The 56,618-nt window shown below is 69.1% G+C and carries 44 protein-coding genes and 1 pseudogene; 21 read left to right on the plus strand and 24 right to left on the minus strand.

Features of this window, described 5'->3' with window-relative positions:
* The 7 genes and pseudogenes from AVR91_RS40255 to AVR91_RS40285 form a co-directional block, all read right to left on the minus strand.
* Positions 1-303: pseudogene (locus AVR91_RS40255) on the minus strand (HNH endonuclease signature motif containing protein); the annotation flags it as partial.
* 424 nt (positions 304-727) lie between these two features.
* The gene (locus AVR91_RS40260) at positions 728-1,267 is read right to left on the minus strand and encodes a GNAT family N-acetyltransferase (RefSeq protein WP_063823138.1); all 540 of its coding nucleotides are present in this window, start codon (positions 1,265-1,267) and stop codon (positions 728-730) included.
* Positions 1,268-1,339: 72 nt separating this feature from the next.
* Entirely contained in the window at positions 1,340-2,089 is a 750-nt protein-coding gene (locus AVR91_RS40265; protein ID WP_063274012.1) for an SDR family NAD(P)-dependent oxidoreductase, read from the minus strand.
* On the minus strand, positions 2,077-3,144 hold the full coding sequence (locus tag AVR91_RS40270) for an ABC transporter permease subunit (protein WP_211282826.1): 1,068 nt from the start codon (positions 3,142-3,144) through the stop codon (positions 2,077-2,079). Before AVR91_RS40270 ends, AVR91_RS40265 begins: the two co-directional genes overlap by 13 nt.
* Complete coding sequence (locus AVR91_RS40275) at positions 3,141-4,028, minus strand: ABC transporter ATP-binding protein (protein WP_063274013.1); 888 nt, start codon at positions 4,026-4,028, stop codon at positions 3,141-3,143. Before AVR91_RS40275 ends, AVR91_RS40270 begins: the two co-directional genes overlap by 4 nt.
* On the minus strand, positions 4,025-4,417 hold the full coding sequence (locus tag AVR91_RS40280) for a GntR family transcriptional regulator (protein ID WP_063274014.1): 393 nt from the start codon (positions 4,415-4,417) through the stop codon (positions 4,025-4,027). The genes AVR91_RS40275 and AVR91_RS40280 overlap by 4 nt, the downstream gene beginning before the upstream one ends.
* Positions 4,418-4,491: 74 nt before the next feature.
* Positions 4,492-5,670, minus strand: coding sequence for a glycosyltransferase 87 family protein (locus AVR91_RS40285; protein WP_063274015.1), 1,179 nt, complete (start codon positions 5,668-5,670; stop codon positions 4,492-4,494).
* Between the two features lie 135 nt (positions 5,671-5,805).
* On the opposite strand from AVR91_RS40285, the gene AVR91_RS40290 reads away from it, so the two are divergent.
* The 4 genes from AVR91_RS40290 to AVR91_RS40305 all read left to right on the plus strand — a co-directional run bounded on the left by AVR91_RS40290 (position 5,806) and on the right by AVR91_RS40305 (position 10,250).
* Entirely contained in the window at positions 5,806-6,711 is a 906-nt protein-coding gene (locus tag AVR91_RS40290; RefSeq protein ID WP_063274016.1) for an AraC family transcriptional regulator, read from the plus strand.
* Between the two features lie 78 nt (positions 6,712-6,789).
* On the plus strand, positions 6,790-7,632 hold the full coding sequence (locus AVR91_RS40295) for a dioxygenase family protein (RefSeq protein ID WP_063274017.1): 843 nt from the start codon (positions 6,790-6,792) through the stop codon (positions 7,630-7,632).
* Positions 7,633-7,825: 193 nt separating this feature from the next.
* The gene (locus tag AVR91_RS40300) at positions 7,826-9,169 is read left to right on the plus strand and encodes an erythromycin esterase family protein (protein ID WP_063274018.1); all 1,344 of its coding nucleotides are present in this window, start codon (positions 7,826-7,828) and stop codon (positions 9,167-9,169) included.
* Between the two features lie 121 nt (positions 9,170-9,290).
* A complete protein-coding gene (locus tag AVR91_RS40305; RefSeq protein ID WP_063274019.1) occupies positions 9,291-10,250 on the plus strand; it encodes a sporulation protein in 960 nt (319 codons plus the stop codon).
* A gap of 58 nt (positions 10,251-10,308) precedes the next feature.
* On the opposite strand, the gene AVR91_RS40310 is transcribed toward AVR91_RS40305, so the two are convergent.
* On the minus strand, positions 10,309-11,514 hold the full coding sequence (locus tag AVR91_RS40310) for an acyl-CoA dehydrogenase family protein (protein ID WP_063274020.1): 1,206 nt from the start codon (positions 11,512-11,514) through the stop codon (positions 10,309-10,311).
* 186 nt (positions 11,515-11,700) lie between these two features.
* Between AVR91_RS40310 and AVR91_RS40315 the strand changes: the two genes are divergently transcribed.
* Together AVR91_RS40315 and AVR91_RS40320 are read left to right on the plus strand one after the other, a co-directional pair.
* Positions 11,701-12,195, plus strand: a complete 495-nt coding sequence (locus AVR91_RS40315; RefSeq protein WP_016331815.1) for a MarR family winged helix-turn-helix transcriptional regulator — start codon at positions 11,701-11,703, stop codon at positions 12,193-12,195.
* 179 nt (positions 12,196-12,374) lie between these two features.
* On the plus strand, positions 12,375-13,547 hold the full coding sequence (locus AVR91_RS40320) for an MFS transporter (protein ID WP_063274021.1): 1,173 nt from the start codon (positions 12,375-12,377) through the stop codon (positions 13,545-13,547).
* Here AVR91_RS40320 and AVR91_RS40325 read toward each other — a convergent pair whose 3' ends face one another.
* The 4 genes from AVR91_RS40325 to AVR91_RS40340 are packed head-to-tail and all read right to left on the minus strand — an operon-like array spanning position 13,548 to position 19,114.
* The gene (locus AVR91_RS40325) at positions 13,548-14,744 is read right to left on the minus strand and encodes a GNAT family N-acetyltransferase (protein WP_063274022.1); all 1,197 of its coding nucleotides are present in this window, start codon (positions 14,742-14,744) and stop codon (positions 13,548-13,550) included. It lies immediately after the preceding gene.
* A gap of 31 nt (positions 14,745-14,775) precedes the next feature.
* Complete coding sequence (locus AVR91_RS40330) at positions 14,776-16,476, minus strand: ABC transporter ATP-binding protein (RefSeq protein WP_063274023.1); 1,701 nt, start codon at positions 16,474-16,476, stop codon at positions 14,776-14,778.
* A complete protein-coding gene (locus AVR91_RS40335; protein ID WP_063274024.1) occupies positions 16,473-18,215 on the minus strand; it encodes an ABC transporter ATP-binding protein in 1,743 nt (580 codons plus the stop codon). Before AVR91_RS40335 ends, AVR91_RS40330 begins: the two co-directional genes overlap by 4 nt.
* Positions 18,212-19,114, minus strand: coding sequence for an alpha/beta hydrolase (locus tag AVR91_RS40340; RefSeq protein ID WP_063274025.1), 903 nt, complete (start codon positions 19,112-19,114; stop codon positions 18,212-18,214). Before AVR91_RS40340 ends, AVR91_RS40335 begins: the two co-directional genes overlap by 4 nt.
* Before the next feature lie 96 nt (positions 19,115-19,210).
* Here AVR91_RS40340 and AVR91_RS40345 point away from each other — a divergent pair, with 96 nt between their 5' ends.
* From AVR91_RS40345 to fxsT, 5 genes are all read left to right on the plus strand, one after another.
* Positions 19,211-20,245 carry a PucR family transcriptional regulator gene (locus tag AVR91_RS40345; protein ID WP_063274026.1) on the plus strand — a complete coding sequence of 345 codons (1,035 nt, stop codon included), beginning with the start codon at positions 19,211-19,213 and terminating at the stop codon, positions 20,243-20,245.
* 149 nt (positions 20,246-20,394) lie between these two features.
* Positions 20,395-21,111, plus strand: coding sequence for a S1 family peptidase (locus tag AVR91_RS40350; RefSeq protein WP_063274027.1), 717 nt, complete (start codon positions 20,395-20,397; stop codon positions 21,109-21,111).
* 412 nt (positions 21,112-21,523) lie between these two features.
* On the plus strand, positions 21,524-23,317 hold the full coding sequence (locus AVR91_RS40360) for a VMAP-C domain-containing protein (protein WP_063274029.1): 1,794 nt from the start codon (positions 21,524-21,526) through the stop codon (positions 23,315-23,317).
* Positions 23,318-23,330: 13 nt separating this feature from the next.
* On the plus strand, positions 23,331-24,413 hold the full coding sequence (locus AVR91_RS40365; protein ID WP_063274030.1) for an AAA family ATPase: 1,083 nt from the start codon (positions 23,331-23,333) through the stop codon (positions 24,411-24,413).
* A gap of 1 nt (position 24,414) precedes the next feature.
* Entirely contained in the window at positions 24,415-28,767 is a 4,353-nt protein-coding gene (gene fxsT / locus AVR91_RS40370; RefSeq protein ID WP_083737941.1) for an FxSxx-COOH system tetratricopeptide repeat protein, read from the plus strand.
* 1 nt (position 28,768) lies between these two features.
* Here the strand turns inward: fxsT and AVR91_RS40375 are convergent, their stop codons facing one another.
* Genes AVR91_RS40375 through AVR91_RS40385 form a run of 3 tightly spaced genes read right to left on the minus strand, consistent with a single transcriptional unit; the run spans position 28,769 to position 31,558 of the window.
* Positions 28,769-30,571, minus strand: a complete 1,803-nt coding sequence (locus AVR91_RS40375; RefSeq protein WP_063274031.1) for an HEXXH motif domain-containing protein — start codon at positions 30,569-30,571, stop codon at positions 28,769-28,771.
* Positions 30,571-30,786, minus strand: a complete 216-nt coding sequence (locus AVR91_RS40380; RefSeq protein WP_063274032.1) for a hypothetical protein — start codon at positions 30,784-30,786, stop codon at positions 30,571-30,573. Before AVR91_RS40380 ends, AVR91_RS40375 begins: the two co-directional genes overlap by 1 nt.
* Positions 30,787-30,844: 58 nt before the next feature.
* On the minus strand, positions 30,845-31,558 hold the full coding sequence (locus AVR91_RS40385; RefSeq protein ID WP_063274033.1) for a Crp/Fnr family transcriptional regulator: 714 nt from the start codon (positions 31,556-31,558) through the stop codon (positions 30,845-30,847).
* A gap of 185 nt (positions 31,559-31,743) precedes the next feature.
* Here AVR91_RS40385 and AVR91_RS40390 point away from each other — a divergent pair, with 185 nt between their 5' ends.
* Positions 31,744-32,157: a hypothetical protein gene (locus AVR91_RS40390; RefSeq protein WP_063274034.1), complete on the plus strand. Its 414-nt coding sequence runs from the start codon at positions 31,744-31,746 to the stop codon at positions 32,155-32,157.
* 441 nt (positions 32,158-32,598) lie between these two features.
* Positions 32,599-35,130 carry a phosphocholine-specific phospholipase C gene (locus tag AVR91_RS40395; protein WP_063274035.1) on the plus strand — a complete coding sequence of 844 codons (2,532 nt, stop codon included), beginning with the start codon at positions 32,599-32,601 and terminating at the stop codon, positions 35,128-35,130.
* A gap of 11 nt (positions 35,131-35,141) precedes the next feature.
* On the opposite strand, the gene AVR91_RS40400 is transcribed toward AVR91_RS40395, so the two are convergent.
* Positions 35,142-35,648, minus strand: coding sequence for a MarR family winged helix-turn-helix transcriptional regulator (locus AVR91_RS40400; RefSeq protein WP_038518375.1), 507 nt, complete (start codon positions 35,646-35,648; stop codon positions 35,142-35,144).
* 93 nt (positions 35,649-35,741) lie between these two features.
* Here AVR91_RS40400 and AVR91_RS40405 point away from each other — a divergent pair, with 93 nt between their 5' ends.
* Positions 35,742-36,659, plus strand: coding sequence for an EamA family transporter (locus AVR91_RS40405; protein ID WP_063274036.1), 918 nt, complete (start codon positions 35,742-35,744; stop codon positions 36,657-36,659).
* Here the strand turns inward: AVR91_RS40405 and AVR91_RS40410 are convergent.
* The 3 genes from AVR91_RS40410 to AVR91_RS40420 form a co-directional block, all read right to left on the minus strand.
* Positions 36,616-42,909, minus strand: a complete 6,294-nt coding sequence (locus AVR91_RS40410; RefSeq protein ID WP_063274037.1) for an SDR family NAD(P)-dependent oxidoreductase — start codon at positions 42,907-42,909, stop codon at positions 36,616-36,618. The two genes, AVR91_RS40405 and AVR91_RS40410, sit on opposite strands and share 44 nt — an antisense overlap.
* Before the next feature lie 82 nt (positions 42,910-42,991).
* On the minus strand, positions 42,992-43,813 hold the full coding sequence (locus AVR91_RS40415; RefSeq protein WP_394329983.1) for a poly(ethylene terephthalate) hydrolase family protein: 822 nt from the start codon (positions 43,811-43,813) through the stop codon (positions 42,992-42,994).
* A gap of 364 nt (positions 43,814-44,177) precedes the next feature.
* Positions 44,178-45,395, minus strand: coding sequence for a cytochrome P450 (locus AVR91_RS40420; protein WP_063274039.1), 1,218 nt, complete (start codon positions 45,393-45,395; stop codon positions 44,178-44,180).
* Positions 45,396-45,528: 133 nt separating this feature from the next.
* Here AVR91_RS40420 and AVR91_RS40425 point away from each other — a divergent pair, with 133 nt between their 5' ends.
* Entirely contained in the window at positions 45,529-46,461 is a 933-nt protein-coding gene (locus AVR91_RS40425) for an ATP-binding cassette domain-containing protein (protein WP_063274040.1), read from the plus strand.
* Entirely contained in the window at positions 46,458-47,201 is a 744-nt protein-coding gene (locus tag AVR91_RS40430; RefSeq protein WP_063274041.1) for an ABC transporter permease, read from the plus strand. Before AVR91_RS40425 ends, AVR91_RS40430 begins: the two co-directional genes overlap by 4 nt.
* Here the strand turns inward: AVR91_RS40430 and AVR91_RS40435 are convergent.
* The 3 genes from AVR91_RS40435 to AVR91_RS40445 form a co-directional block, all read right to left on the minus strand.
* Positions 47,185-50,310 (minus strand): BTAD domain-containing putative transcriptional regulator, encoded by a 3,126-nt coding sequence (locus tag AVR91_RS40435; RefSeq protein ID WP_063274042.1) that lies wholly within the window; start codon positions 50,308-50,310, stop codon positions 47,185-47,187. The two genes, AVR91_RS40430 and AVR91_RS40435, sit on opposite strands and share 17 nt — an antisense overlap.
* A 32-nt stretch (positions 50,311-50,342) precedes the next feature.
* Positions 50,343-50,894 carry a YbhB/YbcL family Raf kinase inhibitor-like protein gene (locus AVR91_RS40440; protein ID WP_063274043.1) on the minus strand — a complete coding sequence of 184 codons (552 nt, stop codon included), beginning with the start codon at positions 50,892-50,894 and terminating at the stop codon, positions 50,343-50,345.
* Positions 50,895-51,108: 214 nt separating this feature from the next.
* Positions 51,109-51,783, minus strand: coding sequence for a GbsR/MarR family transcriptional regulator (locus AVR91_RS40445; RefSeq protein WP_063274044.1), 675 nt, complete (start codon positions 51,781-51,783; stop codon positions 51,109-51,111).
* A 120-nt stretch (positions 51,784-51,903) separates the two neighbouring features.
* Here AVR91_RS40445 and AVR91_RS40450 point away from each other — a divergent pair, with 120 nt between their 5' ends.
* Positions 51,904-52,719, plus strand: a complete 816-nt coding sequence (locus AVR91_RS40450) for an oxidoreductase (protein WP_063274045.1) — start codon at positions 51,904-51,906, stop codon at positions 52,717-52,719.
* Position 52,720: 1 nt separating this feature from the next.
* Here AVR91_RS40450 and AVR91_RS40455 read toward each other — a convergent pair whose 3' ends face one another.
* Both AVR91_RS40455 and AVR91_RS40460 read right to left on the minus strand, forming a co-directional pair.
* Positions 52,721-52,963 carry a hypothetical protein gene (locus AVR91_RS40455; protein WP_228709472.1) on the minus strand — a complete coding sequence of 81 codons (243 nt, stop codon included), beginning with the start codon at positions 52,961-52,963 and terminating at the stop codon, positions 52,721-52,723.
* 41 nt (positions 52,964-53,004) lie between these two features.
* Positions 53,005-53,622 (minus strand): TetR/AcrR family transcriptional regulator, encoded by a 618-nt coding sequence (locus AVR91_RS40460; protein ID WP_063274046.1) that lies wholly within the window; start codon positions 53,620-53,622, stop codon positions 53,005-53,007.
* Positions 53,623-53,689: 67 nt separating this feature from the next.
* On the opposite strand from AVR91_RS40460, the gene AVR91_RS40465 reads away from it, so the two are divergent.
* From AVR91_RS40465 to AVR91_RS40480, 4 genes are all read left to right on the plus strand, one after another.
* The gene (locus AVR91_RS40465) at positions 53,690-54,319 is read left to right on the plus strand and encodes an MSMEG_1061 family FMN-dependent PPOX-type flavoprotein (protein WP_063274047.1); all 630 of its coding nucleotides are present in this window, start codon (positions 53,690-53,692) and stop codon (positions 54,317-54,319) included.
* Positions 54,320-54,332: 13 nt separating this feature from the next.
* On the plus strand, positions 54,333-55,220 hold the full coding sequence (locus AVR91_RS40470) for a PDR/VanB family oxidoreductase (protein WP_063274057.1): 888 nt from the start codon (positions 54,333-54,335) through the stop codon (positions 55,218-55,220).
* Positions 55,221-55,230: 10 nt separating this feature from the next.
* Positions 55,231-56,187: an alpha/beta hydrolase gene (locus tag AVR91_RS40475; protein ID WP_063274048.1), complete on the plus strand. Its 957-nt coding sequence runs from the start codon at positions 55,231-55,233 to the stop codon at positions 56,185-56,187.
* A gap of 84 nt (positions 56,188-56,271) precedes the next feature.
* Positions 56,272-56,568 (plus strand): DUF1540 domain-containing protein, encoded by a 297-nt coding sequence (locus AVR91_RS40480; protein ID WP_016331847.1) that lies wholly within the window; start codon positions 56,272-56,274, stop codon positions 56,566-56,568.
* Positions 56,569-56,618: the final 50 nt, after the last annotated feature.

Below are 56,618 nucleotides of genomic sequence, written 5' to 3' on the forward strand. Positions count from 1 at the left end.
CGCCAGGGGTGGTTCGGGGTCTCCGCCGATCGAGGGGCCGGGATGCAGAGCCAACACGCGGTCGGCGCGTGCGACAGCTTCTTTGTCCGAGACAAGGAAGTCCTCGAGAATCAGTCCGGCCAGCGTCGAATGACCCGAGCAGCCGCGGATCCCGCGGGAGTTGATTTCGGCGAGGATCGCGTTCTGCTCGGCATCCAACTGTCGTTTCAGGACTTCGAGTTCCTGTTTTCGGGCGTGCAGCGTCGCCGTATCGACGCGCCACCACTCGGTGGACGTCTTCGGAGGTGCTTCGTCGCTGGACACAAGATCAACGCTACGCCGGATCGAACACCTGTGCTATAGCATATTCAGACTATATCGAGGGAAAGGTCAAAAGTGGTATACCACTAGACGTTCTTCGCTAGCTTCCGACGGGTAAGAAAGTCCATGCGACGTGAGTCCGGACTGGCGGTGCAGGCAGGCCTGCTCCCGAGTGTCCACAAGGGACATGTCGCGTCGATCGGCCATCCAATTGATACTTTATGTCCGTTTCCGGACGGGGTCGCGAGTGATAATGAGGGTTAGAACCACCCAAATCACTCACGACCCCTGCGCAAAGTGGCCAAATCGGGCACTTTGCCTCTGAATGTGTCCCTTGTGGACAGTCAAGAGCGCGCCAGGTCTCTGTGGTGAGCATGCTCTCGCCACCAACTCCATCACGCCATGTTTGACTTACCTCTCAATGACTTCACTCTGAACATGGCGGTCCGGGGCAATGCTCTGACCGGAGCAGACCGTAGACGAGCACATCGACATACTCGCCGTGTTGGAAGGACCTGCCGCGCATGACCCCTTCCCGGCGGAACCCCAGGCGTTCGAGGGCTTTCTGCTCGCCGAAGTTACCGCCATTGGTGAGGGCTTCGATTCTGTTCGCCGTCGTGCGGCCGAACAGGTAGTCCACGAGCAGCCTCTGCGCCACCGTGCCCACCCCCTGTCCACGATGCTCGGGTAGCACCCCCACGCCGATCTCGTAGGTGACACCCGAGGGGAAGCCGCGAGGTTTCCAGCTGACGATGCCGATAACCGTGTCGTCGGCCCGCGCGATCGCAACCGCCGCGGACTCGGCGGAGATGTACCCGTCGATCTCCCATCGCTTGCGGCGTGCCCTCGGATCACCGAATCCGGGCCAGTCGAACTCGCCGAGCGCATCGGGATCCGTGCAGAGGCGGTCGAGAAAGGCGAGGTCGGCCTCGGTGAACGCCCTCAAGTGGATTTTGTCTGTGGTCATGAAGGCCAGTATCGCGCCCGGACATCACCCGTCAGACAGTGAGCACTCGCTCGGTCAGGAGTTTGGCCACGATCACCAAGTTGGATGTGCGGAGACACCTCCATCCACCGTGAGGTTGTGCCCCGTGATCCACGACGCGAGCGGCGAGGCGAGGAACAAGCAGGCGTTCGCGACGTCGCCGGGTGTGCCGAGCCTGCCCAAGGGCGAAGCCTGTCGCCAGCGGTGGACGCCCTCCGGCCAGGCGTCGTCGAGGCCGGGCCGGTCGATCAGGCCGGGGGAGACGGAGTTGACCCGCAGTCCTCGCGACCCGTATTCGAGCGCGGCGGCTCGGGCGTGCATGACCAGGGCGGCCTTCGCGCTGCTGTAGTGCGCGTGTCCCGGCGCGGGATGGGTCGCTTCGATCGAGGCGATATGAATGACGCTGCCGCCCTTCATCACTTCGGCCGCGGCCTGGGTGCACGAGAACGCGCTGGTGAGGTTCGCGTCGAGGACGGCGCGCCAGCTCTCCGCCGACATCTCCGGCAGCGGCTCGATCGGCTGCACGCCGGCGTTGTTGACCAGGGTGTCCAGCCGCCCGGTCCAGGCTGCGGCAGCCGCCACGAGCCGTCGGCATTCGCCGTCGTCGGTGAGGTCGGCGGCGAACGCCTCGGCGGCGCCGCCCGCCTCCTGGATCCGTTCGACGACGGCGAGCGCCGAGGCCGTGTCACGGTGGTAGTGCACGGCGACGGCACTGCCCGCCTCGGCGAAGCGCAGTGCGATGCCGCGGCCGATCCCGCCGCTGGCCCCGGTTACGAGGGTGGTGGTACCGGTCAGATCGAGCATCGAGGTCCTTTCAGGCGAGACGGCGGCGGATCCACCAGAAACAGAATCCCGCGAGACCGAGGGTGAGTGCCAGATACAGCGCGCTCTCGATCCATTGGAACGGCCAGAATCGCGTCGGCGGGTGATAGACCAGATGCTGTCGATAGCCGAGCCGGCTGATTTCGGCCAGGCACAGATCCATCGGGTCGGCCCCGGTGCCCCGGCCGCCGGGCGGCGCCGACGGTGAACACGGGCCGTTGGACGTCGGCATCGTGACGTTCTCGACGGGTTTGCCTGCGGCGTCGACGGTTTCGCCCGTCAGCAGCCAGCCGCCGGGATCCGGTGCCTTGGCTTCGAAATGGAATACGCCGGTGTTCGGGTTCCGGCCGATTCCGTCCACAGTGGACGTAGAGCTCGAAGGTCGCGTCGATCGAGGGCAGCAGATGGGGCCGGACGACGATCGGCACGGCGACCTGGACCACCGCGAACGCGGCCAGTGTCAGTGCCATTGCGGGCAGGCTGCGGCGCACCAGCATGCCGATGGTGACGCCGAGCGCGAAGGCGAACGCCGAGTACGCGATGGGGACGACACCGCGCGCGTCGAACACCATCGCCGAAAGCCGAGGGAAGTCCTTCACGGCGGCCTGTTCGAAGGTGGTCGCCCACCAGGTCACCGCCAGGCTGCCCACGCCACCGGCCAGCATCGCGGCCACCCCGGTGATCCCCAATTTCACCGCCAGCCACCGTGTCCTGGTGACGCTCTGGTTCCAGATCAGCCGGTGCGTCCCGGCCTCGAGCTCGCGGGTGAACAGCGGCGCGCCCCAGAAGAGGCCGATGAGAGCGGGCAGCAGGAGCACGAGCGCGGTGACGGCCAGGAAGGTGTTCTGGTGGTCGTCGAGGAAGCGCTCGCTGAAGTCGTCGCAGGCGGCGGTGTCGCCCGCGCAGGTCGCGATCCCCGTGGCGTACTCGCCGGAGATGGCGGGCCCGGTGACGGCCAGGACGAGCGCGAGCGCCGCCAGTGCCCCGAACACGGCCGCGGCCGGGAGCCGGAATTGCCGCCAGGTCAGCCAGATCATCTCCGGACCTCCAGGATCCGCCGGTGATTCGTGGTGGTTTTGGTCAGATAGGCCAGGACGAGGTCTTCGAGGCTCAGCTTGCTCACCGTCCAGGCGGGATCGTGGATCGGCTCCTCGGTGCGGACGACGAAGGTGCTTTGGACGTCCGTATGGCTTTCCGAGACGACGTGCTGGCTCGACGGGAGCCTGGCGGCGTCGCGGCGCGGGCCGGTCAGGCGGTGGTGGGTGGCGAGCAGGGTCTCGACCTCGCCGGACACCTGCACGCGGGAGTCGATGAGCACGATCAGGAAGTCGCAGGCGCGTTCCAGATCCGAGACCAGATGGGACGACAGCACCACGTTCAGCTCCTGCTCGACGGTGGCTTCGAGCAGCCCCTGCAGGAATTCGCGGCGTGCCAAGGGATCGAGCGCGGCGACGGGTTCGTCGAGGATCAGCAGTTCCGGCCGTTTCGCCACGCCGAGGGTGAGGGCGAGCTGGGCGCGCTGACCGCCGGAGAGTTTCCCGGCCTTGCGCGCGGGATCGAGACCGAGGCGGGCGATGCGGTCCCTGGCCAGCGCGTCGTCCCAGCCGGGATTGAGCCGCGCGCCGAGCTTCAGATGGTCTTCGACGGTCAGACCGGCGTAGGTCGGGGTGTCCTGTGCGACGAAGCCGACCTTGGCGAGCTGGGCCGGGTTCGCGCCGGGACGTCCGCCCAGCACGGTGATCCGGCCGGTGGTCGGCGGCAGCTGGCCGGCGGCCATGTTCAGCAGCGTGGTCTTGCCCGCTCCGTTGGGGCCGACCAGCCCGACCACGTGCCCGGCCGGGATGTCCAGCGTGCACTCGGAGAGCGCCCAGTTCTTGCCGTATCTCTTGCCGAGACCCTCGGTTCGCAGGACGGCGGTCATGCTATTTCCTCTCCGGCGACGGTCCGAAAGGTCGTCATGAACAGCGCCTCGATGCTCTCGTCGTCGAGCCCGGCCTTGCGCGCCTTCGCCAGCCATCGCTGCAGCTCCATCCGCAGGGGGCCGTGCGCGGCGAGGGAGGCGTCGGTGAGCGTCGCCGTCACGAAGGTACCGACGCCCGGCCTCGCGGCGACAAGGCCTTCGTGTTCGAGCTCGCGATACGCCTTGAGCACGGTGTTGGGGTTGATCGCCAGCCTGGCCACCACTTCCTTGACCGTCGGCAGCTGGTCGCCCTCGGCGAGCAGGCCGAGCCGCAGCGCCTGCCGCACCTGGCGGACGAGCTGCAGGTACGGCGACAGGCCGGAGTGGTCCTCGAGGTGGAACTCGATCATGGTAACTCCATTTATCTAGTTAACTAGTACTATAGAGACATGGAGGAGCGCGGTGTCAAGGCGCGTTCAGCGGGCTAAACGCGTTTCCGCAGGGAGAGCGAACCCGCGACGGCGAGGAAGACCAGACCCGCGAGGACGTAGCAGTTCCCCAGCCACTGCTGGGTGGTCGTCCAGGTCTGGCCCGGCCGGTCGAAGGCCGGGAAGTACCGGAACGGTGCCGCGACGAAGATCGTGGCCACGACGCCGGTGACGGCCAGCCAGCCTGCCGCACGGCGGCGGTCTCGGCGGTGCAGGACCGCGAAGGCGGCGGTGGTGAACAGCGCCGGCGCGATCCACACCCAGTGATGCGACCACGACGTCGGCGAGATGAGCAGGGCGAACGTCGCGTTCAGCAGCAACGCCTGCACCGGCGCCGAGCGGTACATGGTCACCGTCACCAGTACCAGCAGTACACCGGTGAGGACGATCCAAAGCGGTTTCGCGGCGGACTCGACGCCGAACCGGGCCAGCACGGCCTGCAGGGTCTGGTTGGTGTGGAACGAAGTCCCGCTGATCCCGGACGCCCCGGCGAAGCCGCCGAACCAGTAACGCGCGGAGGCCTCCGGCGCGACCGCGAACGCGACGGCCGAGGCGGCCATGAAGGTGCCCATCGCGGTCAGCGCGCCGCGGAAGTCCTTGCGTACCAGGAAGAACAGCAGGAACGCCATCGGTGTCAGCTTGACGGCGGCGGCGAGACCGACTCCGATGCCCCGGTAACGACCCCGTGCCAGCAGGCAGTCGGCCGCGACGAGGCCCATGAGCAACAGATTGATCTGGCCGAAGCCGAGCGTCTGGCGGACCGGTTCGAGGAAGAGCGCCGGAGTGATCGCCAATGCGGCGACGAGCAACGCCTTCCGCCGGTCCCCGGACGGCCACAGCGTGCGGACTATCCCGTAGAAGGTGATGCCCAGCGCGGCCAGGCTGAGCGCGAACAGCAACAGCACCGCGCCCGTCCACGGCACCAGCGCCAGCGGGGTGAGCACCAGTGCAGCGAACGGCGGGTAGATGAACAGCAGGGGGATGCCGGCCTCGGAAAGCGGCAACGCGCCGTACAGATCGCCACCGCTCCACAGCGTGTCGACGCCGAAACGGTAGATCTCGAGGTCGCTGTGCGAAGTGCCCGCCGTCGCCATGGCCACGGCGCACGCCAGCGCCAAAGCGGCGAACGCGCCGAGCGACCACCGGGCCCGACCGCGCGACTTGGTGGGAGACATCGCGTGGTGACCCTTCGGACGTGCGTCGATGATCCCGACTGTACCCGGCGGGGGAGAAGCGACTTCCGTCGGCAGTCACGGCGCGAACATTGGTCTAGACTTTTCATTCCCCAGTGTGGTGAAAGGGACCGGTCCATGCGCGGAACGACGGTGTTGCCGAGGACGCCTTGCCTGAAACCGAAGGCGGGGGAATTGCCACTGCATCGGCTGGAGGTCCGCGCGCCGGACGCCCTGCCGTTCACGGTCGGCACATTCGACACGATCGGGCCGATGTCGCGGGCGTCGTTCCCGCATCGGCACACCTTCTACGAAATCGTCCACGTCACCGGCGGTACCGGCGACCACGTCATCGATTTCACCCGCTGGGAATTGGGGCCGCCGCAACTCGCGGTCATAACGCCGGGGCAGGTGCATCATTGGGATGCCCGCGATCTCAGCGGATTCGTCGTGCTGTTCACCGACGATTTCCTGCTCGAACATCCGTCGGATCGCGAAACCCTGCGGAGGCTCAGCCAGCAACCGTGGCGGCTCGACGAACGCGCTGCCGAGGAGACGGCGCGGTTGGTCGCCGAACTCGACGAGGAATTCCGTTGCGGCGGGCAGGGTACCGATTCGGTGCTGCGGGCGCTGATGCACGTGCTGATCGTGCGGGCGGGGCGGCTTCCCGGGCTCGCGGATCCGCGTCCGCCCGCCAGGGCACAGGCCGTGGGCACGGAATTCGCCCGGTTGCTCGGCAGACCCGATCTCGGGCTCTGGTCGGTCGGCGCGCTCGCGGAACGTATCGGGGTCACGCCGGGATATCTCACCGACGCGGTGAAAACGGCGACCGGCCGGACGGCGGCACAACTGATGCGCGAAGCGCGGACACGGGAGGCGAAACGGTTCCTGCTCGGCACCGATCTCACCGTGCGGCAGGTCGCCAGCCGGGTCGGTTTCGCGGATCCCGCGTATTTCTGCCGGTTCTTCCGGCGGGAAACGGGGTTGAGCCCCGGTGATTACCGCCGGACCGGAGACGCGCCCCCGGAGATTCACCACGACTGACCACCCCAGTCCATCGTCCGCAGCTGATCTTCTCCATACCGTCGAGGGTGATTCCCGAAGCCCCCACGAGGAGCAGGTATGGACGAAGAGAACAAGCTCAGCCGAAAGACTGTGCTGAAGGCCGCGCTCGCGGCGGGTGTGGCGGCTCCGGTCGCGCTGATCGGCGGTCCCGCACTCGCGCGCACCACCGTCGCGAGCGGCCAGACACCCGAGCTGACCCCGTACTGCGACGACGGGGACGACCCGACCATTCCGCAGACCGAGGGTCCTTACTTCAAGCCGAATTCGCCGCAGCGCACCTCGCTCGTCTCGCCGGGGACGCCGGGAACGAGGCTCACCGTGTCCGGCTACGTGTTCGGGCTCGGCTGCCTGCCGATCGCGCGGGCACTGCTGGACTTCTGGCAGGCGGACGTCAACGGCGCCTACGACAACGTGGGGTACACCTTCCGCGGTCACCAGTTCACGAACGACCAAGGCGCGTTCTCGCTGAGCACCATCGTGCCCGGCCTGTACCCCGGCCGCACGCGGCACATCCACGTCAAGGTCCAGGCCCCCGGCAGGCCGGTGCTGACCACGCAGCTCTACTTCCCCAACGAGCCGCGCAACAACACCGACACGATCTTCGACCCGCGGTTGCTGATGACCGTCCGGGACGCGGGCACGGCCAAGGAGGCCGCGTTCGACTTCGTGTTGAACGTGCCGCAGACGCCGACGTCGACCTCGCGGCCGACCAGTACGACGCCGACGACGTCGACTTCGACCTCCAACCCGCCCGGCGGGACGACCTGGGCGGCGGGAACCGGCTATTCCGCGGGCGCCCGGGTCACCTACAGCGGTCGCGGTTACGTGTGCTTGCAGGCGCACACCGCCCAGCCCGGCTGGGAGCCGCCGTCCACACCCGCGTTGTGGCGCGCGGAGTGACGGACAGCCGCTGCGGAGGGAGATAAACGCGGGTGGATTCCCGCCGCCGGGTCCCACACCCCGGCGGCGGGGTCCACCCGCTTCCTCAGGGGGTGGGGTTTTCCTCACCCCGAATAGGAGCTTTACTTCAATGCGCCGGCCCCCGCTCGCGGACGATGATCGACTTCGACATCGGAGCGAAGGGGCGAACGGTATGACGAACGGCCGGAAGCGGTGGGCGAGACGGGGAGTGGTGGCCGTCGCCGTGATGGTGACGGGAGCGGTGCTCGCTCCCCTGGCGAGTCCGGCACTCGCGGCGGAGACGACCACGACCTGGCGGGATCCGGTGCGCTCGCTGGACCGGGTGGCGCATCCGCTGCGCTCGACCGAACCCGGCCGGAACAACGCCGATCTACGGGCGCTGGGCGGGATGATCGGCGGCGCGAAGGTGGTGGGCCTCGGCGAGGCGACTCACGGCTCCCACGAGTTCTTCACGATGAAGGAGCGGGTGTTCCGCTACCTGGTGGAGGAAAAAGGGTTCCGGGCCTTCGCGCTGGAGCTCAGCTGGTCCGCCGGCCTGGAGATCGACGAGTACGTCCAGACCGGGCGCGGTGACGCCCGTGAGATCGCGAAGCGCACCCTGGCCGGGTCTCCGTGGGACCGCGAGGAGTTCGTCAGCCTGATCCGGTGGATGCGCGATCACAACCGCGCGCACCCCGACCGAACGGTGCACTTCGTCGGTGACGACCTCGGCGCGCCTTCGGTGAACGACGCGTTCTTCGCGCGGATCACCGACTACATCGGGCGGCATCATCCGGAGGCGCTGCCCCGGCTCAACGAGCTGTACACGGGACTGCGCCCGATCGACGACGCGTTCGCCTACGTGCGCAAACCCGTCGACGAGCGAAGGCGGCTCGCCACACAGGCGGAGCAGGCCTTCGAGCTGGTCAAGGGCCTGACCGGCGCGGACGCCCACGGCTGGACCGAGCAGCACGCCCGGTTCGTCGCGCAGACCGCCCGCTTCCTCGCCGTCGACCTCGCGGATCCGAAGGGGCTGCCCGCGGCCCAGATCCTGCGCGACCAGGCGATGGCGCAGAACGTCGCGTGGTGGCAGCGGCGGACCGGGCACAAGATCCTGCTCTCGGCGCACAACGCCCACGTCGCGTACATCCCCGACATGCCGTCGATCTACCCGAAGACCCAAGGCGCCTTCCTGCGCGAGACGCTGGGCCGCGGCTACCTGCCGATCGGGTTCAGCTTCGACGAGGGTGCCTTCCTGTCCAAGGACACCGCGGTGGGCGGGGAGTGGAAGCGGTTCTCCGTCCCGGCCGCGCCGCCGGGGACGAACGAGGACACCCTCGACCGGGTCCGGTTCGACGACTTCTACCTGGACCTGCGCACCGCGCCGCCGGCCGCCCGCGCCTGGCTGGACACCGCCCGGCCCACCCGCACCATCGGCACGCTGTTCCCCGTCGACCCGGCGGACATCTCGCTCGGGCGCTCCTACGACGTCGTCATCCACCTGCACGACGTCCGTGAGGCCGATCTGAGAAGGTAGTGACGTCGCGCCCGTTTAGGGGTTTTTAACCCGGTTTCCCTGGCGTGCCGCGGCGGATCTCGGTAGTAGTCGAAGTGTTCCGGTACCCCCTTGTTCCAGTACCCAGCGGAGGAAATTCCTGATGTTCAAACGGATGCTCAGCGCCTTCGGCGTCGGCGGTCCGTCCGTCGACACCGTGCTCGACTCGCCGCACGCCGTTCCCGGCGAGGTGATCACCGGCCAGGTACGCATCCAGGGCGGTTCGAGCGACGCCCAGATCGAGGAGATCCTGCTTTCGCTGGTCACCAGGGTCGAGGTCGAGCACGGCGACCACGAGCGGGCCGGGACCGCGGAGTTCCTGCGGGTCAGCGCGGGCCGCAAGGTGCGGGTGACGGCGGGGCAGCTGACGACCGTCCCGTTCCAGCTCGCCCTGCCGTGGGAGACGCCGATCAGCGCGGTGGGCGGGCGTGAGCTGCCGGGCATGGTCGTCGGCGTGCGCACCGAACTCGTCATCGCCGGCGCGCCGGACAAGGGCGACCTCGACCCGGTGCTCGTCGGGCCGCTGGAATCGCAGGATCGGGTGCTGGAGGCGTTCGGCGAGCTCGGCTTCTCCTTCCGCAGCGCAGACGTCGAGGCCGGGCGGTTGCACGGTGTCCGGCAGGAGCTCGGGTTCTTCCAGGAGATCGAGTTCTTCCCGCCGTCGCGCTACGCCGGCCGGGTCAGCCAGGTGGAGCTGACCTTCGTCGCGAGCCCCGACGACCTCGTGGTGGTGCTGGAGGCGGACAGGCGCGGCGGCATGTTCCGGTCCGGCGGCGACTCCTTCGGCCGTTTCCACGTTTCGCACGAGGAGGCCTTGCGCACCGACTGGGCCGCGGCCATCGACGGCTGGCTGGCCAAGGTCGCCGAATCCGGCGGCGGGCACGCCATGTTCAGCGGGCACCAGGAGCACTACGACTACGACCACCACGGTCACCACGGCAGGCGCGGTCCGGGGATGGGCGGCGTGGTCGCCGGCGCCGCGGCCGGTGTGGTCGGCGGCATGATCCTCGGCGAGGTCATGGAAGACGTCTTCGACGGCGGCGACGAGGGTTTCGAGGAGTGATCCGGCCTCTGGGCACACCGGCTCCGGTGTGCCCAGAGCTCACTTCGCGGTGGCCGGCTCAGGTGTACCAGGTGGGCTCCGGGAGTTCGTTCAGCAATGCGTACACACCGACTTCGCGGCGCTTGTAGGCCACCGGATCGTGCAGTGAATGCGTGCGCAGGTTCCGCCAGAACCGGTCCAAGCCGTATTTCGTGGCGCTCGCGCGGGCTCCGGTCAGTTCGAAGATCTTCGTGCCGATTTCGAGGCCGGTTTCGATCGCGCGCTGTTTCGCGGCCGCGATGAGGACCGCGACTTCGCCGCGGGCCTCGGGTGTCAATTCCTCGCGCGGCGCGTGCAGCACGGCCGAAATCGCGGTTCCGGCCTTGTCCGCGAGTGCCTCGGCCGCCCACAGTTTCGACTGGAGATCACCGTAGCCTTCGAGGATGTACCACTCTTCACCGGCGGAAGTCTTGTCGTCGCCGCCGTACGGCCAAGCGCGGGTGTGCTCGCGGGTGTAGGTCAGCGCGGTTTCCAATGCCCCTTGGGCGATGCCGAGGTAGAAGTCGGTGAACACCAGCTGGATCGCCGGGACGTTGAGCGTGTTGTAGGTCAAGGGGTGGAACTTCTTGTCGACGTAGCCCGCCGCGCTCGCCCACGGGACGCGGACGTCGGTGATGGTCACGCTGCCCGATTCGGTGAGCCGCTGACCGATGTTGTCCCAGTCGTCGTGGAAGACGATACCGTCCTGTTCGGACGGAACGATGGCGAAGACGTGGTCCTCGGTGCCCTCCAGGACACCTTCGAGCACGGTCAGATCGGAGATCTTGCCGCCGGTGGAGAACGACTTGTGTCCGTTGTAGACGATCTCGTCGCCGTCCTCGGTGATCTTCAGGTCGGAGTCACGAGGGTTGACCGCGCCGCCGAACACGAAGTTGTTGCGCGTGTACAGTTCTTCGACCGCGGCGATCTGCTCGTCGGTCGCCACCAGGCGCGCGGCCCACGCCCAGAGGTAGTGGTAGCCGAGCAGCTGGCCGATCGAGCCGTCGCCGCGCGCGACCTCGCGGATCACGCGGTAGGCGGTCTCCCAGCTCTGGCCGCCACCGCCGTGCTCGACCGGGCCGAGCAGGGTCACCAGACCGGAGTCCTTGAGCAGCCGCACTTCCGCGTAAGGCGTCTCGTTCTTCCGGTCGCGTTCGGCCGCGTCCACCGCGAGTTCGGCGGCGACCTCCCGTGCGGTGGTGAGCCATTCACTGGCGGATCGGACGCGGTTCTCGGTCGTGGTCATAGGTGAATTCCGTTCTGTGCGAGGGCGAACGGGTTTCCGGGCAGCATGCGGCGCCCGGAATTCCCGGGTGTTTCCGAAATGAGCGGACACTGATTCAGGCCGGACAGCGCATGCGTCCGAGTAGAGCAGTGGCGTTACGGGGTGTCAACGAACGTCCGCGCTCTGAGACCGGGGTAATCTCCGGTCGTGCCGGATCACGTCGACCACATCCTTCGCCAGTGGGCCGAAGCCCGTCCCGACCTGGACGTTTCCCCGATGGGCGTCATCGGGCGGCTGACCAGGCTGACCCGGGTCCTGGAAGGCGAGCTGCGCAAGACGTTCGCGCGCCACGACCTCGACCGGTCGTCGTTCGACGTCCTGGCGACCCTGCGCCGGGCCGGCACGCTGACTCCTGCCGACCTGATGCGCTCGGCGATGATCACCTCCGGCGCGGTCACCCAGCGGCTCGACCGCCTCGAACAACGCGGCCTGGTCGTCCGTCTGCCCGACGAGACGAACGGCCGCCGCGTGCTGGTCGACCTCACCGCGGAAGGCCGCGAACTCATCGACCGCGCCCTGCCCGATCACGTCGACACCGAGCATCGGCTCCTGAGTGCGGTCAGCGCCGAGGAGCGGGACGAGCTGGCCGTCTTGCTGCGAAACCTGTTGCAGTCACTGGGAGATGTGGCTCTCGACGACTGACGCACGCCCTCTCTCGAGTACTCGTTTGACTTAGCGCTAAGCATCAAATAGCTTAGCGCTAAGAGGTTCGCGGGGTGGTCCCGCGCGCCGTCGATCCTTCTGGAGCGAAGCACCCCAGGGGCGGAATCGCCGTGCCCGCAGGGGTTTCTTCGTCATGCTCGTGAATCGAGAGAGAAGAAATGGTCACCCGAACCGAAAACGCGCACTCGACCCTGAAGGGCTGGGCGGGGGTCGCCGCCATCACCGCCAGCCTGTTCGTCTTCCTCACCACCGAACTGATGCCCGTCGGCCTGCTCACCCCGGTCAGTACCAGTCTGGACATCTCGGTCGGTGCCGCCGGGCTGATGGTCACGCTCTACGGCGTCTCGGCCGGGCTCGGCGTGCCGTTCGTGGTCGCGTGGACGCGGCGGATCAACCGGCGCGTCCTGCTCTCCACGCTGCTCGCCATCCTGACCGCCGGCAACCTGATCACCGCCCTCGCGCCCGGATATCCGCTGGTACTGGCGACCCGACTCGTCATGGGCTTCGCCAACGGCGCGTTCTGGGCCATCGGCGTGGGGATGGCGATGCGGATCGTCCCCGGCCGCCACGCCAACCGGGCGGCGGCGGTCGTGATGTCCGGTATCTCCGTCGCCACCGTGCTGGGAATGCCGCTGGGCACCGTCCTGGAGCGCCTCGTCGGCTGGCAGGCCACGTTCCTGATCTGGAGCGGGCTCAGCGTCCTGGTCTTCCTCGCCGTGCTCGTCCTGGTCCCGTCCCTGCCGTCGGCGAACGCGGTCCCGGTCCGCGAGGTCTTCGGCCTGCCACGGGTGAACGCGCGCCTGCGGTCGGTCCTGATCACCGTGGTCCTGTTCGTGCTCGGGCACTTCGGCGTCTACACCTTCATCCGTCCCTTCCTGGAAGGCACTTCGTCGGCGTCGCCCGCCTTCGTCACGGTGTGCCTGATCGTCTTCGGTGCCGGTGGGGCGGTGGGGAACTTCGTCGCGGGGCATTTCGTGGCGAAGAACGTGCTCGTCAGCTTCGCGGTCGGAGCGGCCGGGCTCGTGGCGTCCCTGGTGCTGCTGCTCGTGGTCGGCCACGCGCAGGCGGGGGCGCTGATCGCGCTCGTGCTCTGGGGACTGTCCTACGGCGTGGTGCAGCTGAGCCAGCTCACCATGACGCAGCGGTCCGCGCCCGACACGTTCGAGGCCGCCATGTCGCTCAACACCTTGGCGTACAACACTTCCATCGCTCTGGGGGCGTTGTTCGCGGGCTTGCTCGCTGACCACGCCGGGATCACCAGTGTGGTGTGGTTCGGCGTGGTGCTGACCGCGGCGTCGCTGCTGTTCACGGTCGGCACCCGCCGGACCTGATCAGAACCAGTGCAGGCAGTGCGGAGGACGCTCGGTGCGGAACAGGGCGTCGGCGAGCGCGGCCGCCTCCGGGTGATGGGCGCGGATGTGGCCCGCCCGCACGAGCGTGCTCGGGGTGGTGCCACCGAGATAGATCGAGCCCAGATCGCTCACGTCCAGGGACAGGTCGGGTTCCCGCTCCGTCGGGACGCAGGCCGCCTCACCTCCCCGGATGGTGAGCAGGTAGCGGCCGTGCTCGCCGAGCGCCGGGTCGCCGACGTCGAGGACGAGCTCGCCGTCGGTCTGCCAACCGCGGGCGGTGAGTGCCCGGGGGACGTCGAGCAGCCGCACCCACAGCCAGTCGGTGTCGCCGCCGAGTTCCCCGGCGCGGAAGTCTTCGAGCTGCCAGCGCAGCGGATCGTCGAGCGGGCGGTGCTTGAACACGACTTCGGTGACGAGGTCGTGCCCGAGCAGGAACCTGGCCAGTGCCGTGGACACCGCGTCGTCGGTGGCGATGGTCTCGTCGACGGTCAGCGTGGAGGGTTCGGTGAGCGAGTAGGAGGCGTAGCCGTCGGGTACGCCATCGGCGTCGCGATGCACGGCGACGTGACGTTGCGCCCGGGAGATCGGGGACTGCCCGGCCCCGGCCTCCCACCAACCGTGCGGGCGCGACAGCGCGCCGGGCCGGGTGCGGCGATACCGGTCGTAGACGGTTTCCAGGATTTCGCCACAGTCGGCCCGGCGCAGCACCTCGATCGAACCGGTGGTCACCCCGGCCGTCCGGGGGACGGCGAAGGCGGCCCGGTGGCGTTGCACCGTCAGGCGCCGCGTGTAGGTCGCCGGTCCGTAGCCGAACCGGCGGTAGATCAGGGCCTCCGACGCCAGCAGGACGGAGAGGAACTCGCCCCTGACCCGGAAGTCGGCGAGCTGGTGCCGCATCATCGCGCTGAGCACGCCTTGGCGACGGTGCGAGGGCAGGACGCCGACCGCGGTCACGCCGGCGACCGGGACGACGACCTCACCGGGCAGGGTGAGCTCGAAGGAGTACGCGGCGGCCGTGCCGACCGGCCGCCCGTCCTCGGTCACCGCGAGCAGGCCTCGGTCCATTTCGAGTGCGGACCAGGTCTCGCCCGCGGTGTCCGGGAAACGGGCGAACGCGGTGAACATGGTGTCGACGAAGACGGCGCGGTCGTCGGCGGTCGTGGAACGGATCTTCATGGGCACAGTGCATTGCCGTCCCCCGGCGGCGTCAAGCGATTTGCGGCTCCAGGAACCCGGCGTACCGGCCGCCGAGCCGGGCCAGTTCGCCGTGGCTCCCTTCCTCCGCGATCCGGCCGCCGTCCAGGAAGACCACGTGGTCCGCACGTTCGACGGTGCGCAGCCGGTGCGCCACCATCACCACCGTCCGGCCCGCCATGAGCCGCTCGATGCCGGCGTGAACGGCCGCTTCGTTGACCGGATCCAGCGCGGAGGTCACCTCGTCGAGCAGCACGATGGGCGCGTCCTTCAGCAGGGCGCGCGCGATCGACACCCGCTGGCGTTCCCCGCCGGACAGCAGGGCGCCGCCCTCACCGACGTTCGCGGACCAGCCGCCGGGCAGCCGTTCGATCACCTCGTCGAGGCGGGCAGCCGTCGCCGCGGCCCGCACTTCGGCGTCGTCGGCGTCCGGACGGCCCAGCCGGACGTTCTCCTCGACCGTGCCGTCGAAGAGGTAGACGTCCTGGAACACGATCGCGATCCGGGACATCAGGTCGTCGGTGCTCATCGCGCGGACGTCCACGCCGCCGACCCGCACCGCGCCCGAATCCACGTCGTGGAACCGGGCGAGCAGCTGCAGCACCGTGCTCTTGCCGGCACCCGAAGGGCCGACGATGGCGAGCTTCTGTCCTTCGTGGACGGTCAGCGAGAGGCCGTCGAGCACCGCGCGGCCACCGCGGGTGAAGACGGCCGACTCGAACTCCAGATCGTGCCGCTCCGGCCGCACCGGTTCCGGCGGCTCCGGCAGCGGTTCGGTGCGCAGCAGCGCGTCGAGCCGCACCAGCACCGAACGCGCGCCGCGGAGTTTGCCGCCGATGTCCGTCAGCGAGAGCAGCGGATCGGCGCAGCGCGTGGCCAGGACGAGGATCGCCACGACCTCGGCCGCCCCGATCTCCCCGCCGAGCGCGAGGAAGGCGCCGAGCGTCAGCAGGACGGTGAACAACGCCTGCACCGTGAACGTCAGCCCCACGACACCGGGCAGCGCCGACAGGGTGGACCGGCGGTTCGCCCGCTGGAGGTCCTGTAGCGAGTCGTCGAGCAGCCGGAATCGTTCCGCGGCCCGCCCGCCGGCCCGCAGCACCGGCTGAGCCTGCAGATACTCGATGACCCGGCCCGTCGCCTCGGTGCCGCGCCGGGAGGACTCTTCGTCGGCGGCGGCCGTCGAACGGCCCGTCCACACCTGGATCGCCACCACGACCGGGACGGCGATCAGCGCGGCCAGCCCCAGCCGCCCATCGAAGGCGAAGATCACGAGCACGATCGTCAGCGGGGTGACGCACGCGGCCATGAACGGGGCCAGCAGATGCGCGATCACGCCCATCGCCTGCAGCACACCGGGTCCGGCCAGCGCCGACACCTCACCGACGCGGTTCCCGCCGTACCAGCCCATCGGCAGCCGGGCGAGATGGTCGCCGAGCCGGTGGTACATCCCGCGCAGCAACGTCGTCCCGGCACGGAAGCCGGAGAGATCGGCGCGGTAGCGCAGGATCGCGAACACCGAGAAGGCCGCGCCGAACGCGATCAGCCACGGGACGGCGTCGCCGGGAGTGCTCCCGAGCAGCGCCCGCAGCACGGGGACCAGCAACGCGTAGGACAGCCCTTCGACGATCCCGGTCACGGTCATCAGCGCCACGGTCCGCCGCACCGGCGGGGCGTGCTCGGGGCCGAGGACGCTCAGCAACATCCGGATCATCGAGGTTCCCCCTGTGGTTCGGCGGCGTGCCGGGAACGCCAGAAGGCGGCGAATTTCCCGTTGCCGGTCAGCAGATCCGCGGGTTTGCCGCGTTCGGCGATGGTGCCGTTCTCCAGTAGTACGACGGTGTCGGCGTCGACGACCGTCTCCAGACGGTGCGCGATGACCAGGAGCGTCCGGTCTTCCCGTGCCGTCGCCAGCGCCCGGCGCACGGCCAGTTCCGTCTGCGGGTCGGCGAACGCGGTGGCCTCGTCGAGCACCAGCACGGGCGTGTCGGCGAGCAACGCGCGGGCCAGCGAGATCCGCTGGGCTTCCCCGCCCGACAGCCCGGTTTCCTCGTGCAGCACCGTTTCGTAGCCGCGCGGCAGTTCGAGGATCCGGTCGTGGATGTTCGCCAGCCGGGCGGCGCGGACGACGTCGTCGAGATCGGCGTGCGGCACGGCCAGCGCGATGTTGTCCGCGACCGACGCGCGCAGCAGGCGGACGTCCTGGAACACGAAGGAGACCTTGCGGTACAGCTCCTGGCTGCCGATCTCGCGCAGATCGACGCCGCCCAGCAGGACTTTTCCTTCCGTGGGGTCGAAGAACCGCGGCAACAGAGTGACCAAAGTGGACTTCCCGCTGCCGGACGGGCCGACGAGGGCGGTGACCGTGCCCGGTTCGAGTACCAGATCGATGCCGTGCAGGACCTCGCGATCGGCCTCGTAGCCGAACCGGACGTCCCGCAGCTCGACCCGATGCCCTTGCGGCACAAGAGGACTCTCCGGTTCCGGCAGGGGCTGGACGGCGAGCACGTCGCGGATCCGGCCGGTCGCGCGCCGGGCGGCCTGCAGTTCGTCGAAGCCGTGGCCGAGCGCGGCCACGGGGGCGGTCAAGCCCAGTCCCAGCACCAGGAACGGCAGGAGATCGACCGGGGCGAGGCCGTCGCCGGTGATCAGCAGCGTGCCGCCGATCAAGACCACCAGCAGGACGAACGGCGGTGACAGCGCGAGCTGCATCCCCGCCGCCGGGCCGGCCATCCCGCGCACCCATCGGGTGAAGGTGGCGACGAAATCGTCCGCGGCGGTGCGGAACCTGCGATGGGCGCGGCCCGCTCCGCCGAACGTCTTGACCACGGCGATGCCCTGGACGAATTCGACGACCGAATCCGAGATGCCCGCCATGCCCCGGTCGAACTCCTCCTGCTCACGCAGCCGGGAGGGCGTCATCATCAACGGGACCAGCGCCACCGCCAGCACCACCGGGATGAGCGTGATCAGGGTGAGCCGCCAGTCGATGGTGAGCAGGTAGCCCAGCGACACCAGCGGCACGACGAAGGCGGAGACGAGCTCGCCGGGCGTATGGGCGATGAACGGGTGCACGGCGCCGACGTCCTCGCCGACGACCTTGGCCAGCTCGCCGGTGCGGCGCCCGGAGAACCAGCCGATCGGCACGCGGCCGAGGCGGTCGGCGAGCAGACGGCGGAAGGTGAGCTGGACCCGGCCGTCGAGCAGATGCCCGATCCCGGACGAAGCGGCCGTGAGCACCAGCCGGACGAACAATCCGGCCGCGCCGGCGATCACCGCGGTCCAGACCCGCCCTTCGTCGACCGGGCCGGGCGTCAGCAGCGCCCGGCCCAGTTCGACGACCGCGACCAGCGGCGCCAACCCCGAGACGGCGCCGACGATCTGCAGGACGACGACGGCGGCGAAACTCCCGGCGAACGGGCGCAGCAACCTGGCTGTCGTGGGCGTCGTCATGACTCGGCCAGCGCGCGGCGCAGGACGCCGCCCAGTTCGTCGATCTGGCGGCGGGACACCTCGGCGGACAGGATCGCCTGCGAGCCGTGGAAGGTGCCCGGCCAATGGTGCAGTTCGACCGAAACCCCCGCCTGCAGCAGACGGAGCGCGTACTCGATGTTCTCGTCGCGGTTGGGGCAGAACTCGGCGGCGGCGACGTACGCGGGCGGCAGCCCGGAGAGATCGGTGGCCCGCGAAGGGGCGGCATACGGCGAAGGCGCGGGCTTCCCGGCCAAGTAGTGCCCCCACGCGGCGGTGATCTTGGCGCGGTTCATCCACGGTGTGTCGGTGAAGTTCCGCGCCGACCACGACTCCTGCCGGTCGTCGAGCCCCGGCTGGTTGAGCAGCTGGAAGCAGATCCTCGGGCCGCCTTCGTCGCGGACCCGCAAGGCCGTCGCCGCCGCGAGGCCGCCGCCCGCGCTGTGCCCGCCGATCGCGATCCGGTCGGGGGAGACGCCGAGCTCGGCCGCGTGGTCCGCCGTCCAGTTCAGCACGGCGTAGGTGTCGTCGAACGCGGCGGGGAACGGGTTCTCCGGCGCCAGCCGGTACTCCACCGAGATCACCACCGCTTGGGACGCTTCGGCGAGCCGGGCCGCCCAAGGGTGCTCGGTCTCCAGGTTGCCCATGACCCAGCCGCCGCCGTGCAGCCAGATGATCGCGCCCTGAGCCTCCCGCGGCCGGTAGATCCGGATCGGGACGCCGGGGTCGCCGGGCACCGTCCGGTCCTCGACCTCCATGGCCGACGTGTCGGGCCGCGGCACCGACATGGCCAGTTTCGCGAGCTTCTCGCGATCCGCGATCGGGTCGTCGAGGTTCGCCGCGGGGAACAGGGCGATGAAGGCTTCGAGTTCGGGATCCATGACGATGATCCTTCCGGCTTCCGGGCCGGAGGGCGGCCGCCATCCGTCGCGTGTGATCGCCCCTTCGTGCGACGATCGCCGCGTAGGCTCGCCGGCATGGAGGCACTGGCCGCGCGGTTGTCGCATCTGGATCCCGACGTCGAGGGCGTGATCCGGGTCGTGATGTTCTACGACACGTTGATGCGGCGGCGGGTCGATCTCCCCGCGCTCGCCCGCGCCACCGCGGGGCTGGCGGAATGCGCGGCGGGTATCCGGCTCCACAGCACGGGACGCACCATCCGCATGGCCCCCGACGGACGGGAAGCCGCTCCGGCCTCCGTGCCCGTGTCCATGACGACGGCGGTCACCCTCGACGACGAAGAGATCGGCACGGTCTGGCTGGAACGCGAGGGCGAGCCGGGTGCCCTCGACGAAGCGGTGCTGGACCGCCTCGCGATCGCCGTCGCGACGGTCGTCGAGCGGTACGGGCCCGCCCGCACCACCATGGCCGATCCGGCGCTGGTGGAACTCGTGATCAGCTCCGCCAGTGACGACGCCGCCAGGAACCGGGCCTTGCGGCTGCTGGGTTTCCCCGGCGACGCGCCGATCCGCGTTGTCGCCGTCCGGGCCGGGCTGCCGCTCGAGAAGATCGGGGGCCTGATCTGCCACGGGCGCCCGGTCAAGGCCGCGTCACTCGGCGACGTCGGCATCATCCTGGCCGCCGCGGTGGATCCGGCCCGGTTCCCCGAAGACGTCCGGGCGGGGATCGGCGACGCCGAATGCCCGCATCGGTCCTGGCAGGACGCGACGACCGCGCTGCGGTTCACGACCGCGCGCCGTCCGGTGATCCACTATCGCGACCTCGGGGCCCTCGCGCTGCTCGCGCGGATCCCGGAGGAGGACACGCGGGCCAACGCCGACGTCGTCGCGATCACGAAGCTGGCCGCCGATCCGGAGGACCTGCGGACGCTGGACGCCTACTGCGCCACGGGTTCCGTGCGCCAGGCCGCCGATTCCCTGCACCTGCACCACAGCAGCGTGGCGCGACGGCTGACCCAGATCGGCAAGGTCCTGTCCGTCGACTTGACCGACCCGCTCGGCCTGACGCGGGTGAGGCTCGCCCTCACCGCTTGGCGCCTGCTAGGCGAGTGACTACCTAATGATCTTCGCCGGGCCCTCGAAATAAATAGGTAGCCGACGCGAACTTTCGTCGGTTTCCGGCTTCCCTTGGCACGACACAGAATCAGCGCGTTCGTCCCCACTGAAGCGGCCGGATCCCCGCCGCAGAAATGAGTCGGAACATGCGACTGCGCTCTCTTGTCCTGCTCGCCGGCACCGCGTTCATGGCGCTGCTCGGCTCGACCGCCCCCGCCGCGACCGCCGCCGAGCCCTCGGGCGTGCAGCCGATGATCATCGGTGGCCAGTACGCGCAGAACGCTCCCTGGGCGGCCAGGTTGTTCGTGAACGGCCAGCAGAACTGCACCGCCACGATCATCGCGCCGCAGTACATCCTCACCGCCAAACACTGTGTCGCGAGCAGCGGCAGCTACACGTTCCGCATCGGCAGCCTCGACCAGCAGAGCGGCGGCACCATGGCCACCGCGGCGAGCATCACCCGCCACTCGGGCGCGGACCTCGCCATCGTGCGGCTGACCAGTTCGGTCAACGCCACCTACTCGCCGCTCGGCACCACGAGCAATGTCGCGGTCGGGCAGAACGTCCAGGTCTACGGCTGGGGTGCGACGAGCCAGTGCGGCTCGGAGATCAACTGCCAGTCCCGCTACCTGAAGGTCGCCACCGTCCGGGTCAACTCGGTGAGCTGCAGCGACTACAACGGCGGGGTCGCGGTCTGCGCGAACCGCGTCGACGGCATCACCGCCGGCGGTGACTCGGGCGGCCCGATGTTCTCCGGTGGCCGCCAGGTCGGCGTCGCCTCGACCAGCGACCGGTCGAACAACACCGCGTACACCAACATCACCCGCTACCGGAGCTGGATCCAGCAGATCGCCGGCGTCTGACCGCCTTCGTGAGTGGTGAGGACGGTTCCAACCGTCCTCACCACTCACAAGGACGGGCACCGCACTCGCGTGATCGAAGCCGGAACTTGTGTGATCAGCGGCGGAACACGCGAGTGCGGCCTCCAGTCACGCGAGTCACGTCCCTGATCACGCGAGTCACGCCTTCGCTCACGCCGCACCAGTCCGTGAAGGCCTCCTTGAGGGACCCAGAGTCCCTCAAGGAGGCCTTCACGGACTTCGGCCAGCAGGTACAGAGGACACGGTTGGCTTTAACCAACCTCACCACTCACGAGCGTTAACACCGATCCACCGCACCCTATTTGTCAATTGACACTCAACTCCGGGCCGATCGACGCGATAATGTGGCGGTCGGCGCCGGTGGGTCGGCGCCGTGGACCTTGGGAGGGGGCCAGTGGCGCGACCGACGCGGGCTCTCGACCGCACGATCGTCGTGGTGGACGTCGTGGGGTTCACCGCGCCGGACCGCAACCGTCTCGACCGGCTCGCGGTGCACCAGGGCATGTACGAGGTTTTGAAGATCGCGTTCGCGGAAAGCGGTATCGACTTCGATTCCTGCGCGCACGAGGACCGCGGCGACGGCGTCTTGATCCTGCTTCCGCCCGGAACGACCAAAAGCCTGGTCGCGGACCTGCTTCCGGATCGCCTCGGGGTCGCCCTCCGCCGGTACAACCACACGCGGACACCGCAGGCACAGATGCGGCTGAGGGTGAGCCTCAACTCCGGCGAGGTGATCGGCGACGGCAACGGCTGGGTCGGGGACGCGGTCGATATCGCTTTCCGCATTCTCGACGCGCGACCGGTGAAGGAGGCGTTCGCTGAATCCGGTCGGATGATCGCCTTCATCTCATCGGAGCGTTTCTTCGCGGACGTCATCGAGAAGGACCCGGGCTTGTTGCCCGAGTTGTACACTCCGCTACCTGTTTCAGTGAAGACGTTCACCGGAATGGCTTATTTACGGCTGCACGGGGAAGTCATCGCGGATTCGGTGGTGGTGCGCGCCGAAGACCTCTTCCCGGCCGACCTGGCCGGTCCCGTTCTGGAGTTGATCCCCCGCAAGGATCTGATGGGCCTGTGCCGTCATCTGACCGGAATGCGAATCCCCAATCCGGTGGTCATGGTGAGCCGTGCGCTCGGGCCCGGGGTCCCGCCGCCCCGGCTGGACGGCGTCACCGACGCGTGGGAGATCTTCCAGCTGCTCACCGACTTCAACGCGGGGCCGGACGGGATCCCGCCCGCGTTGACCTTTCTCGGGCTGCTGGCCGAAAACACCGGCGGCAAGCCGAATCCGATGATCGAGGGCTGGCTGGCGAACCAGGCCAGGTCGCTGCGGCTCGCCCCGGCGCTAGGGAATCAGCGGCTGACCAGGCCGCCCATTCCGGATCGCCCGCATCTGCATTTGCTCATCATGCTCGAACCGGTTTCCGCGGATCCGACGCGGTGCACGCTCGCTTTCTGGAGGCAGGACGATCCGGAGGTCTGGCCGCCGTCGCTCGGCGGCGTGCGCGAAATCGCGATCGAAGAGGTCGAGCGCAGGGTCGATGACGTCATCCTGGAGACCGAGGGTGTCTGGTCCGGTCAGAGCATGTCCGCGTCGGTGGAATTCCTCCTGCCGAGGACGTTGATCAATTTGCCGGTGCAGCGATGGGCGAAGGAACACGACACCGGTCAGCCTCAGCCGTTGCGCTACGGGTACCGTCTCGGAATACGGTCTTTGGAGAGGATGCGGGCGAGGCATTGGCATCGCGCATGGCACGTTCGCTGGGATTCGATGGTGAAGGACCCCGCCGCCGACCGGCTGCACTATTCCGGTCGCCCGGAGGTCGGGGATCACCCGATCGACGCAATACTGAGCGACGAACATTGGGTCGGTCTGGTATTGGCGAAACCTCCGTCGCCCCAAGCGAAACCGGACGGTGCGCCGGACGAACTGACGAGCGCGCTCCGCAGCGGCCTGCCGGTCGTGCTGTGGCATCCGGACGCGGAGCCGGAGACCCTGCGCGAGTTGCTCGACTGGGTATTGGCCGCGGAGAGCGGTTTCAACGAACTTCCGGATCGTCGCAAGCTGGCGAATTCCGGTATGGCGGTACCGTTCAAGAATTCTCTGGCTCACGATCTGGTGGTAATGTGGGACGACCCCAAACGTGTGATCGTTCTGGACCAGCCGTTGATCCCGACTCGACTGTAAGGGGATGCCGCGGATGAGCGGGAACGATCAGGACGCGGCCGTGGACGGCCGGACGCCTCGCCTCGACGCACCCGATTGGTGGATCTACCGGGGCACCGGTATCCCGATGCACGACATCGACCTCGCGCAGTTGCTGCCCGCGCCGCCGCCGTGGCGTTCTTATCGCGGTGATCCGCCGCCGGAGAACGACGTACCGCCGCCGGACGACGGCGAGGCGGAACGTCGTCTCGGTACCGCGTTCACGCTTTCGGAGCAGAACGCCGACGCGGCCGAGCTGAACATGGTCAACGCCGCCCTGTATTTGCGCCGGCCGTTGCTGGTCACGGGAAACCCGGGAACGGGGAAATCGAGCCTCGCGTACCGGATCGCCAGGGAACTGGGCCTGGGCAGGGTGCTGCGCTGGGCGATCACCAGTCATACCGCGCTGAGTTCCGGGCTGTACGGCTACGACGCGATCGGCCGGGTCCAGGCGGCCGCGACCAGCCAGGCCCAGCGCGGCGGCGAGGCCGAAGAACCCCCGATCGGTGATTTCGTCCGGCTGGGCCCGCTGGGCACCGCCTTCCTCCCCAGCAGGCTGCCGCGCGTCCTGTTGATCGACGAACTCGACAAATCCGAGGCGGATCTGCCCAACGATCTGCTTTCGATCTTCGAGGACGGCGAATTCTCCATCGAGGAATTGACGCGTGTGCGCAACCGGCATCCCGAAGTCACCGTGCACACCGCCGACCCGCAGCGCACCGCCGTGGTCCGCGACGGCCGGATCGCCTGCCACGCCTTCCCGATCGTCGTCATGACCAGCAACGGGGAGCGGGAGTTCCCGCCCGCTTTCCTGCGCCGCTGCCTGCAGTTGCGGATCGAGAACCCGGACGAGGAGCAGCTCGCCGCGATCGTGGCCGGTCATCTGGTCGGCGAGAACGGCGAACACCGGGACAGGCTCATCCGGGAATTCGCCGAACGGAGCAAGGCGGAGGGCGGGCTCCCCACCGACAGGCTGCTCGACGCCGTCTATCTCGCGACGTCGGGCGCGTACCAGCCGGATCAGGAGGCATGGCCGCGGCTGGTGGACGCTCTGTGGCAACGACTGACGGTGCGGTGACATGGAAGGGCCGGGCGGTGTGTCCGACTCGCGTTCCGCCCCGGTGGCGGAGCGGTTCGGATTCGAGGACCTGAACTGGACCGACGTCGCCGATATCGTGTGGCTGGCCGCGGCCATCTCCCCACGGCGGGCCGACAGCGCATCGGCGCCGCCCGAGGAGCCCCGACGGACACCCGAAGACGTGCGGATCCGCAACGCGCCTTCCGAACGCGGGGAAATACCGGAACTTCCCGAACCAGGGCCCTCCCGGCTCGTCGACGCCCCACCAGAGGAGGACGACGACGGTCAGGTCGTCGCGATCGAGGCCGTTCCCGGTGAGCTGCCGGAACCCGCGGTGGACGGCGCCGGGCCCGGGGGAGCGGTACTCCTCGAATCGCTGGAGTACTTCCGTGCGCTGAGAATCCTGAAACGGGAGATGGTCTCGCGGCGACACAACAATGTGGTCCTGGACGAAGTGGCGACCGCCGTCCGGGTCGCGGAGACCGGGCGGTGGTGGCCGGTCACCCGATCGAGAAAAGAGCGCTGGCTGGACCTGACGCTCGTCCTCGACAACGGTCCGTCGATGGCCTTGTGGCGCCCCAGGGTGTCCGCGTTCGTCGAATTGCTCGGGCAGGTGGGTGCTTTCCGCACCATTCAGGTCCGTCTGTTGGAAACCGCCAAGGACACCGAAGAGGATCTCGTTCTTCGTGGTGGCACGCCCGGCGCGCCCGCCAGGGATCCGGACGAGATCGTGGATTCGTCGGGGCGGCGCGTGGTGTTGCTGCTGACCGACGGCGTGGGTGACGCCTGGCAGAAGAAGGACGCGCTGTACCCGATGTTGGCGCGGTGGGGCAGGAAGATGCCGGTGAGCATCGTGCACCTGCTCCCGCATTGGCTGTGGGGCCGGTGCGGAATGAGTCCGCACAAGGCGCGGTTGAGAGTGCCGAACGCGGTGGCGCCCAACGGCCGCTGGAAATGCGACCTGGCGGACGCCTGGCTCGAACCCGGTTCGAAAGTGCCGGACCATCTCGTCCCGGTGCCGGTCCTCGAACTGCGGCCGAGGTCGCTGAGCTGGTGGGCCGGACTGATGACCGGCGAAAACGACGACGCCGTGGAAGGAACCGTCGTACTCGCCACGGAACGGATTTCCCAGTCCGATTTCGACGACCCGCCGGTAACTTTGTCACCCACCGAACGAGTGCAACGATTTCGCAGTGTTGCGTCGCCGCCGGCGCTACGCTTGGCGCAGTTGCTCGCGGCGGTACCGGTCCGTCTCGACGTGGCGAAGCTGGTGGGACAGGAATTCGTTCCGGAAGCGGGCCCGGAACACCTCCTCGAACTTTTGCTTTCGGGGATGATGTACGCTCCCGCACTCAGGGAGGGCGAGTCCACTTGGGACACAGACGGGGTCTTCGCTTTTCCCGAGGCAGTCCGGGAACTGCTGCTCAGCGGCGCGCGGCGGTCGGAAACGGCCAAGGTCGTCCGAGTGGCCGCCACCCATTTCGGTGACCGGATTCGGCTGATCAAGCACCTCCGAGACGCCATCGCCGACCCGAACAACACACCGGACCCAGACCTCACCCGCGAGTCCCCGGCCGATGTGGAGCTGGAAACCGCGCTCATGCGTGCCCTTTCCGGGCCGTACCTGTCCCGGGCGGACCGGCTGCGGAACGCGGCGGCAAGCCAAGTCCTCCAAACGCACCTATCTGAATCAAAGACTGAGAGCTCGATGATGCCTGAGACGGCCGAACGTCCACCTGCCTCGACGCCTGTGCCACAGGGACGCTCGTCTTATCTCACTGAGCCCGAAGCGAATGAGCCGACCACCCGGATCGTGCACCCCTCGGCGTCGGAAACCTCCCGGAGCTTCCCCGCCCGCCAGCCCGACGACCCGCCGCTCGTCTTCGGCAACGTTCCCCCGAGGAACCCCAATTTCACCGGTCGCGACGAATTGCTCGACCAGCTCACCAAGCGGTTGAGCAGTGGTACCACCGCCGTGCTTCCTTCGGCGTTGCACGGTCTCGGTGGTATCGGCAAGACGCAGATGGCCGCCGAGTACATCTACCGGCATCTCCAGGATTACGACCTCGTCTGGTGGATCGACGCCGCGCACACCACCCAGATCCGTGCCGGTCTCACCGAACTCGCCGGAATCCTCGGCCTGCACGGCGCGTCCGAAGCCAGTGTCGCGGTCCCCGCGGTCATCGAGGCACTGCGGACCGGGCGGCCCTTCCGCCGCTGGCTCCTGGTCTTCGACGCAGCGGAAAGCCCGGAGACCGTGCTGCCGTTCTTCCCGCGCAACGGTCCCGGCGAAATCCTGATCACCTCGCGGAACTCCGACTGGGCGGGTATCGCGCGCCCGCTGGAACTCGCGGTGTTCAAGAGAGAGGAAAGCGTCGAGCTGCTCGGACGCCGCGGTCCCGAGATCGACCCGGCCGACGCCGACCAGCTCGCGGAGAAGCTCGGCGATCTGCCCTTGGCCGTGGAGCAGGCGGCCGCCTGGCGCGCGGTGACCGGGATGCCGGTGCAGGAGTATCTGCGCCTGTTCGACGAGTCGGTCGAGGAAATCCTCGACACCGCTTCGGCGCCCGACAACGAGGTGTCCGTCGCCGCCGCGTGGAACGTTTCGTTCGAAGAATTGAAGACCCGTAACCCGGCGGCACATCAGATCCTGCACATCTGCGCCTTCTTCTCCCCGGAACCGATCTCGCGCGATCTGCTCACCGGGGTCAACCGGGTGTCGATTTCGCCCGAGCTGGACGCCGCGCTCCGTGACCCGATCAAGCTGGCGCGCGCCATCCGGGATATCAATCGCTATGGCCTGGCCAAGATCGACCACGGGAACAACACCCTTCAGCTGCACCGGCTGGTGCAGCTGGTGCTGCGCAACCGGGTCATGGCCCGGCAGGTGCACGCGCGGATGCAGCACGGTGCCCACCAGTTGCTCGCCGCGCTGGACCCCAACGACCCCGAGTCCAGCAGGCACTGGTCGCGCTACCGCGAACTGCTGCCGCACGCCTACGCGGCGAACGTCCTGGACTGCGACAACGACTGGCCGCGTCAGCTCTACATCAACCTGATGCGTTACCTGTTCGAGTACGGCGACCACGAAGAAGCGGCACGGCTCGGTCTCGAAGCGCGCAAACGCTTCACCGACGTCCTCGGCCCCACCCATCCGCAGACCCTCGAAGTCTCGTCGAGGCTCGGGCTCTACCTGTGGGCGATCGGCCGGTACTCCGAAGCCGCGGAACTCAACCAGCGCACTCTCGCGCTGCGTTTGCAGATCTCCAGCGAGGAGAACGAGGAGACCTTCGCGCTTCAGCGGAACATCACGATCGATCTCCGGGCGCAGGGTGATTTCGCGGGAGCGACCAAGCTGAGCGAAGAGATCTATCACAAGGCCAAGCGGATGTTCGGTGAAGACGACCCGGAGACGCTCTACGCCGCGTATCAGCACGCGATCAGCCTGCGGTTGGCCGGCGCCTACCGGGAGGCCTTGGAACTGGATCAGGACACCCTACGGCGGCGGATCGAGGTTCTCGGCCGCGACCACGTTCGCACCTTCAGCGTCAACAGTTCGATGGTCGTCGACCTGCGCGAAGCGGGCGAATACGGCCAGGCCCGGATTCAGCAGGAGAGGTTGACGGAGAACTTCGTCGCCCGCTTCGGCGGGGAACAGCTGGACGCGACCGTCAACTCGTTCCTGCTTTCGGTGACCAGGCGGAAGGACGGCGACCACCCCGGGGCGCTCGGCTTGTCCACGGAGGCCCTCAAGAGGTTCCGGCTCGCTTATGGCGACGACCATGGCACGACGATGGCCACGGCTCTCGCGCATTCGATCGATCTCCGCCACTCGGGTGATCTGGCCGCGGCGAAGAAGCTCGGTGAGAGCACCTTCGAGCGGTACCGCGGCGGTCTCGGCGAGCACCATCCGCACACCCTCGCGGCCAACGTCAACCTCGCGGTGACGTTGCGCCTGATGGGCGACCCCGCCGCCGCCCGCGTCCTCGACGAGCGTGCCCTCGAGCAGTTCCGCGCAACCATCGGCCCGGACCATCCCTATGCCATCACCGCCGCGATCAACCTGGCGAGTGACCTGGCGGCGGTGGGCGAACTCGACCGCGTGGTCGAGCTGGGACGAGACGCGATCGAGCGTGGCACACAGGTGCTCGGCGAGGATCACCCCACGGTCCTGGCGGCGTCGTTCAACCTCGGATTGGATCTGGCCGCGCTGGGTCGAACGGAAGAGGCCGCACCGTTCCGCGACCCGATCCTGGCGCGGTACCGCCGGATCTTGGGCGAGGCCCACCCGGGAACGCAGGCCGCCGGTCGCGGTGCCCGGGCCAACTGCGACATCGACCCGATCCTGATGTGAGTCAACCCGGCACGAGCTGCCCGACCCAGGAGGCGAGTTCCTCCACGGTCGGTGGCCGCGTGCCGGATCGCAAGGACCGATGCACCGCGCGGACCAGTTCGGGACAGTGCAGCAGGGCACGGGCGGCAGGGTGGAGGCCTCGGGCGGAGAGCGCGAGGCCCAGCCCGACCAAGGAGTTCGGCCGGTCCGGATCCGCGGCGAGTTCCCGCCGGTAGCCCTCCACGGCTTCGACGTGATCTCCCGCGGTGTAAGCGAAATCAGCCGCGGTGGCGCCGGGTACCGTCGGCGGTCGTCCCGCGCCGCCGAGGGAGAGCCGGATGAGGTCCGTTCTGGCCGGGGACCAGCCTCCGTCCGGTATCGGCGTCGGAGGAAGGCTCGTCGCGTCGAGACTCGCGGGAGGTCTCGGTCTTCCGCTGAGCCACGCCGCCGCGAGTTCGGCGACCACCGACGGGTCAGGACGCAGGTGCCGAGCCCGCCATCCCGCGCGGTGATCGCGGCGGGCGGCCGTGGCCAGGTCGCTCGCCTCCGCCGAGACGGGCTCGCTCTGCCACGGTCCGAGGCGTTCGGCGATGGCGTCGAGAAAGCGTCGGCCGGCATCGGTCAGCGTCGAGTCCACGCGCAGCACTCGCAGGGTGCGCCACGTCTGCTCACGCCAGTAGGCGAATTCGAAGCTTGAGCGCCGGGGATGCGTCCCGGCCCTGGCCAAGGCGCGCCAGAAGGCGGTGACACCGAAGAAGGCGTAAACCCCTTGAAGAGCGCCGCTCAGGGGACGTGGATCGTCTCGCCAGGCCACGTAGATCCGCTCTCGGGGGTCCGGCTCGTACAACTCGACGAGGTGCAGCAGACCGCCGAGCACGATGTGCTGGAATTCGTGGATCAGCGTTTCGGCGAGGGAGGCCCCGTCGGTGGGCAGTCCGACGACCGCACTGCCGAACGCCTCCCCGGTCGACGCGCTCGGATTCCGGAAGAGCACCTGGGGCTTCGGAACCAAGGACGCCAATCCCACCGGCATGATGCGGGCGAGGCCGGGCAGATGGGTGGCGACCAGACGACAGGCCTCGTCGATCAGCCGTTGCCAATCCGCCAGATCCTTGCCCGGTAGCCGTTCCGGCGGGATCGGTTCGTAGAGTCCGCGATAGGGGTCGAGGTCGTCGAGCCACAACGAGAACCGCTGCGCGCCGACGTGGCTCCGTACCCGTCGGATTCCCCACCAACCCGGGGCATCGGCATCGGGCGCGTCCGGCAGATGAACCGTCGTGCCGGCGTTCGACACCGAGTACCGGCCGTTCACGCCGCGCACAACGACCGAAGAAAACGTTTCGGTGTCCGGAAAGCGGGCCATCCCGAGCGAAGGGAGCATGGCGTCGCCGTGCCACGCCGGGATGACGGTCTCGAAGTCGAGCTCCGCCCGGATCGCCGCGGCCGCCGCGATCGCGTGCGCGTGCCCCAGGTGCATCCACAAAGGACCGATGCCGTCGATTCCGTTGCGGAGCAAGCGAGTCGTGTAGCCGGCCCAGCTTCCGGTGTACGGATTGGTGAGCATCCTGTTCACCGAACGGGGTGCTCGTGCTTCGGCACGTGCGAGGAGTTCCCAAGCGGAATCCAGCGGCGGCAACGGGCCCGCATGATCCGGTGCCTTCGCGGCTTCGGTCAGCAAGGCGTGGATCAACAGTTTGCGACGGCTCCGCTCGGCCCGTCGCAGCCGCCGCGCCATGTCCTCGTCGCCGTCGAGACGCGCGAGCGCGTCGAAGTCCCGCCATGACAACCGGTGGAACGCGGGACGCGACCCGGCTGATGGCGGCATCAGTCGATCCGTTCGCCACCCGCACTGCCTGCGCTTCTGTAGCGCGCGCGGACGAGGGTGGTGCGTTCGACGACATGGTGAGCCGACTGGCGGAAGGCTTCGCCCTCCAGCTCCCGCAACGCGGTGAAGGAGACCGCGTCGAGATCGAGCAACGCCGATTCGATGTCCGGTTCCGTGTCTGCCGAGAAAGAACTCATCGTGCCGATTCCCTCCACCCGTGAAACGGTTGCGAGAGTTGAACCTCGCTCAGGATAGCCGAGATTTCGCGCCGGATCAGGCCTCGGCGGCCGGGGGTGGCCGTCCGGCCGCCAATTCCCGTAGTGCGCGAGGGCTGGTGATGGTGACGCGCTGGCGTGCGGTGCGCACCACGCCCAGCCGCCGGAGTTCGTCGAGGCCACGGATCAGGGTGCTGCGCGAGACACGCGCGAAGCCCGCCAATTCTCCTTGGTTGAAGCGGAGATCGATCTGTTTCCCGGCCGTCCAGTCGACGGCGTGCTGCAACGCGAGTTCCAGGAGAACGGCGGCGAGGCGTTGCGGGAAATCCGGGCCGCCGGATTCGAGACGCAGCCGGTCGGATTGCTGCAGGCGGATCGCGGCGGTTCGGAAGATTTCCTCGGCGATACGCGGCTGGTCGCGTAATACGCCGAGGAATTTGTCCCTCGGCACGACGAGGGTGTGCACCTCGTCGATCGCCGACATCGTGGCGGAACGGGGGAGTCCGCTGATCGGGGCCAGTTCGCCGACGATTTCCGCGGGACCGCGCGCGGCGAGCGGGGCGTCCTCGCCGCGGTAGTTGGTGGCGCTGATCTTCACCCAGCCGTGCAGGACGACGAACATGCTGGTGGGCGGACTGCCCTGGAGGGCGAGGATCTGGCCGGGGCGCCACACTTTCAGGTGGCCGGCGCGCCGGAGGGCGGACTGCTCCGCCGGTGTCAGCCGCCGCCAGGTGCCGAGACTCCCGTTTTCAGCCGCGGAGGAACCGGTCATCCTGGCCCTCCGGTTCCCCGGACACCGGATCGGTGCTGTGTTCCATATGACGCATCAGCCACTCCCCCGACTCGTCAGCATGGTCAGTGGGCAGAACGACCCGGAAGTTTCGAACCGCGACCGGTAATTGTGCCAGGCACGGGGTGACTTCACCAGGCCTCGGGCCGGCGACGGGGGAGGGTGTCATGCGCAGTGCGGAAAGTGTCATGGGACGGCCGAAGGATCACCGCAACGTGCCGGTGGGGCAGAACCCGCGGACGCCCAAGGCGTTCGGCCGAAGACCGGCGTTCTTCGCGCCGCACCCGCCGCTGATGTCCGGCGGGTGGTATCAGGGCGACGACCACGAGGTCGTCGGGCCCGGCCGGTATCCGGTTCCCCGTCCGCCCGCCAGATCGGCGAAGGCCGCGGTGCTGTGGGCACTCTTCCTGGGACCGTTGGGCCTTTGTTACGTGTCACCCGTCGGCGGGTTGATCGCGACGGCGGTCTCGGTCACGGCGATCACCTTCGGCGGCGCCGCGCTGGTGGCGGTGATCTGGCCGGTCGTCGTGGTGCTTTCCCTGGCGGCCTTGTCCGGGCGTCCGGACGACGACAGGAGATGACGTCCGGCCGCTTTCCGGCCGGATGACCGCGGTGGGGGACGCTCAAGGGGGGCGGCCCCCACCGCGGTTCCCTTCGTGAGCACGGCACTCACGTGATTGAACGGACGACACGTGTGATCCGACGGACGACACACGTGACCAGATGGACGACACGACCGCGGCGAAGTCTTCGTCGTGAGTCGTCCGTCTGATCACACGTGTCGTCCATCCAGTCACGCGAGACCGCCAGTAGGTATCCAGGACACGGTTGGTTCTGACGTCCTCGACGCTCAGGAGGGTCGCGACCCTCCGAAAGTCGCGTCATCTTGCTCCGTTCATGCAGCCCCTGGGCCGAACCCTTGAACCGATCAGGCACCTATGTTTCCATCTGCTCGATAGTCCGATCAAAGGTGCAGTTTCGAACACGATCGAACGGGTTCAACGCAATTCCTGGAGGGCTCCGTGCGCCGTCGTACCCTGCTGAAGGCCGCTGGTGCGGCTTCCGCCTTCACCTTGCTCCCGGCGAGCGTCCGGCAGGCGCTCGCCGCCGAAGCGCCGACGGGCGGGCTCGACGTCATCGAGCACGTCGTGGTGTTCATGCAGGAGAACCGGTCGTTCGACCACTATCTCGGGACCTTGCGCGGCGTGCGGGGTTTCAACGATCCGGCCGCGATCAAACTACCGTCGGGAGCCTCGGTCTTCCAGCAACCCGACGGCACGGGCACTCTGCTCCCGTACGCGATCGACGATCAGTTCATGGCCGACGTCGACCACAGCTGGTCCGGCGGGCACCGGGCGTGGAACAAGGGGCGTCACGACGCGTGGCGCGCGGCCAAGGGTGTCCGGTCGCTGACCTATCACACCCGTTCGGCACTGCGGTTCTACCACGAACTGGCCGACGCGTTCACCGTCTGCGATGCCTACCACTGTTCGGAAATGGGCCCCACCAACCCGAATCGGCTCTACCTGTTCACCGGCAAACTCGGCTACGAGCCGGACGGCACGACCCGGGCGATCGGCAACGACGCCTGGCAGAACCCGGGGCACACCGGCTACACGTGGAAGACCTACGCCGAGCGACTCCAGGCCGCCGGCCGCAGTTGGCGCGTTTATCAGGAATGGGACAATTACGGCGACAACTCGCTGGACTATTTCAGCAGCTTCCTCGCCGTCGGCACCAAGGCACTGTCGAAGGTGAAGGACTCGGCGGGCAAAGCCTTCCCGAAGCTGGAGTACTTCTACTACGCCCTCGATTCGGCTTCGGCCGCCGAGCGCACCCGGCTGCTCGACGGACTGGCGGCCGGTGTGGCGACCCTGACCGCGTCCGAACGCGCGTTGTACGACCGCGGGTTGGCCCGGGTCGCGCCGAAGCAATTGCTGAGTGCTTTCAAGGGCGATGTCGACGCGGGCAGGCTGCCGTCGGTGTCGTGGATCGTCGCGCCGGAATCCCAGACCGAACATCCCGCGTGGGGCCCGAACACCGGGGCCGATCTGGTGAAGTCGATCCTCGACACGATCGCGTCCAAACCGGAGGTGTGGAACAAGACGTTGTTCCTGCTGACCTACGACGAGGACGGCGGTTTCTTCGACCACATGCCGCCGCCCGCGCCGCCGGCCTCCGACAACGAGGGCAAGAGTTCCGTCGCCACGACCGACGAATTCGTCTCCGGTGAGCCGATCGGGCTGGGTATACGGGTGCCCATGTTCGTGATCTCGCCGTGGAGCCGGGGCGGGAAGGTGTGCTCGGAGGTCTTCGACCACACTTCCGTGCTGCGCTTCCTCGAACAGTGGAGCGGCGTCGCCGAGCCGAACATCTCGCCGTGGCGGCGCACCGTCTGCGGTGACCTGACTTCGGCGCTGGACACGACGTCGCCGAGCGCGAGCTATCCGGTGCTGACCAAACCGGTGCCGACGAGCGGGCCGTGGAACACCCAGCCGCAGCCGCCGTCCGTGCAGAAGCTCCCCGTCGCGGAGACCGGGTTACGCACCGCGCGCCCGTTGCCCTACCAGTTGGCGGCGACAGGGCGGGTGACGGCCGAACGGTTCTGGATCGACTTCGCCAATACCGGAACGGCGGGCGCGCATTTCTACGTGTACGCCAACGCACACCGGACCGACGGGCCGTGGCGCTACACCGTCGGCGGGAACGCGACGCTTTCCGACTATTGGCAGGCCGGTTCCCCGGATGGCGCGTACGACCTCACCGCGCACGGCCCCAACGGTTTCCTGCGCCGGTTCGCGGGCAACCGGATCACCGCGACCACCGGTGGCAAGCCGAATCCGGAAGTCGTGCTACGGCCGGGTTCCGGCGTCGTGTACCTGAAGATGACCAACGCCGGCGCCGCCTGCGAACTGACCGTGCGGACCGGGAACCGGGGCGGTGGACCGTGGACGTACACGGTCGCCCAGGGCGCGACGGCCGAGGATTGGTTCAGCACCGAAGGCGGCATGGGCGGCTGGTACGACCTGACCGTTCAGGGGCCGGATGGGTTCCTACGCCGCTTCGCGGGCCATGTCGAGACGGGCGCTGAGACCATCAGCGACCCGGTCATGGGCTCCGGGCCGCTCACTGCCACCGTCCGCTCGGCCGACAGCCAGGAAACCGTGGGGGAGAACGGCGCCGCCGCGAACGCCGTCGACGGGAATCCCGCCACCCACTGGCACACCAAGTGGTCCGGTGGGGAAGACCCGCTGCCGCACGAACTGCAACTCGACTTGGGTGCCGCCCGCACCGTGACGGGGTTGACCTACTTGCCGCGCCAGGACGGTTCCGACCACGGACGCGTCGGTGGTTACGAAGTCCATTTGAGTGCGGACGGCTCGGCCTGGGGGAGTCCCGTCGCCACGGGTACCTTCGCGGACGACGCCGCCCGGAAGACCTTGCGGTTCTGGCCGACCAGGGCGCGGTATGTGCGGTTCCGCGCCCTCACCGAGGCGGGCGGACGCGGCCCGTGGACGTCGGCGGCGGAGGTCACCCCGCTCGGCTGGACGTGACGCGTCCGGCGTCACTCCAGTGACGTGTCGCCGAAGTGCTCGAGCAGCAGCCGCAGACCGCCGATCAGTTCCGCCCACTGCGCCGGTTTCAGGTCGGGCAGGAGGTCGGCTTCGTTCTCCAGGTGGAGCACGAAGACCTCGTCCACGACCTGGCGTCCCTTGCCGGTCAGCCGGATCTTGACCGATCGGCGGTCGTCGCTGTCGCGCACCCGCTCGACCAGGCCTTTCGTCTCCATGCGGTCGATGCGGTTCGTGATCGCCCCGGAGGTGACCATCGCGGCCTTGAGCAGCGCGCCGGGCGTCAGGCCGTCGGCTTCCCCGGAGCGGCGGAGCGTGGTGAGCACGTCGAACTCCCACGACTCCAGGTCGTGCTTGGCGTTGAACTCCTTGAGCTTCCGGTCGAGGATCCGGGAAAGCCGCTGAACGCGCCCGATCACCTCGGCGGGCCAGAGCTTGTCTTCGAGGTCCGGCCGCTCGTGCCGCCAAAGCGCGATCACCGCGTCCACCGCGTCGGCCATGACGCCCTCCAATCGTCTCAATATTAAGAGACTTGACATTGACAGAAGTCGCTGGTGTTATCTCAACGTTGAGATTATCAGTGAGGAGACATCATGGCGATCATCGCCGAGCGGCCCGTCGTCCCGGCGGAACCGGCGGCCGCGAAACCGACGCTGCGTGACGCCGCGCTGGCCGCGCTGGCCCCGGCCAGCTGGGGCACCGTCTACGTCGTCACCGCGACCCTGTTGCCCCCGGACCGGCCGTTGCTGGCCGCCGCGCTGCGGGCGCTCCCGGCCGGGCTGCTCCTGCTGGTCTTGACCCGGCGGCTTCCGCACGGGTCGTGGTGGTGGAAGACGACGGTGCTCGGAATGCTCAACTTCGGCGCCTTCCTGCCGTTGATCTTCTTCGCCGCGTACCGCCTTCCCGGCGGGGTCGCCGCGACCCTCGGCGCCCTGCAACCCCTGCTGGTGGCGCTGCTCGCGCTCCCGATGCTCCGGGTCCGGACCCCGGCGCCGATCCTGCTCGCCGCGACCGCCGGCGCCGGTGGGGTCGCGCTGCTGACCCTCACTTCGGAAGCCCGGCTCGACCCGCTCGGACTGGCCGCCATGCTCGTCGCCGTCGGGCTGATGGCCGTTTCCCTGATCCTGACCAAGAAATGGGGCCGCCCCGGACATCCGCTGGCGATGACCGGCTGGCAGCTGACCCTCGGCGGCATCGTCCTCGCTCCGGCGACGCTGCTGTTCGAAGGCCTGCCGAGCTCGCTGACGACGGCGAACGTGATCGGCTACGGCTACATCGGCATCGTCACCACCGCGCTGGCCTATCCGCTGTGGTTCCGCGGCATCGACCGGCTCGCCCCGGCGTCGGTCTCCCTGCTGACGCTGACCAACCCCCTGGTCGCCACCGCCGCGGGATTCCTGGTGCTCGGCCAGACCCTCACCGGCTGGCAGCTCACCGGATTCGCCGTCGCGCTCACCGCGTTGACGCTCAGCCAGACTCTCGCCCGGCCCGGGCGCGCAGGTGCCCGGTGAGCTCGGTGACGGTCGGATGGTCGAACAGCACACGTGCGGGGAGTTCGACGCCGGTCAGCTCCCGGAGCCGCGTACGCAGGTCGATGACGGCCAGGGAATCGAGCCCGAGCTCGGTGAACGGCTTGTCGACGGGGATCGTGCCCGGATCGTGGTGGCCGAGGACCTCGGCGAGTTCCACCCGCAGCAGATCGCGCAGCTCCCGCTCCGTGGGCTGATCCGGCCAGTGCCGGCCGGGTGACGGCGGCGCGGGTCTCGCCGCGGGACGGCCGAGCCCGTCGGCGATCGGGGGCAGGCCGGCGGCGGTGGGGTCGAGCCGGGCGGCGATCAGGACCGGTTCGGGGTGCCCGAGCGCCGCGTCGAACAGGGCCATGCCTTCCTCGACGGTCAGCGCGGCCACCCCGGAGGTGTGGATGCGATGCCGCGCCGCTTCGGGGATCTGCGAGCCGAGGCCGATCTCCAGATCCCAGAGACCCCAAGCGATCGACGTCGCGGGAAGCCCTTCCGCCTGCCGTCGTACGGCCAACGCGTCGAGGTAGCGGTTCGCCGCCGCGTAGTTCGCCTGTCCCGCGTTGCCGAAAGTGCCGGCCAGCGAGGAAAAAAGCACGAAGGCCGACAGGGGGAGATGCCGGGTGGCCTCGTGCAGGATCGCCGCGGCGTCGGCCTTCGGGCGGAAGACGGTGTCGATCCCGCCGGTCGTCTGTGCGGTGAAGGCGGCATCGGCGACGACGGCGGCGGAGTGCACCACGGCGGTCAGCGGCGGATCGCAGGAGCCGACCAGTCGCCGGACGAAGGCCGGATCGGCGATGTCGCCGTCGACGATCCGCACGTTTGCGGGCAGCTCGCGGAGCTCGTCCGCGCCGGGCGCGGACGGGCCGCGGCGGCTGGCCAGCAGCAGATGCCGGACCCCGTGCGCGGACACGAGGTGCCGGGCCAGCGCCGCGCCGAGCGCGCCGGTGCCGCCGGTGATCAGCACCGTCCCGGCCGGGTCGATCGGGCGGCCGGACGCGGGCGCGGTGCGGGCGATCCGCAGCGCGTGCGGTACGCCGTCGCGGATCGACAACTGGGGTTCGGGGTTGCCGCCGACGAGTTCGCGCACCTTCTCCACCGGGAGATCGGTGTCGACCACCGTGACCAGGCCGCGGTACTCGGTCGACGCGGCGGCAACAAGCCCGAAGAGGGCGGCCGACGCGGGATCGGCCGCGTCGCGGGTGACGACGACGGTGCGTTCCCCGCGCGGGAGAGTGTTCTGCAGTGCGGTGAGCGCGCTCCGGACGTCTTCGGTCTCGATGATCCGGACGTCGTCGGCGCTTGTGGCCGGGACGGGGATCCATTTCGGCGCGTAGAGCATCGTGCTCCCGGCGGGCAGCGGCCGGGTGAGCAGCGATTCCACGACCGCGACGGGTGTTCCGGCCGGGTCGAAGAGTTCCACGCGGACTTCGCCGGGGCCGGACCGTACACAGTGGACTCGTGCCCGGCGCGCGACGGGGGCGAGCACGTGGACGCCGCTCCAGAGGAACGGCACGCGCGCTTCGTCGCCGGGTGCCCCGGCCAGCGCGAGGGTGTGCACCGCCGCGTCGAGCAGCACGGGATGCAGCGCGAACCGGCCGTCGACGTCTTCGGCGAGTGCGATGTCGGCGAACAGTTCGTCGCCGTCCTGCCACAGCCCGGTCACCGCGCGGAAGGCGGGACCGTAGTCGAGGGCCGCGTAAGCCCGGTCCAGGTCGACCGGTTCGGTGGCGGGAGGCGGCCACTCGCCCTTCCAAGGCTGTGCGAAGACCTCGGCGGTCCCCAGACGGCCGGTGGCGTGCCGTGTCCAGACGTCGGAATCCTTGGCGTAGATGTCGATCCGGGGTCCGTCCACGACCACTTGGAGCGCGACGTCTTCGGACCGGCCGAGCCGCAGCGGCGCCTCGATCGTCAGCTCGGCCACGTTCGCTCCGCCGGCGTGGACGGCGAGCTCGACGAAAGCGCTGGCCGGGAACAACGTCGCGCCGCCGACGACGTGGTCGGCGAGCCAGCCGTGCGTGCGGACGCCCGCCGAGCCGCCGTGCACGACCCTCGGCGAGTCGGGGGCGACGAGCGCCGGGCCGAGCATCGCATGGCCGTCGTGGCTCCGGCGTGGTTGCGGATCGAGCCAGAAACGCTCGCGCTGGAAGGGATACGTCGGCAGGGTGACCCGGCGGGCGCCGCTGCCGTCGAAGACCGATCGCCACGACACGGGCACGCCGGCGGTGTGCAGTTCGCCCACCGCATCGAGGACGCTTCGGCCCGTGTCCATAGTGGACACGGTGGGTAGTACCGCTCCGGCGGCCCTGCTCAGCACGGCGGACGGGCCGATCTCCAGGCAAATGGCGGTTTCAGCCGCGACGACGGTGTCCAGCGCGTCGGCGAACCGGACCGTCTCCCTGGCGTGCCGCACCCAGTATTCCGGGTCGACCCCGGTGATCGCGCGGCCGGTCAGGCCGGAGATCACGGTGATCTCCGGTGCGCGGTAGGTCAGCCCGGCGGCGACCTCACGGAACTCGGCGAGCATCGGATCGATCAGCGGCGAATGGAACGCGTGGCTCACGCGCAGGCGCGTGGAACCCGGCCACTGGGCCGCGATCGCTTCGGTCACGCTCGCGGCTCCGGACAGGACAAGGGATCGAGGGCCGTTGACGGCGGCGATCGCCACCTGGTCGGCGAATTCCCCGACCAGCGGCGCGACTTCGGCCTCGGCCGCCCTGACCGCGACCATGACGCCGCCCGGCGGCAAGGCGGCCATCAGCCGGCCGCGCGCGGCCACCAGGGCACCGGCGTCCTCGAGGGAGAGGACACCGGCCACGTGCGCGGCGGCGATCTCGCCGATCGAGTGCCCGGCGACGGCACCGGGCCGGAGACCCCAGGATTCCAGCAGCCGGTACAGGGCGACTTCGTGGGCGAACAACGCGGCTTGCGCGTGATCCGTCCGGTCGAGCAGTTCCCCGCCCTCGAACGCGACTTCACGGACTCCGCCGCCGAGCGCCTCGCACGCCGCGTCGAACGCCGTGCGGAACACCGGGAATCGCTCCGACAGTTCCTTGCCCATTCCCGCGCGCTGCGCGCCCTGCCCACTGAACAGGAACGCCGCGGCCGCCGGTCCGCGCACGGTCCGGCCACGGCGTTCGCCCGTGGCGAGTGCGCGCAGCGCGGCGAGATCACCGGACGGGACCAGCGCGCGATGCTCCAGCGCCGAGCGGGTGGCGAGGGTGAACGCGACGTCGTCCTCGTCCCGGCCGCCCACGGTCGCCAGCAACCGGGAAGCGGCGGCTCGCAGCGCGCCGTCCCCGGCGGCGCTCAACAACCACGGCGCTCCGAGAGGTGCCGGACCTTCGTCCTCGTCCGACGGCGGCGCTTCCGAGACGAGAACGTGCGCGTTGGTGCCGCCGATCCCGAACGCGGAAACCCCGGCGTGCCGAGGCTTCGGTCCGGCCCGCCATTCCCGGCCTTCGGCGAGCAGACGCACGTCGCCCGCGGACCAGTCGACGCGAGGGCTCGGATCGTCGGCGTACAGCGACGGCGGCAACTGCCCGTGCCGCAAGGCTTCCACCATCTTGATCACCCCGGCGACGCCCGCCGCGGCCTGGGTGTGCCCGATGTTGGCCTTCACGGAGCCGAGCCACAGTGGCCGGTCACGTTCACCACCGTAGGCGGCGATGAGGGCCTCCGCCTCGATCGGATCGCCGATCGGGGTGGCCGTTCCGTGTCCCTCCACCGCGTCGACGTCGGCCGCGGCGAGACCGGCGTCGGCCAGCGCGGACGCGATCACCGCGCGCTGGGCCCGTCCGCTCGGCGCGGTCAGCCCGTTCGACGCCCCGTCGGAGTTGACGGCGGAACCACTGAGCAGGGCCAGCACCGGATGCCCGTTCCGGCGGGCGTCCGACAACCGCTCCAGGAGCACGACGCCCGCGCCCTCGGCCCAGGCCGTGCCGTCGGCGCCCGCCGCGTAGGAGCGGCATCGGCCGTCCGGGGAGAGGCCGCGCTGGCGGCTGAATTCGAGGAACGTGCGCGGGGACGACATCACCGTGGAGCCACCGGCCACGGCGAGCGAACACTCCCCGGCACGCAGCGCTCGTACGGCCCAGTGCAGTGCCACCAGGGAAGAGGAGCAGGCGGTGTCGACCGTGACCGCCGGGCCGTTCAGCCCGAAGGTGTAGGAGATCCGGCCGGACGCCAGCGCGTGCGAGGACCCGATGCCCAGCCGCCCCTCCATCCGATGCCCTTCGAACCGGCTGGCGTAGTCCTCGTGCATCACGCCGACGAACACCCCGGTGTCGCTGCCGCGCAGCGTGGCGGTGTCGAGACCGGCGCGTTCGAACAGCTCCCACGAGGTCTCCAGCAACAGCCGCTGCTGAGGGTCGGTCGACAGCGCCTCGCGCGGCGACATGCCGAACAGGGCGGGGTCGAAATCCATGGCGTCGTACACGAATCCACCTCGGCGGGTGGTGGAACCGCCGAGCCTGCCGGGGTCCGGGTCGTACCGGACGGAGTGCTCCCAGCCCCGGTCGGTGGGAAAGTCGCCGGTCGCGTCGACGCCACCGGCCACCAGGTTCCACAGCTCCTCGGGCGAGGTCACGCCGCCGGGGAACCGGCACGCGGTCGCGACGACGGCGATCGGTTCGTCGTCGCGAACGGGGACGGTTCTTTTCGTGGTGGGTCTGTTTGCCCCGGACAGCAGCCGTTCGAGCTCGCCGATGACCGCGGCCGGGGTCGGGAAGTCGTAGACGAGCGCCTGGGGGAGGGCCAAACCGGTCGCCTCGGCCAGCCGGTGCCGCAACTGCACGCCGCCCACCGACGTCAGGCCCAGTTCGGCGAAGGGACGTTCGCGCCACCGCTCGTCGATGTCGCACAGTTCGGCTATCGCCTCGCGCACCAGCGTTTCCACCTCGGGCGACGGAACGCGCAAGTCCTTTCGCAGCGCTTTCCCCGACGGCGTCCGGGGAAGGCGCTCGACGAGGTGGAAGGCGACCGGAACCTTGTACGCGGAGAGCCGGCGGCGGCACAAGGCGCGCACCGCGTCGAGATCCGGCTCGGCGGAGACGAGGAACGCCACCGGGACCGCGCCGAGGACCTCGTCGGGTCTTCCTGTCACCAGAACGTCTTCGACACCGGGGAGTTCGGCGATGACCGCCTCGATCTCCGTCGGATGCACGTTCTGGCCGCCGCAGACGATGACGTCGTCGGCGCGGCCTTCGAGGATGAGCCGCCCCTCGGCGAGGGTGCCCACGTCACCGGTCCGGTACCAGCCGTCCGGCCCCGCGACTCCCGGGGCCACGCCGGGACCGCGCACCTCGATCTGCTCGCCTACGACGCGGACCTCCATCCCCGGCACCGGCGTCAAATGCTCTTCGCCGGGGAGCTGGACGGCGATCTTTCCGCCGGTTTCCGTGCTGCCGTAGCCGTCGAGCACCTCGACGCCGAACAATTCCCGCACGGCGGCGCGGGTCGGCGGGGTGCACGGCGAACCTCCGGACAGGCACAGCCGTGGCGCGGGGAGAACGCCGCGGACCTCCTGGCGCAGGTTCAGAAAGGTCGCCGGGACACCGGCGAGGACCGCGCCGGGGTACGCCGTGAGTGCTCCGCGCAGATCGCGATCGACGATCCTCGTGTGCGTGCCCAACGCGATCGTCCCGGCGAAGGCCAGCGACAACGCGTACGCGTGGTGCAGTGGAAGCGGCCATAGAACGGTGTCTTCGCCGGAGATTCCGTACAGCGGGCCGTAGCAGGCCGCCGACGACCAGAGGATCGCGCGCTGTGTCATCAGCACGCCCTTGGGACGGCCGGTCGTGCCGGAGGTGTAGAGCAGCCAAGCGGGTTCGTCGAGGCCGAGGTCGTCGCGCGGTTCGCCCAGCGGGGGCGACGGCTCGTCCTCGACGAACACCACTCGTAACCGGAGCTTTCGCGCGAGCTCCGCGTGCCTGGCTTCCGTGATCAGCAGAACGGCGCCGGAATCCTCCGCGACGCGGGCGAGTTCGGCCGCCGTCGAGCGCGTGCTCACCGGAACACCGACCCCGCCCGCCCGCAGGACCGCCAGACCGTACTCGGCGAATTCGACGCGCCCGCCGACGTGGATCAGCACCCGTTCGCCGCGGGCGATCCCGAGCCCCGCCGCCAACCGGCCGCTCGACTCCAGCAGTTCCCCGAAGGTGAGGGTCCGGTGCTCGTCGGTGAACGCCGGCCGATCGGACGGCCGGTCGCGTAACAGGGTCACCAACGGGCGGATCTCGGTCATCCTTCGAAGGTATAGGCGCGCGGGTCCGCGCGGCGACGTGCTTTCCTTCCCGATCGTGCACTTTCCGCCGACGGATCGCGCATCAGGCGGCCATTTCGTTCCGCTCGGTCGCGGACCAGCCTTCGTCGTCCTGGTCGAGGCCGGAAACGGTGCCGTAGAAGACACTTCCGGCGTTCTGGTCACCGGCGAGGTGGTACTGCAACCATGCGGTGATGGCGCCGATGACCCGGTCGCGGGTCTCGCCCTGGAGGAAGTGGGTGGCGCCCTTCAGCTGGCCGTATACGGCGGGAACCTGGTCGCAGGCGAGGAAACGGCTGCGCACGTAGAAGGCGGGCACGACGACATCGGCCTGCCCGGACACGAAGAAGGCGGGTCCGTGCAGCTTGTTCACGTTGCCCTGCGGGCCGGGCATGATCGGCAGCGTGGTCTTGACAAGCGGGTCGGCGCCGGCCGCGATCGCTCCGCCTCCGCCCTGCGAATGCCCGGCGGCGGCGATCTTCCCGGTGGCGATGCGGCCATGGAAGACGCTGCCCGGCCGGGAATTCTCCGCGATCAGATACCGGGCGCCCGCCAGCATCTCCTCACCGGACCCCGACTGGCCGGTGTTCGCGGCCGCGACGACGTAACCCCAGCTCGCGAGGTGGGTGAACAGCTGCTCGTACTGGTCGACGGTGGCGTTCGTGCCGTTGCCCCAGATCAGCACCGGATGCCCGGTGCCGTCCGCCGGGTAGTAGAGGGTGTGCGCCGGACCGCCCGGCGCCTTGACCGCCTTGTGCGGCCCCGCTTTCTCGTAGACGCGCGGACTGGTCGGGGCGGCGACGGCGGGCGCGGCGACGGCGGTCTGCGGGACCACCGCCGCCGACACGGCCAGCGCCGCCACGGTCAGCAGTGCCCTGCGGCTCAAGGAACGCATTGTGTTCTCCGAAGGTTTCGAGGAGTGATCTCGTGATCATTCCAAGCGGAGAGCCGGTTTCTTCCTGGAAGTTCCCCAGAATCGCGGGCGGGCGGATTGTGAACGGTGACAAGCGGTGGAGCGGAATTGATACGGATACTTATTGAACTCGCGAGAGGCTCGCTAGTCTGTGAAGGCCTCCTTGCCTACCCTCAAGGTAGGGAAGGAGGCCTTCACGGATTACGCGATCGCCACCCGTGTCGCCAGGGCGGTACCGGGCCCGGCCACAGCCGACGTTGTGAAAGCCACTTTCGCAACCTTCAACGTTGCGAAAGTGGCTTTCGCAACCCCCTCGGTGATGACCGCTCACGAGCCGCTATTCCGTCCAAGTGACCGGAAGCTCGTGCACGCCGTAGATGTTCATGTCGGTCTTCAGCTTGACCTCCTCGGCCGGAACGGCGAGGGCGAGCGTCGGGAAGCGGCGCAGCAAGCCCTCGAAACCCGCGCGCATCTCGATCCGCGCCAGCTGCTGGCCGAGGCACTGGTGGATGCCGTGCCCGAAGGACAGCAGACCGCGGGCGTTGCGGTGCAGGTCCAAGACGTCGGGATTCTCGAACCGCCGCGGGTCACGGTTGGCGGCCAGCAGCGAGATGATGACGGTCGACCCCGCCGGGATGGTTTCGCCGCCGAGCTCCAGGTCCTCCGTGGCGTACCGGAAGAAGATGTCGGCGACGGACAGGTAGCGAAGCAGTTCTTCGACGGCGCCGGGGAGCAACTCCGCGTCGGCCCGCAGTTCGGCCAGCTGCTCAGGGTGCTCCAGAAGCGCGAAGGTGCCCAGCGCCAGCATGTTCGCGGTGGTCTCGTGTCCCGCGAACAGCAACAGGAACGCGGCGCCCGCCAGCTCCTCGATGGTGAGGTCTTCGTGGCGGCCGAGGTCGGACAGGATGTCGTCCTCGGGCGTTTCGCGTTTGCGGGTGACCAGTTCGGTGAGGAACGTGTTCATCCCGATGAACGCGGCCATCTTCTCCTCCAGCGTCTGGTCCCTGACCATGAGCTGCGCGGAATTGGCCTGGAAGCTCTCCCGGTCCTCGTAGGGGACGCCGAGCAGTTCGCAGATCACCATCGACGGCACCGGCAGCGCGAACTCCTCGACCAGGTCGATCGGCGGAGTCAGGTTCGCCATCGCGTCCAGCTGCCGCTCGGTGACCTCGATGATGTGCTCCTCGAGCTGCTTCATCCGCTTCACGGTGAAGGCGCCGGTGAGCCGCTTCCGCAGCCGGCCGTGGTCCGGCGGATCCATGGCGACGAACATGCCCGGCGTCGGCGGGGACGGTTCGGTCTGGACGGGGATCCCCGGCGTCTCGTACGGCATGTGCAGGATGCCGATGTCCTGGCGCGAGCTGAAGCGGGTGTCGGCCATCATCTGCCGGACCTCGTCGTAGCCGGTGACGAGCCAGCCCTCGTGACCGTCGGGGAAGATCATGGGACTCACCGGGCGGGCCTCGCGCAGCCGGGTGATCTCGCGGGGCGGGTCGAAGGGCCCCGCGTCGCGCTCCATCGGGAGGCCCTGCGGGACGGGAACCGTCTGAGTCATCGCTTCGCCTTTCGTGGTGGTTGTGACGGCCACTCTCCCCACGAGGCCTGACATCCGGCTGACACGGCGCTGACACCACCCGTGTCAGCGGCGTGGCGGGGCCGTGTCAGCGCGGCCGCACAGAGTGGTGCCCATGAACGACACAGCGATCGCGGTCTCCGGACTGCGCAAGACCTTCGGCGACAAGGTCGTGCTCGACGGTATAGACCTCGAAGTCCAGGCGGGCACCATCTTCTCCCTGCTCGGCCCGAACGGGGCGGGGAAGACCACGACGGTGAACCTGCTGACCACCCTGATGAAGGCCGACGGCGGGACCGCGAAGGTCGCGGGCCACGACCTGGTGACCGAGGCCAAGGCGGTGCGGGCGGCGATCGGCGTCACCGGCCAGTTCGCGGCGGTCGACGAACTGCTGACCGGCCAGGAGAACCTCCAGCTGATGGTGGACCTGAGCCGCGGCACCGCGGGCAAGAACGTCGTGTCCGAGCTGCTGGAACGCTTCGACCTGGTGGAATCGGCACGCAAGCCGGCGTCGACCTACTCCGGCGGCATGCGCCGGAAGCTGGATCTGGCGATGACGCTCGTCGGCGATCCGCGGATCATCTTCCTCGACGAGCCCACCACGGGCCTGGACCCGCGCAGCCGCCGCACGATGTGGTCGATCATCCGCGAGCTGGTGGCCGGCGGCGTGACCGTCTTCCTCACCACCCAGTACCTCGAAGAAGCCGATCAGCTCGCCGACCGGATCGCCGTCCTCGACCAGGGCCGCCTGGTCGCACAGGGCACGCCCGCCGAGCTCAAGCGCCGGATGCCCGGCACGCACGTCCGGCTCCGCTTCACCACCGTCGCCGAACTCGACGCGGCGGCGCGGATCTTCCCCGGAGCCGCCCGCGACGACGACGAGCTCGCCCTGCGGATCCCCAGCGACGCCGGGACGAAATCCCTGCGCTCGCTGCTCGACCGGCTCGACGAGTACTCCATCGCCGCCGAAGAGTTCTCCGTCCACACCCCTGATCTCGATGACGTTTTCCTCGCCCTGACCGGCCACGACACGGAGGCAGCCCGATGAACTCCCCCTCGACGGTGATGTTGCGCCGTAACGTCAAACACCTCGTCCGCAACCCGACCTCGGTGTTCAACGCGATCCTGATGCCGGTCGTGATGATGCTGATGTTCGTCTACGTCTTCGGGGACGCGTTCAGCGTCGGCGTCGACTACATCGACTACGCGACACCGGGGTTGATGCTGCTGGCTGTCTGCTACGGCCTCGGGGCCACCGCCACCGCGGTGAACTCCGACATGACCAAGGGCATCATCAACCGGTTCAAGGTCATGGACGTCTCCCGCGGCGCGGTGCTGACCGGGCACGTCATCGCCAGTGTGCTGACCAACCTGGTCGCCATCGCGGCGCTCACCGGGGTGGCCTTCCTGCTCGGCTTCTCCCCGGCGGCCGGTTTCCTCGACTGGCTGGGCGTGGCCGGCATCGTCGTCCTGCTCGGTTTCGCGGCGGCCTGGCTCACGGTCGCGCTGGGGCTGGCGGCGAAATCCCCGGAAACCGCGGGGATGGCCTCGGTGCCGTTGGTCATGCTGCCGTTCTTCAGCAGCGCGATCGTGCCCGCCGAGAAGATGGGCCCGGGGCTCCGGGAGTTCGCGGAGTACCAGCCGTTCACGCCGATCATCGAGACGCTGCGCGGGCTTCTCGACGGGGCGCCCGCCGCGGGCGACGTGCTCCCCGCCCTCGGCTGGTGTGCCGGGATCGCCCTCGCCGGATACCTGTGGGCGTCCTCGACCTTCAAGAAGCGAGCGTGACCTCGGCCAGCTGTTTCCAGTCCGTCACAGCGCCTTCTCGCGCCGCCTCCGCGAACTTCGCTTCGCCGAGGCGGCGCAGCACTGTGGTCTCGATGCGGGTGACGTCCGGACGGGACCGGTCCGGCAGCCCGCGCAGTTCGTCCGCCGCCCCGAGCAGCCGCCCGGCCTGCTCGGGATCGTCCCGGCGCAGGGCCAGATCCGCGATCCCGACGAGCACGTGGGCGATCAAGGGCTGGTACTGCACCTCACGCGCCGCCTGATAGGCCGATTCCCGGTGTGCGCGAGACCGGTCGAGATCGTCGGTGAAGTAGCCGCGAAGGTCGTGGGTGACGGCGCGGACGTGTCCCAATCCCGCTTCGTCGCCCATCACGGTCGTCGCGAAGTCGAGCTGCTTCGCCGCTTCCTCGGTTTCGCCACGCCAGTGGAGGAGTTCCGCCTGCGAGAGGGCGAACATGCCCAGGGCGCCCGGCCAGGTGACCCGCTCGGCGCGCCGTTCCGCGTCGGCCGCGGCGGCCGCGCTGGCCTCCTCGTCGCCCATCAGCCAGAACAGCTGTGCCTGTCGCGACCGCAGCCGGATCAGGTCCTCGACGGAGCCGACCTCGGTCACCACCGTGACCGCCTGTTCGTAGTACTCGCACGCGGTGGCGAACTCGCCGCGCGTGGCGATCCGGTCCGCCAGTTCGGTCAGGGCGAACGAGATCCCGAACCGTTCGCCGATGGCCCGGAACTCGGCGAGCGCCCCCGCGAGGTACTCGTCCGCCTCCCGGCCGGGGTGGCCGAGCGAGGCCCGCATCTTGCCGAGGTGCAGCCTGCCCAGCGCGCGGACCCAAGGGTTTTCGTCCGACAGCACCGGTTCCCACGCGGACAGCGCCTCGTCCCCGGCCAGCATGCGTTCCAGCGGGACGACGAGGCCCAGCAGCGGATGCTTCTTCTCGGTGCGCATGCCCAGCCGGTAGGACTCGTGGATCCACTTCGCCGCGGTGTGTTCGTCGGCGAAACCGGAGCTCACGAAGAGCGAGACGAGCCCGTACACGACGGCCGCGATTTCTTCCGGCACCTCGCCCGGCGTCTTGACGGCCGCGTTGACCAGCTCCATGCCTTCCGTGCGGTGCCCGCTGAGCCACCAATACCAGCCACAGGCCGCCGCGAGCCGCATGGCTTCCGGTGCTTCGCCCGCCGTGAGGGCGCCGCGCATCGCGGCGGTGATGTTGTCGTGCTCGGCGTTGAGCTTGGCGAGCCACTCCAGCTGCTCGGCCTGGCGGAGCATCGGCTCGGCGGCTTCGGCGAGATCGGTGAAATACGCGAGATGCGCGTGGCGCGCCAGCAACGTCCCGTCCGCTTCGGCGAGCCGTTGCGCGGCGTACTCCTTGATGGTGCCGAGCATCCGGTAACGCGGTGCTTCGTCACCCGCGGAGACCAGCAGCGACTTCTCGGTCAGCGTGGTGAGCAGTTCGAGGACCTCGTACTCCTCCACGGCTTCGCTCACGCAGACGCGCTCGGCCGCTTCCAGGCTCGCCCCGCCCGAGAACACCGAGAGACGGCACAGGACCGTCCGTTCCGCGTCGGACAGCAGCTCCCAGCTCCAATCGACCATGGCGCGCAACGTCCGGTGGCGGGGCAGCGCGGTCCGGCTGCCGCCGGTGAGCAGGCGGAACCGGTCGTCGAGGCGGTTCGCGAGCTGCTCGATCGACATCGTGCGGAGCCTGGCCGCGGCCAGTTCGATCGCCAGCGGCATCCCGTCCAGGATCCGGCACACGCGCGCCATCGTGGCCAGCGTGGTCTTGTCGGCCACGAAATCCTTGCGCACCGCGCTCGCCCGGTCACGCAGCAACCGGACGGCGGGGGAGGATTCGATCTCGCCGGGGCTCGCGTGCCGGTCCGGGACGGCCAGCGGCACGACGTGCCACAACGTCTCGCCGGTGATGCCGAGCGGCTCCCGGCTCGTCGCCAGTATCCGGAGACGACGGCATTCCCCGAGCACCCGATGGGCGAAGGCCGCGGCCGCCTCGATCACGTGCTCGCAGTTGTCCAGGATCAGCAGGACTTCCCGCTCGCGGATCGCGGCGACGACCCGCTCGACGGGTTCGGCGTTCGAAGAGTCACCGAGCAGTGCGTCCCGGAGGCCCAGTGCCGCGAGCGTCGCTTGGGCGACGTCATCATCGGGGCCGATGGCCGCGAGCTCCACCAGCCACGCGCCGTCCGGCAGGTCGCCGAGCACGGTTCGCGCGGCTTCCGTGGCCAGCCGGGTCTTTCCCGAACCACCGGGCCCGATCAGGGTGATGAGCCGGTGCTCGGCGACGAGCTCGCGGACCTTGGCGACGTCGTCGTCCTTGCCGACGTAGCTGGTCAGCTCGGCGCGCACGTTGGTCTTGCGGTTCTCCTCACGCCGTCCCAGCTCACCGCGCAGCAGCTGGACGTGCACCGCGGACAGCTCCGGCGACGGATCGACGCCGAGCGCGTCGGCCAGGGCTTCCCGCGTGCGCTGGTACACGAGCAGCGCTTCGGTGTCGCGGCCGGTCGCCGCGAGGGCCCGCATCAGCGCGGCGACGAGCCGCTCGCGCAGCGGGTGCGCGGCCACCAGATCGGTCAGCTCGGTGACCAGGTTCGCGCCGTGGCCGAGGTCGAGTTCCGCGTCGAAGCGGTCCTCCAACGCGGTCAGGCGGAGCCCTTCGAGCCGGGTGACGGCGGCGTCGAACGCGCCGCTGTCCTGCAGGCCGACGTCCTGCATGGCCGCCCCGCGCCACAGGTCGAGCGCCTCGCGCAGCCGCCTCGGCCCGTCGTCGCCGCGGGCCTGCTCGATGAGCCGCTCGAACCGCACGGCGTCGACGGCTTCGGGCGCCACCTTCAGGCGGTAGCCGTCGGTCTGTCCATCGACGACGCCGTCCGGAAGCACCTTCCGCAGCCGGGAAACCAAGCGCTGCAAGGCGTTCGTCGCGTCGGCCGGGGGCTGCTCACCCCAGATCCAGTCGATGAGCGACGCTTTCGGGACCACCCGGCCCGGCTCGAGCGCGAGGGCGATCAACAGCCCGCGCAGCCGCGCGCCCGGCACGTCGGCGAGCCCGCCGTCGTCCGTGTGCACCTCGAAGGGCCCCAGCATCCCGATCCGCATTGGGCCGATTTTGCCACGGGTGACCAGGGGACTTACGACTCGCCGGTGATCCTCGCCGAACCGATCGAAGCCGCCGTGATCGCCCTGGCGGCGGCCTGGGTCGACGAACCGGAGTTAAGGCCGGTGAGTGAAGCCCGGTCGAGGGCGTGCACGACGAACTCGTAGGTGTTCACGGTCGAGGGCGAGCACGGGCCCTGGTAGCCGTAGAGGCTGGCGCTGCCGCGGTAGTAGACCTGCCTGGAGCCGGCGGGCACCGGCGGCCGGTAGACGTGCCGGACGTTCTGGGGGAGCGAGGCCGTGGACGCCGGGATGTCGTAGATGACCCAGTGGATGAGGTTGGCGTTGTCGAGGTCGCGCATGACGATCGCGTAGCTCTTCGCCGCGGCGGGAGCACCCGACCACGCCAGCGGCGGCGACTCGTTCTTCTTGGCCGGATCGTTCCCGCCGCCGCTGGTGCACTCGTGCACCTTGGGCATGAGGCCGCCGTCGGCGAACGCGGTACTGGACAGGGTGAACGCGGTTTGCTCCGCCGACGCCGGTGCGGAAAGGCAGGCGGCGCCGAGGGCGAACAGGGCGCAGAACACGATTCTCGTTGCTCTCACTGGAGCCTCCCGAGGCCGTTTGTGGTTCTCGTGCGCGGAATTCAGCGTAGGGAGCCCGGAAAGCGGCGGCTAGCGCACTTTTCCGGCCGAACGAGGTGTTTTCCCCGGGCTCGGGCGCGTCTCATCCGTGATCGAACGGCGAACTCGCGTGATCAGAGGCGGAACTCGCGTGATTGAACGGCGAACTCACCGGAATTCAAGCGGGGCCGGTCCGCCGCCAGTGTTCGGCCGCCTCGCCCATGTCCTCGCGCAGATGCCGGAAGAACCGGCTGGTGGCGTCCAGCCGGGCGCCTGCCGGGCCGTCGAGCAGGGCGGCACCTCGGCGGGTGACCTCCGCCCATTGGGTCATCGCTTCGAGACTCGTCTGCCAGGCGCGGTAGCCGAAGTCGTCGTCGACGACGTATCGCTGCCGCCTGCCTTCACGCTCGCGGGTGATCAGGCCGCGTTGTTCGAGCCAGCCGACGGCCTTGGACACCGACGCGGGACTGACCTCCAGCCTGGCGACCAGGTCGGCGGCGGTACCGCCACCGGTGTCCGCGGTGAACAGGCACGCTAGGACCCTGGCCATCATCGCCGGGACGCCGGTCGCGGCCATCGTCTCGGCGAATTCGGTTTCGAAATCGCGCAGCGTTTCCGGAGGCCGCGGGGTGCCGGGCGGCGCACTGGGTTTGCGGCGGCGCGCCCGCCATCGCGTCGCCTGCTGCGCCTGATCCGCCCGGTAGCCGTGGGCGCCGCCATTGCGCGCCACTTCCCGGATCACGGTCGACTTGGGGCGTTCCATCCGGCGGGCGATTTCCGCGTAGGCGAGCCCCGCCGACAGGCCCGCGGCGATCTGCCCGCGCTCGTCGCGGGTCAGGCGGTTTCCGGGCATCCGTCCTCCGGTGCATTCAGCTGCATGGTCATTGCATCGATTCCAAGTTATGTGTTGCAGGAGCCGGAAAAACGAGCCTACCGTTTCGTCGTAACCGAAAAACTCAGAAGGGTGTCCGAAATGACGGCCAAGGTATGCCTGGTCACCGGTGCTTCGTCGGGGATCGGCCACGCCACCGCGCTGGACCTCCTGCGCGCCGGGCACATCGTCTACGGCGCCGCGAGGCGCGTGGAGAAGATGGACGACCTGCGCGAGGCGGGTGGCCAGGTGCTGAAGATGGACGCCAGGAACGAGGACGATCTCCGTCAGGCGGTCGGCACCGTTCTCGAAGAACGGCAACGGATCGACGTCCTGGTCAACAACGCGGGGACCGTGCTGCACGGCGCCGTCGAGGACGTGCCACTCGACAGCGCGCGTGACCAGCTCGAAGTCAATCTGCTCGCGCCGGCGAGGCTCGTGCAGCTCGTCTTGCCTGCCATGCGGGCTCAGCGATCCGGCACGATCGTCAACGTCTCGTCGATCGGCGGCGAGATCGCCTTGCCGTTCGGCGCTTGGTACTACGCGTCGAAGCACGCGTTCGAAGCCTTTTCCGACACGCTTCGGATGGAGGTCGGGCCCTTCGGTATCGACGTCGTCATCATCCAGCCGGGCATCATCAAAACCGAATTCGAGGCCCAGACCTCCGCTCAGCTGCGGGAGAATTCCGGCCGCGGGGCGTACCGGGAAATGGCGGAAGCCATGGCGCGGCACGGGGAAACCGGGCTCGGCGACGGCTCCGACCCGTCCGTGGTCGTGGACGCCATCCGCTCCGCCATCGAGGCAGAGAAGCCGGAGACGCGATACGCCGTCGGTCACCTCGCCGAGCAGCTCCTGGAGCTCAACAGGACCCTGCCGGATCGCGAGTTCGACCAGCTGGCCATGCGCGCGACGAAGTAGCTCAACCGCTCGGTTGTTTCTCGACGACCCTCCGGCGGCGACTGCGCGCGACACCGATCCACAGCAGGACGGTGACGACGGCGCCCGGCGCCGCGGTCAGGTACACCGGCCACGCGCGGAAGCCGGACAACCACAGCATCGTGACCAGGCCGAAGGTGATCAGTGTCCAGATCAGCGCGAGTGCGCCGCCTCGCCGCCGCCACCGGGCGGTGAGGCCGCGCACGCTGTCCCCGAGTTGGCTCACACCGGTGGATACCCGCTCATCGCCTGGTCAACCTCCGGAAATCAGGCGCGGAGGTAGCCGGTGATCATCGCCACGAGCTCGTTCTCGAGCCGCGTGACGTCGATGGAGCCGGGCGCGGCGATGAGCTGGTGCACGGTCAGCTCCACGGTCGACGCGACGAGCCGGGCCGCGGTCTCCTTGTCCTCCACGCGAACCTCGGGATGGCCGTGGAGCAGTTCCCGCAGATCGCCGATCATCTCCCATTCCAGCCGGGTGATCCGTTCCAGCAGCTCGCCGGAGCGAGGCGCCTGCTCGATCATGATCTGCAGCAGCCGCGGATCGTCGAGATGGTTCTCGATCACCGTGTGCACGAAATCCCGGATCACCGTTTCGAGCGGTTCCGGCGACTCCTTGTGGCGGCGCAACGTCTCGGTCGCCCGGTCGCCGTCGAGGTGGCGGGTCAGCAACTCGGCCAGGATCGCGTCCTTGTTCGGGTAGTACTGATACAGCGAACCGATCGAGATCCGGGCCCGTTCGGCGATGCGGTTCGTCGTCCCCGCGGCGTACCCGTACTCGGCGAAAACGTGAGCAGCCGCGGTGAGGATGCGCTGCCTGGTGAGCTCGGCCCGGACCTGGCGAGGCTGTTTACGTGGCTGAAGCCGTCGTTGTTCCGACGTCATGACACTCCCGGTTAAGCGGCGCGAAAGCGAGTAGCGAGCGGAATGAACAATTGCTCATAATTGTGCCATGACCAGCACAGAGACGCGTCCGCGCCGACTTTCGCCCGAGGAGGTCCGTGCTCGGCTGGGGGAGCCGGAGGCCATGATCAAGGCCAAGGTCCACGACCGGATCGACCGGCACGGGCACCGGTTCATCGCCCATGCCCCGTTCGTGGCGATGGCGACGTCGGACGCGACGGGCCTGCCCGACTGCTCACCGCGCGGCGACTACCCCGGCTTCGTGAAGGTGCTCGACGAGCGCACCCTGGCGATCCCCGACCGGCCGGGCAACAAACTCGCCGACTCCTTCCGCAATCTCGCGGAGAACGACGGCATCGGCCTGATGTTCGTGGTCCCCGGCATGCGGGAGGTGTTCCGGGTCAACGGTCGCGCCTATCCCACCGACGAGCCGGACGTGCTCGCCAGGATGCGGACCGAAGGCAAACCGGCGGTTCTGGCGATCATCGTCGACGTGGAGGAGACGTTCTTCCACTGCGGCCGCGCGCTGATCCGGTCCCGGCTCTGGGATCCCGCGAGCCAGGCGCTGGCGGACGAATTGCCGTCCGTCGGCGAGATCGCCGCCGAGCAGATGGCTCCCGGCGTCGACCCCGCGGCGCTGCAGACCATGCTCGAAACCGGCTACCGGCAGTTGTACTGAGGTGATCCCGTTGATGCAGAAGACCGTTCTCGACCGCGTGGAACCGGTCGCCGAGGGTGTCGTCTCGCTCGTGCTGCGCGGTGCCGACGGCCCCTTGGCGCCCTGGGAGCCGGGCGCGCATGTCGATCTGTCCCTGCCGAACTGGCTGACCCGGCAGTATTCCCTGTGCGGGGACCCGGCCGATCGCGGCACTTACCGCGTCGCCGTCCGGTTCGACCGGCTGAGCCGGGGCGGTTCGGAGTATGTCCACCTGTTCCTGCGCGCGGGCCGGACCCTCGATGTCTCGTTGCCACGCAACAACTTCCCGTTGCTGTCCGCCCCGGAGTACCTGTTCGTCGCGGGCGGGATCGGCATCACGCCCATCCTGCCGATGCTCGCGACGGCGGGTGACTCGGCCAGGTTGGTGTACGTGGGCCGGTCCGAAGCGACCATGCCGTTCGCCGCCGAACTCAAGGCGGAATACGGCGACAGGGTGCGTCTGCACGCGGGCGGCAGGCCGGACTTCGCCGCGCTGGCGGCCGAACTCGGCCCGGACGCGCTGGTCTACTGCTGCGGCCCCGCGTCGATGCTCGACGCGGCCGAGGCGGCGTTCCCCGCGCACCGTCTGCACCTCGAACGCTTTCGGCCGGTGGTCAAGGAATTCGCACCCGACGTGCCGTTCGAGGCGCACTGCGTCCGCTCGGGCCGGACGGTGCCGGTCGCCGCGGGGGAGTCGCTGCTGGACGCCTTGAACCACGCGGGATTCCGGATCCCGTCCGGGTGCCGTGAAGGCGTTTGCGGCAGCTGCGAGATCGGCGTCGTCGGCGGGGAACCGGAGCACCGCGACGACATCGGGGCACCGGACGGACGAATGTACTGCTGTGTCTCACGTGCGTCTTCGCGGCTGGACGTCGACCTCTAGGCTCACACGGATGGTGGAACCCGCATACGATCCCGAACTCGCCGCCGTCCTGCCCGCGCTGAAGGGGAACGTGCCGGTCGGTATGACGGCGGATCAACTGGAGCGGTACCGGGCATCGCCGTTCCCGACGATCGAAGAACAGATCGGCGACCGCCCGGTCACCTGGACCGATCACACGATCCCCGGATACGGCGGCGCGGAGATCACCGTTTCGGTCATCGCGCGCCGGGATCATCGCGGCGGCGGGCCGGGGATCTACCACGTGCACGGCGGCGGAATGGTGATGGGCGACCGGTTCGCGTCGGTGGGGCCGCTCGTCGAATGGGCGATGAAATACGACGCCGTCGCGGTCACCGTCGAATTCCGCCGCGCGCCCGAACACCCGGATCCGGTGCCGGTGGAAGACTGCTACGCCGGCCTGGAGTGGATGGCCGCGCACGCGGACGAGCTGGGCTTCGACCCGGGCAAGCTGGTCATCTTCGGCGGTAGCGGCGGAGGCGGCCTCGCCGCCGGTGTCACGCTGCTGGCGCGCGATCGCGGCGGGCCGGCGCTGTGCGGGCAGCTGCTCCAGTGCCCGATGATCGACGACCGGAACGACACCGGGTCCGCGCGCCGGTACGACGGCGTCGGCGTTTGGGACCGGACCAGCAACCTGACGGCGTGGACGATGGTCCTCGGCGACCGGCGAGGCGGCCCCGACGTCTCACCGTATGCCGCCCCGGCCCGCGCGACGGATCTCGGCGGGCTGCCGCCGACGTTCATCGACGTCGCCGCGGTCGAGGTGTTCCGCGACGAGGCCGTGGCGTACGCGAGCGCGATCTGGGCGGCCGGGGGAGAGGCGGAATTGCACGTGTGGGGCGGCGCTTTCCACGGCTTCTACGATCTGGCACCGGAAACGGCCGTCGCCCGATCGTGTCTCGCCGCCCGCGATTCCTGGCTGGACCGGCTGCTCGCCGGACGTGAATGAATTTCCCCGAATTGCCGCCGCACCGGGCCGGTGTAACCCTGGTCATACCGAACGACACCACCACCACGAAGTACAGGAGTCGTTATGACCACCACCGAAATGCCCGCCGTCCACGAATGCACGGTCAGCGGATGCTCGTACAACCACGACGGCTGTCACGCTTTCGCCATCACGGTGGGCGGCGGCAATGGATCGGCCGATTGCGGAACGTTCGTCCCGCTCAATACCAAGGGCGGGCTCGACCGGGTGACCGCGCAGGTGGGAGCCTGCTCCCGCTCCGACTGCCGCCACAATTCCGCGCTGGAATGCACCGCTTCGAGTGTCCGGGTGGGACCGGGCGAGGGTGACCACGCCGCCAACTGCCTGACCTACGCGCCTTAGTCGTTTTGCGCGTGAAGGCCCCCTTCCCTCGGCTCAGCCGAGGGAAGGGG

Origin of the sequence: Amycolatopsis keratiniphila subsp. keratiniphila, from assembly GCF_001620365.2 — a bacterium.
GTDB lineage: Bacteria > Actinomycetota > Actinomycetes > Mycobacteriales > Pseudonocardiaceae > Amycolatopsis > Amycolatopsis keratiniphila.

Coding starts and splice junctions, on each gene's coding strand:
- AVR91_RS40325 (WP_063274022.1), bottom strand. CDS start 14,744: ATGAAGATCCGTTCCACGACCGCCGACGACCGCGCCGTCTTCGTCGAC.
- AVR91_RS40350 (WP_063274027.1), top strand. CDS start 20,395: ATGCGACTGCGCTCTCTTGTCCTGCTCGCCGGCACCGCGTTCATGGCG.
- AVR91_RS40260 (WP_063823138.1), bottom strand. CDS start 1,267: ATGACCACAGACAAAATCCACTTGAGGGCGTTCACCGAGGCCGACCTC.
- AVR91_RS40470 (WP_063274057.1), top strand. CDS start 54,333: ATGCAGAAGACCGTTCTCGACCGCGTGGAACCGGTCGCCGAGGGTGTC.
- AVR91_RS40445 (WP_063274044.1), bottom strand. CDS start 51,783: ATGCCCGGAAACCGCCTGACCCGCGACGAGCGCGGGCAGATCGCCGCG.
- AVR91_RS40330 (WP_063274023.1), bottom strand. CDS start 16,476: ATGATCCGGATGTTGCTGAGCGTCCTCGGCCCCGAGCACGCCCCGCCG.
- fxsT (WP_083737941.1), top strand. CDS start 24,415: ATGGAAGGGCCGGGCGGTGTGTCCGACTCGCGTTCCGCCCCGGTGGCG.
- AVR91_RS40475 (WP_063274048.1), top strand. CDS start 55,231: ATGGTGGAACCCGCATACGATCCCGAACTCGCCGCCGTCCTGCCCGCG.
- AVR91_RS40290 (WP_063274016.1), top strand. CDS start 5,806: ATGCGCGGAACGACGGTGTTGCCGAGGACGCCTTGCCTGAAACCGAAG.
- AVR91_RS40335 (WP_063274024.1), bottom strand. CDS start 18,215: ATGACGACGCCCACGACAGCCAGGTTGCTGCGCCCGTTCGCCGGGAGT.
- AVR91_RS40400 (WP_038518375.1), bottom strand. CDS start 35,648: ATGGCCGACGCGGTGGACGCGGTGATCGCGCTTTGGCGGCACGAGCGG.
- AVR91_RS40270 (WP_211282826.1), bottom strand. CDS start 3,144: ATGATCTGGCTGACCTGGCGGCAATTCCGGCTCCCGGCCGCGGCCGTG.
- AVR91_RS40460 (WP_063274046.1), bottom strand. CDS start 53,622: ATGACGTCGGAACAACGACGGCTTCAGCCACGTAAACAGCCTCGCCAG.
- AVR91_RS40425 (WP_063274040.1), top strand. CDS start 45,529: ATGAACGACACAGCGATCGCGGTCTCCGGACTGCGCAAGACCTTCGGC.
- AVR91_RS40265 (WP_063274012.1), bottom strand. CDS start 2,089: ATGCTCGATCTGACCGGTACCACCACCCTCGTAACCGGGGCCAGCGGC.
- AVR91_RS40375 (WP_063274031.1), bottom strand. CDS start 30,571: ATGCCGCCATCAGCCGGGTCGCGTCCCGCGTTCCACCGGTTGTCATGG.
- AVR91_RS40340 (WP_063274025.1), bottom strand. CDS start 19,114: ATGGATCCCGAACTCGAAGCCTTCATCGCCCTGTTCCCCGCGGCGAAC.
- AVR91_RS40430 (WP_063274041.1), top strand. CDS start 46,458: ATGAACTCCCCCTCGACGGTGATGTTGCGCCGTAACGTCAAACACCTC.
- AVR91_RS40385 (WP_063274033.1), bottom strand. CDS start 31,558: ATGACCGGTTCCTCCGCGGCTGAAAACGGGAGTCTCGGCACCTGGCGG.
- AVR91_RS40300 (WP_063274018.1), top strand. CDS start 7,826: ATGACGAACGGCCGGAAGCGGTGGGCGAGACGGGGAGTGGTGGCCGTC.
- AVR91_RS40310 (WP_063274020.1), bottom strand. CDS start 11,514: ATGACCACGACCGAGAACCGCGTCCGATCCGCCAGTGAATGGCTCACC.
- AVR91_RS40295 (WP_063274017.1), top strand. CDS start 6,790: ATGGACGAAGAGAACAAGCTCAGCCGAAAGACTGTGCTGAAGGCCGCG.
- AVR91_RS40320 (WP_063274021.1), top strand. CDS start 12,375: ATGGTCACCCGAACCGAAAACGCGCACTCGACCCTGAAGGGCTGGGCG.
- AVR91_RS40305 (WP_063274019.1), top strand. CDS start 9,291: ATGTTCAAACGGATGCTCAGCGCCTTCGGCGTCGGCGGTCCGTCCGTC.
- AVR91_RS40420 (WP_063274039.1), bottom strand. CDS start 45,395: ATGACTCAGACGGTTCCCGTCCCGCAGGGCCTCCCGATGGAGCGCGAC.
- AVR91_RS40465 (WP_063274047.1), top strand. CDS start 53,690: ATGACCAGCACAGAGACGCGTCCGCGCCGACTTTCGCCCGAGGAGGTC.
- AVR91_RS40390 (WP_063274034.1), top strand. CDS start 31,744: ATGCGCAGTGCGGAAAGTGTCATGGGACGGCCGAAGGATCACCGCAAC.
- AVR91_RS40345 (WP_063274026.1), top strand. CDS start 19,211: ATGGAGGCACTGGCCGCGCGGTTGTCGCATCTGGATCCCGACGTCGAG.
- AVR91_RS40405 (WP_063274036.1), top strand. CDS start 35,742: ATGGCGATCATCGCCGAGCGGCCCGTCGTCCCGGCGGAACCGGCGGCC.
- AVR91_RS40275 (WP_063274013.1), bottom strand. CDS start 4,028: ATGACCGCCGTCCTGCGAACCGAGGGTCTCGGCAAGAGATACGGCAAG.
- AVR91_RS40480 (WP_016331847.1), top strand. CDS start 56,272: ATGACCACCACCGAAATGCCCGCCGTCCACGAATGCACGGTCAGCGGA.
- AVR91_RS40280 (WP_063274014.1), bottom strand. CDS start 4,417: ATGATCGAGTTCCACCTCGAGGACCACTCCGGCCTGTCGCCGTACCTG.
- AVR91_RS40285 (WP_063274015.1), bottom strand. CDS start 5,670: ATGTCTCCCACCAAGTCGCGCGGTCGGGCCCGGTGGTCGCTCGGCGCG.
- AVR91_RS40365 (WP_063274030.1), top strand. CDS start 23,331: ATGAGCGGGAACGATCAGGACGCGGCCGTGGACGGCCGGACGCCTCGC.
- AVR91_RS40450 (WP_063274045.1), top strand. CDS start 51,904: ATGACGGCCAAGGTATGCCTGGTCACCGGTGCTTCGTCGGGGATCGGC.
- AVR91_RS40435 (WP_063274042.1), bottom strand. CDS start 50,310: ATGCGGATCGGGATGCTGGGGCCCTTCGAGGTGCACACGGACGACGGC.
- AVR91_RS40410 (WP_063274037.1), bottom strand. CDS start 42,909: ATGACCGAGATCCGCCCGTTGGTGACCCTGTTACGCGACCGGCCGTCC.